Source organism: Streptomyces sp. NPDC001373, from assembly GCF_042895815.1.
Taxonomy (GTDB): domain Bacteria; phylum Actinomycetota; class Actinomycetes; order Streptomycetales; family Streptomycetaceae; genus Streptomyces.
The window spans coordinates 1-57,671 of sequence record NZ_JBIAWQ010000023.1; the positions used below are offsets into that span (position 1 = coordinate 1).

At 72.0% G+C, this 57,671-nt stretch carries 44 protein-coding genes, 6 tRNA genes and 1 pseudogene (1 of these 51 running past the window's edge); 18 read left to right on the plus strand and 33 right to left on the minus strand.

Annotated elements, in window-relative coordinates; translation table 11 throughout:
* Positions 1–383 precede the first annotated feature (383 nt).
* A complete protein-coding gene (locus tag ACFY15_RS32275) occupies positions 384–920 on the minus strand; it encodes a MarR family winged helix-turn-helix transcriptional regulator (RefSeq protein WP_390685973.1) in 537 nt (178 codons plus the stop codon).
* 123 nt (positions 921–1,043) lie between these two features.
* On the opposite strand from ACFY15_RS32275, the gene ACFY15_RS32280 reads away from it, so the two are divergent.
* A complete protein-coding gene (locus ACFY15_RS32280; protein ID WP_390826604.1) occupies positions 1,044–2,342 on the plus strand; it encodes an MFS transporter in 1,299 nt (432 codons plus the stop codon).
* 65 nt (positions 2,343–2,407) lie between these two features.
* Here ACFY15_RS32280 and ACFY15_RS32285 read toward each other — a convergent pair whose 3' ends face one another.
* Positions 2,408–4,144 carry a SpoIIE family protein phosphatase gene (locus ACFY15_RS32285; RefSeq protein ID WP_390826568.1) on the minus strand — a complete coding sequence of 579 codons (1,737 nt, stop codon included), beginning with the start codon at positions 4,142–4,144 and terminating at the stop codon, positions 2,408–2,410.
* A 173-nt stretch (positions 4,145–4,317) separates the two neighbouring features.
* Complete coding sequence (locus ACFY15_RS32290; RefSeq protein ID WP_390826569.1) at positions 4,318–5,736, minus strand: NAD(P)/FAD-dependent oxidoreductase; 1,419 nt, start codon at positions 5,734–5,736, stop codon at positions 4,318–4,320.
* 342 nt (positions 5,737–6,078) lie between these two features.
* On the opposite strand from ACFY15_RS32290, the gene ACFY15_RS32295 reads away from it, so the two are divergent.
* Both ACFY15_RS32295 and ACFY15_RS32300 read left to right on the plus strand, forming a co-directional pair.
* Entirely contained in the window at positions 6,079–6,849 is a 771-nt protein-coding gene (locus tag ACFY15_RS32295; RefSeq protein WP_390685977.1) for a TetR/AcrR family transcriptional regulator, read from the plus strand.
* 273 nt (positions 6,850–7,122) lie between these two features.
* Positions 7,123–9,099 (plus strand): sigma-70 family RNA polymerase sigma factor, encoded by a 1,977-nt coding sequence (locus tag ACFY15_RS32300; protein WP_390826570.1) that lies wholly within the window; start codon positions 7,123–7,125, stop codon positions 9,097–9,099.
* On the opposite strand, the gene ACFY15_RS32305 is transcribed toward ACFY15_RS32300, so the two are convergent.
* Together ACFY15_RS32305 and ACFY15_RS32310 are read right to left on the minus strand one after the other, a co-directional pair.
* Entirely contained in the window at positions 9,086–12,313 is a 3,228-nt protein-coding gene (locus tag ACFY15_RS32305; RefSeq protein ID WP_390826571.1) for a BTAD domain-containing putative transcriptional regulator, read from the minus strand. The genes ACFY15_RS32300 and ACFY15_RS32305 overlap by 14 nt on opposite strands.
* 122 nt (positions 12,314–12,435) lie before the next feature.
* Positions 12,436–14,661 (minus strand): asparagine synthase-related protein, encoded by a 2,226-nt coding sequence (locus ACFY15_RS32310; RefSeq protein ID WP_390685980.1) that lies wholly within the window; start codon positions 14,659–14,661, stop codon positions 12,436–12,438.
* A 643-nt stretch (positions 14,662–15,304) separates the two neighbouring features.
* Here ACFY15_RS32310 and ACFY15_RS32315 point away from each other — a divergent pair.
* The 4 genes from ACFY15_RS32315 to ACFY15_RS32330 all read left to right on the plus strand — a co-directional run bounded on the left by ACFY15_RS32315 (position 15,305) and on the right by ACFY15_RS32330 (position 20,663).
* Entirely contained in the window at positions 15,305–16,933 is a 1,629-nt protein-coding gene (locus tag ACFY15_RS32315) for a sporulation protein (protein ID WP_390685981.1), read from the plus strand.
* Between the two features lie 20 nt (positions 16,934–16,953).
* Positions 16,954–18,183, plus strand: a complete 1,230-nt coding sequence (gene lhgO / locus ACFY15_RS32320) for an L-2-hydroxyglutarate oxidase (protein ID WP_390685982.1) — start codon at positions 16,954–16,956, stop codon at positions 18,181–18,183.
* A gap of 273 nt (positions 18,184–18,456) precedes the next feature.
* On the plus strand, positions 18,457–19,302 hold the full coding sequence (gene trmB / locus ACFY15_RS32325) for a tRNA (guanosine(46)-N7)-methyltransferase TrmB (protein WP_390826572.1): 846 nt from the start codon (positions 18,457–18,459) through the stop codon (positions 19,300–19,302).
* 41 nt (positions 19,303–19,343) lie between these two features.
* Positions 19,344–20,663, plus strand: coding sequence for a PrsW family intramembrane metalloprotease (locus tag ACFY15_RS32330; protein ID WP_390826573.1), 1,320 nt, complete (start codon positions 19,344–19,346; stop codon positions 20,661–20,663).
* A gap of 18 nt (positions 20,664–20,681) precedes the next feature.
* On the opposite strand, the gene ACFY15_RS32335 is transcribed toward ACFY15_RS32330, so the two are convergent.
* The 4 genes and pseudogenes from ACFY15_RS32335 to ACFY15_RS32350 all read right to left on the minus strand — a co-directional run bounded on the left by ACFY15_RS32335 (position 20,682) and on the right by ACFY15_RS32350 (position 23,644).
* On the minus strand, positions 20,682–21,755 hold the full coding sequence (locus tag ACFY15_RS32335) for a peptidoglycan DD-metalloendopeptidase family protein (RefSeq protein ID WP_390826574.1): 1,074 nt from the start codon (positions 21,753–21,755) through the stop codon (positions 20,682–20,684).
* A gap of 304 nt (positions 21,756–22,059) precedes the next feature.
* Positions 22,060–22,403: pseudogene (locus tag ACFY15_RS32340) on the minus strand (SpoIIE family protein phosphatase); the annotation flags it as partial.
* Between the two features lie 180 nt (positions 22,404–22,583).
* Positions 22,584–22,657 (minus strand) — tRNA-Met (locus ACFY15_RS32345).
* 162 nt (positions 22,658–22,819) lie between these two features.
* Positions 22,820–23,644 (minus strand): hypothetical protein, encoded by an 825-nt coding sequence (locus ACFY15_RS32350; RefSeq protein WP_390685986.1) that lies wholly within the window; start codon positions 23,642–23,644, stop codon positions 22,820–22,822.
* 303 nt (positions 23,645–23,947) lie between these two features.
* On the opposite strand from ACFY15_RS32350, the gene serS reads away from it, so the two are divergent.
* Positions 23,948–25,240: a serine--tRNA ligase gene (gene serS / locus ACFY15_RS32355; RefSeq protein ID WP_390685987.1), complete on the plus strand. Its 1,293-nt coding sequence runs from the start codon at positions 23,948–23,950 to the stop codon at positions 25,238–25,240.
* A gap of 253 nt (positions 25,241–25,493) precedes the next feature.
* Here the strand turns inward: serS and ACFY15_RS32360 are convergent, their stop codons facing one another.
* The 3 genes from ACFY15_RS32360 to ACFY15_RS32370 form a co-directional block, all read right to left on the minus strand.
* Entirely contained in the window at positions 25,494–26,339 is an 846-nt protein-coding gene (locus tag ACFY15_RS32360; protein ID WP_390685988.1) for a hypothetical protein, read from the minus strand.
* 169 nt (positions 26,340–26,508) lie between these two features.
* Entirely contained in the window at positions 26,509–29,661 is a 3,153-nt protein-coding gene (locus ACFY15_RS32365; RefSeq protein ID WP_390826575.1) for a trypsin-like serine protease, read from the minus strand.
* A gap of 12 nt (positions 29,662–29,673) precedes the next feature.
* On the minus strand, positions 29,674–30,000 hold the full coding sequence (locus ACFY15_RS32370) for a trypco2 family protein (RefSeq protein ID WP_390685990.1): 327 nt from the start codon (positions 29,998–30,000) through the stop codon (positions 29,674–29,676).
* A gap of 366 nt (positions 30,001–30,366) precedes the next feature.
* Here ACFY15_RS32370 and ACFY15_RS32375 point away from each other — a divergent pair, with 366 nt between their 5' ends.
* Complete coding sequence (locus tag ACFY15_RS32375) at positions 30,367–31,398, plus strand: phosphotransferase (RefSeq protein ID WP_390685991.1); 1,032 nt, start codon at positions 30,367–30,369, stop codon at positions 31,396–31,398.
* Here the strand turns inward: ACFY15_RS32375 and ACFY15_RS32380 are convergent.
* The 7 genes from ACFY15_RS32380 to ACFY15_RS32410 all read right to left on the minus strand — a co-directional run bounded on the left by ACFY15_RS32380 (position 31,395) and on the right by ACFY15_RS32410 (position 36,764).
* The gene (locus ACFY15_RS32380) at positions 31,395–32,474 is read right to left on the minus strand and encodes a glycosyltransferase (RefSeq protein WP_390685992.1); all 1,080 of its coding nucleotides are present in this window, start codon (positions 32,472–32,474) and stop codon (positions 31,395–31,397) included. The genes ACFY15_RS32375 and ACFY15_RS32380 overlap by 4 nt on opposite strands.
* Positions 32,471–33,019, minus strand: a complete 549-nt coding sequence (locus ACFY15_RS32385) for a hypothetical protein (protein ID WP_390685993.1) — start codon at positions 33,017–33,019, stop codon at positions 32,471–32,473. The genes ACFY15_RS32380 and ACFY15_RS32385 overlap by 4 nt, the downstream gene beginning before the upstream one ends.
* 60 nt (positions 33,020–33,079) lie before the next feature.
* A complete protein-coding gene (locus ACFY15_RS32390) occupies positions 33,080–33,973 on the minus strand; it encodes a PIG-L deacetylase family protein (protein ID WP_390685994.1) in 894 nt (297 codons plus the stop codon).
* Entirely contained in the window at positions 33,970–34,701 is a 732-nt protein-coding gene (locus tag ACFY15_RS32395) for a glycosyltransferase (RefSeq protein ID WP_390685995.1), read from the minus strand. Before ACFY15_RS32395 ends, ACFY15_RS32390 begins: the two co-directional genes overlap by 4 nt.
* On the minus strand, positions 34,698–35,606 hold the full coding sequence (locus ACFY15_RS32400) for a phosphotransferase (protein ID WP_390685996.1): 909 nt from the start codon (positions 35,604–35,606) through the stop codon (positions 34,698–34,700). The genes ACFY15_RS32395 and ACFY15_RS32400 overlap by 4 nt, the downstream gene beginning before the upstream one ends.
* Positions 35,603–36,454, minus strand: a complete 852-nt coding sequence (locus ACFY15_RS32405; protein WP_390826576.1) for a glycosyltransferase family 8 protein — start codon at positions 36,452–36,454, stop codon at positions 35,603–35,605. The genes ACFY15_RS32400 and ACFY15_RS32405 overlap by 4 nt, the downstream gene beginning before the upstream one ends.
* 118 nt (positions 36,455–36,572) lie before the next feature.
* Positions 36,573–36,764 (minus strand): hypothetical protein, encoded by a 192-nt coding sequence (locus ACFY15_RS32410; protein ID WP_390685998.1) that lies wholly within the window; start codon positions 36,762–36,764, stop codon positions 36,573–36,575.
* 9 nt (positions 36,765–36,773) lie between these two features.
* Here ACFY15_RS32410 and ACFY15_RS32415 point away from each other — a divergent pair, with 9 nt between their 5' ends.
* Both ACFY15_RS32415 and ACFY15_RS32420 read left to right on the plus strand, forming a co-directional pair.
* Positions 36,774–37,367, plus strand: a complete 594-nt coding sequence (locus ACFY15_RS32415; protein ID WP_390826577.1) for a hypothetical protein — start codon at positions 36,774–36,776, stop codon at positions 37,365–37,367.
* Positions 37,364–38,203: a DUF1932 domain-containing protein gene (locus ACFY15_RS32420; RefSeq protein WP_390686000.1), complete on the plus strand. Its 840-nt coding sequence runs from the start codon at positions 37,364–37,366 to the stop codon at positions 38,201–38,203. The genes ACFY15_RS32415 and ACFY15_RS32420 overlap by 4 nt, the downstream gene beginning before the upstream one ends.
* A gap of 473 nt (positions 38,204–38,676) precedes the next feature.
* On the opposite strand, the gene ACFY15_RS32425 is transcribed toward ACFY15_RS32420, so the two are convergent.
* The 5 genes from ACFY15_RS32425 to ACFY15_RS32445 form a co-directional block, all read right to left on the minus strand.
* Positions 38,677–38,749 (minus strand) — tRNA-Lys (locus ACFY15_RS32425).
* Between the two features lie 185 nt (positions 38,750–38,934).
* Positions 38,935–41,034: a DEAD/DEAH box helicase gene (locus tag ACFY15_RS32430; RefSeq protein ID WP_390826578.1), complete on the minus strand. Its 2,100-nt coding sequence runs from the start codon at positions 41,032–41,034 to the stop codon at positions 38,935–38,937.
* A gap of 1,035 nt (positions 41,035–42,069) precedes the next feature.
* Positions 42,070–42,444, minus strand: a complete 375-nt coding sequence (locus ACFY15_RS32435; protein ID WP_390686004.1) for a fluoride efflux transporter FluC — start codon at positions 42,442–42,444, stop codon at positions 42,070–42,072.
* On the minus strand, positions 42,441–42,920 hold the full coding sequence (locus tag ACFY15_RS32440) for a fluoride efflux transporter FluC (protein WP_390686005.1): 480 nt from the start codon (positions 42,918–42,920) through the stop codon (positions 42,441–42,443). Before ACFY15_RS32440 ends, ACFY15_RS32435 begins: the two co-directional genes overlap by 4 nt.
* Complete coding sequence (locus tag ACFY15_RS32445; RefSeq protein ID WP_390686006.1) at positions 42,917–43,267, minus strand: metallopeptidase family protein; 351 nt, start codon at positions 43,265–43,267, stop codon at positions 42,917–42,919. Before ACFY15_RS32445 ends, ACFY15_RS32440 begins: the two co-directional genes overlap by 4 nt.
* A gap of 126 nt (positions 43,268–43,393) precedes the next feature.
* Between ACFY15_RS32445 and ACFY15_RS32450 the strand changes: the two genes are divergently transcribed.
* The 3 genes from ACFY15_RS32450 to ACFY15_RS32460 all read left to right on the plus strand — a co-directional run bounded on the left by ACFY15_RS32450 (position 43,394) and on the right by ACFY15_RS32460 (position 43,674).
* Positions 43,394–43,466, plus strand: a tRNA-Glu gene (locus ACFY15_RS32450).
* A 38-nt stretch (positions 43,467–43,504) separates the two neighbouring features.
* Positions 43,505–43,578: transfer RNA gene (locus ACFY15_RS32455), tRNA-Asp, on the plus strand.
* Between the two features lie 22 nt (positions 43,579–43,600).
* Positions 43,601–43,674: transfer RNA gene (locus ACFY15_RS32460), tRNA-Phe, on the plus strand.
* Between the two features lie 40 nt (positions 43,675–43,714).
* Here the strand turns inward: ACFY15_RS32460 and ACFY15_RS32465 are convergent.
* The 3 genes from ACFY15_RS32465 to ACFY15_RS32475 are packed head-to-tail and all read right to left on the minus strand — an operon-like array spanning position 43,715 to position 45,721.
* Positions 43,715–44,554: a cytochrome c biogenesis CcdA family protein gene (locus ACFY15_RS32465; protein ID WP_390686007.1), complete on the minus strand. Its 840-nt coding sequence runs from the start codon at positions 44,552–44,554 to the stop codon at positions 43,715–43,717.
* Positions 44,551–45,297 carry a DsbA family protein gene (locus ACFY15_RS32470; protein ID WP_390686008.1) on the minus strand — a complete coding sequence of 249 codons (747 nt, stop codon included), beginning with the start codon at positions 45,295–45,297 and terminating at the stop codon, positions 44,551–44,553. The genes ACFY15_RS32465 and ACFY15_RS32470 overlap by 4 nt, the downstream gene beginning before the upstream one ends.
* A gap of 52 nt (positions 45,298–45,349) precedes the next feature.
* A complete protein-coding gene (locus tag ACFY15_RS32475; RefSeq protein ID WP_390686009.1) occupies positions 45,350–45,721 on the minus strand; it encodes a hypothetical protein in 372 nt (123 codons plus the stop codon).
* 152 nt (positions 45,722–45,873) lie between these two features.
* On the opposite strand from ACFY15_RS32475, the gene hrpA reads away from it, so the two are divergent.
* Together hrpA and ACFY15_RS32485 are read left to right on the plus strand one after the other, a co-directional pair.
* Complete coding sequence (gene hrpA, locus ACFY15_RS32480) at positions 45,874–49,797, plus strand: ATP-dependent RNA helicase HrpA (protein WP_390686010.1); 3,924 nt, start codon at positions 45,874–45,876, stop codon at positions 49,795–49,797.
* 69 nt (positions 49,798–49,866) lie between these two features.
* Positions 49,867–49,940: transfer RNA gene (locus ACFY15_RS32485), tRNA-Asp, on the plus strand.
* Between the two features lie 645 nt (positions 49,941–50,585).
* On the opposite strand, the gene bldC is transcribed toward ACFY15_RS32485, so the two are convergent.
* Positions 50,586–50,792, minus strand: a complete 207-nt coding sequence (gene bldC, locus ACFY15_RS32490; protein WP_003949541.1) for a developmental transcriptional regulator BldC — start codon at positions 50,790–50,792, stop codon at positions 50,586–50,588.
* Between the two features lie 610 nt (positions 50,793–51,402).
* Positions 51,403–52,272 (minus strand): hypothetical protein, encoded by an 870-nt coding sequence (locus tag ACFY15_RS32495; protein ID WP_390686011.1) that lies wholly within the window; start codon positions 52,270–52,272, stop codon positions 51,403–51,405.
* A gap of 223 nt (positions 52,273–52,495) precedes the next feature.
* On the opposite strand from ACFY15_RS32495, the gene ACFY15_RS32500 reads away from it, so the two are divergent.
* Both ACFY15_RS32500 and ACFY15_RS32505 read left to right on the plus strand, forming a co-directional pair.
* Complete coding sequence (locus ACFY15_RS32500; RefSeq protein WP_390686012.1) at positions 52,496–53,605, plus strand: Leu/Phe/Val dehydrogenase; 1,110 nt, start codon at positions 52,496–52,498, stop codon at positions 53,603–53,605.
* A 288-nt stretch (positions 53,606–53,893) separates the two neighbouring features.
* A complete protein-coding gene (locus ACFY15_RS32505; protein WP_366453671.1) occupies positions 53,894–54,151 on the plus strand; it encodes a DUF3073 domain-containing protein in 258 nt (85 codons plus the stop codon).
* 112 nt (positions 54,152–54,263) lie between these two features.
* On the opposite strand, the gene purM is transcribed toward ACFY15_RS32505, so the two are convergent.
* The 4 genes from purM to ACFY15_RS32525 all read right to left on the minus strand — a co-directional run.
* Entirely contained in the window at positions 54,264–55,334 is a 1,071-nt protein-coding gene (gene purM, locus ACFY15_RS32510; RefSeq protein ID WP_390686013.1) for a phosphoribosylformylglycinamidine cyclo-ligase, read from the minus strand.
* Between the two features lie 118 nt (positions 55,335–55,452).
* On the minus strand, positions 55,453–56,970 hold the full coding sequence (purF, locus tag ACFY15_RS32515) for an amidophosphoribosyltransferase (RefSeq protein ID WP_365148527.1): 1,518 nt from the start codon (positions 56,968–56,970) through the stop codon (positions 55,453–55,455).
* 522 nt (positions 56,971–57,492) lie between these two features.
* Positions 57,493–57,639: a hypothetical protein gene (locus ACFY15_RS32520; RefSeq protein WP_390686014.1), complete on the minus strand. Its 147-nt coding sequence runs from the start codon at positions 57,637–57,639 to the stop codon at positions 57,493–57,495.
* Positions 57,636–57,671, minus strand: partial view of an META domain-containing protein gene (locus ACFY15_RS32525; protein ID WP_390686015.1) — the final stretch only. Its footprint extends 459 nt past the window's final position; only the last 36 of its 495 coding nucleotides appear in the window; its start codon lies beyond the right edge, outside the window; it ends in the stop codon at positions 57,636–57,638. Before ACFY15_RS32525 ends, ACFY15_RS32520 begins: the two co-directional genes overlap by 4 nt.

Consider the following 57,671-nt stretch of genomic DNA (forward strand, 5'->3'; position numbering starts at 1 on the left):
GTTGAGTTCTCAAGGAACGGACGCTTCCTTTGTACTCACCCTCGCGGGCTTTCCTCCGGGCTTTCGTTCTTTCCTGCGTTTCCGACTCTATCAGATCCTTTCGGGCCTGACCCCCAGTCAGCGGGGTTTGCCTTCCGGGCTGTTGGGCCCTTCCGACTCCTGAACTCTAGCGGATTTTCCCGGCAACCGATAATCGGGCCTTCGGAAATGAATTCGGGCATGCCGAATTCGTTCCCGGTGGGGAGATCGTACTGAGTAGGTTGCCGCAACGAGGCGGCGGATTTGTTGACCTCAGAACCTTCCGGCGCTGGGGCAACTCGAAGAACCTTACGGATCCGCGAGGGGTGTGTCAACCCGGCGGGTCGACGCCCGTCGGGGGCCGCTCAGGTGCGGGACTGGAGGTCCTCCACGCGGTCCAGGACACGGGTGAGCATGTCCCCCAGGACCCCGCGCTCCGCCGTGGAGAGGTCCTGGAGCAGGTCCTCCTCGAACACCGTCGCCGCGCGCATCGCGTCCAGCCACTTGCTGCGGCCCTCGTCCGTCAGCTCCACGATCACGCGGACCCGGTTGGACTCGTCCCGTTCCCGGGTGACCAGGCCCTCGGCCGTCATCCGGTCGATCCGGTGGGTCATGGCCGCCGGCGTCAGGCCCAGCTGCTTCGCGAGCTCGCTCGGGCCCATCCGGTACGGGGCACCCGAGAGGACGAGGGCCTTGAGGACCTCCCACTCCGCATTGCTGATGCCGAGCGCGGCCGTCTGGCGGCCGTACGCGACGTTCATGCGGCGGTTCAGGCGGCTGAGTGCCGAGACGACCTTCTCCACCTGGGGGTCCAAGTCCCGGAATTCGCGCTGGTAGACGGCGATCTGCTCGTCGAGGCTCGGCTCGTGGACCGGCGTCGCGCCGTCGGGGGTGTCAGCCATGGTCCGAAGTATCCCATGACGCGTTGGCGTCTAACTCCTTCGATGTGTAAAGTTAAGCATCGAACTTTAGGTATGAAGTCTTCAGACTTTAGCTATCAGGGCAGGTGAGAAGTGACCAAGGTGATGGGCGCTGCGATGCGGCGGATCCAGGCCGGGAACGCGCTGACCGCGTTCGGCATCGGCTTCACGGTTCCGTTCCTCTACATCTATGTGGCGCAGGTGCGGGGGCTGGGCTCCATGGCCGCCACGAGCGCGTTCGTGGCGTTCGCCCTGGGTGCTCTCGTCGCACTGCCCTTCACCGGCCGGGTCATCGACCGGCGCGGTCCGGTGCCCGTGGTCATGGGCGCGGCCGTGGCCGCCTCCGCGGGTGCGCTCGCCCTCGGGCTCTCCACCGGCGTCGTGCCGATCCTGCTGTCCGCCCTGACGCTCGGTGCCGGACAGGCCGTGATGCAGCCGGCGCTGGCCACGATGATCGTGTGGTGCTCGACGCCGTCGACCCGCACGCGCGCCTTCGCCCTCCAGTTCTTCATGCAGAACCTGGGTCTGGGCATCGGCGGTCTCGCCGGCGGCCAGATCGTCGACGTGACCCGGCCCGGGAGCTTCACCCTGCTGTTCGGCATCGAGGCCGTGATGTTCCTGGTGCTGGCCGGGGTGATCGCCACCGTGCGGATGCCGCAGGCGCCGAGCATCAAGGACGCGCTGCCCAAGGATCCGTCCCGGACGGCCGGCGGCGGCTGGAAGCGGCTCCTGCGCCACAAGGCCATGGTGCAGCTGTGCCTCCTGGGCTTCGTGCTCTTCTTCGCCTGTTACGGACAGTTCGAGTCGGGTCTGGCCGCGTTCGGTACAGAGGCCGCGGGGATCTCGCCGTCCACGCTGGGGTTCGCGCTGGCCGCCAACACGGGTGCGATCGTCGTGGCGCAGTTCGCGGTGCTGAAGCTGGTCGAGAAGCGCCGCCGGTCGCGGGTCATCGCGCTGGTCGGGCTGATCTGGACCGTCGCGTGGCTGATCGCCGGGTTCTCCGGGCTGGGGCACGGCAGCGCGACGATGGCCGCCGCCGCGTTCGTGAGCACGTACGCGCTCTTCGGGATCGGTGAGGCGATGCTGTCGCCGACGCTGGCCCCGCTGGTGGCCGACCTGGCTCCGGAGGGTTCGGTCGGGCAGTACAACTCGGCGTTCGCGCTGGTCAAGCAGATGGCCCTGGCGCTGGGGCCGCTGGGCGTGCCGCTGGGTGCGAGTGCTCCGATGCTGTACGTCGGAATCTTCGTGCTGGTCTCGCTCGGGATCGCGGGTCTGGCGCTGCGGCTCGGCAGGCAGCTGACCCCGGTGCAGGACAACCCGTCGCTGCTGCGCGGCAGGGTCGTGGCGCAGGGGCCGGTGGCCGCCGCCCAGGGTGCGGAGCGGGCGGAGCCGGTGTCCGCGTAAGAAGAGGTGCAGGTGTGGGAGAGGCCCCGGTCCGGGTGGACCGGGGCCTCTGCCGTCGTCGGGGACTACGCGTCGGGGAGGGCGAACTCGCACCAGACGGCCTTGCCGCCGCCGGGGGTGCGGCGGGAGCCCCAGGCCGAGGCGATGGTGGCGATGATCGAGATGCCGCGGCCGGTCTCGTCGGCGGGTTCGGCGCGGCGGCGGCGCGGGAGGTGGTCGTCCCCGTCGGTGACCTCGATGATCAGGCGGCGGTCGGTGCGGCGCAGGCGCAGGCGCATGGGCGGGGTGCCGTGCTGGAGGGAGTTCGCGACGAGTTCGCTGGCGGCGAGGACGCCGAGGTCGCAGAGCTCGACGGGGAAGCGCCAGGAGGTGAGGACGCCCTGGGCGAAGGCGCGGGCGCGCGGGGCGGCCTCGACGCCGCCGAGGAGTTCCAGGGCGGCGTTGTGGAAGAGCTCGGCGTCGGCTCCGGTGCGGGCGGGTTGCTGGAGGACCATGACGGCGACGTCGTCGTCGTGGTCGGCGTCCACGCCGAGGGCGCGCATCAGGCGGTCGCAGATGATCGCGGGGGTGCCCTGGGCTCCGGCGAGGGCGCGTTCGAGGGCGGCGACGCCTTCGTCGATGTCCTCGCCGCGGCGTTCGACGAGGCCGTCGGTGTAGAGGACGGCGGTGGAGCCTGGGCCGAGGGCGATGGTGCCGGAGCTGTGGAGCCAGCCGCCGGTGCCCAGAGGGGGGCCGGTGGGGTCGGCGGCGCGGCGGACGATGCCGTCCTCGTCGCGGACGAGGATGGGGAGGTGGCCGGCGGAGGCGTAGGCGAGAAGGCCTTCGTTGGGGTCGTGGACGGCGTAGACGCAGGTGGCGATCTGGCTGGCGTCGATCTCGGCGGCGAGGCCGTCGAGGAGCTGGAGGACCTCGTGCGGGGGCAGGTCGAGGCGGGCGTAGGCGCGGACGGCGGTGCGCAGTTGGCCCATGACGGCGGCGGCGCGCACGCCGCGGCCCATGACGTCGCCGATGACGAGGGCGGTGCGGCCGGCGCCGAGGGTGATGACGTCGTACCAGTCGCCGCCGACGGCGGCCTCGGTGCCGCCGGGCTGGTAGGTGGCGGCGATGCGGAGGTCGTCGGGCTGTTCCAGTTCCTGTGGGAGGAGGGAGCGCTGGAGGGTGACGGCGGCTTCGCGCTGGCGGCGTTCGCTGGCGCGGAGGCGGTCGACGGCTTCGGCGTGGTCGGTGACGTCGGCGAGGTGGACCAGGATGCCGGTGTGGTGGGGGTCGGGGCGGCCGTCGGCGTCGGCCTTGGGGAACTGCACGGGGGTGCAGGTGACGGTGTAGGAGCTGCCGCCTCCGGGGGCCTGGCGGTTCTTGGCGGTGCGGGGTCGGCCGCTGCGCTGGACCTGGTCGAGGAGGGGGAGGAGGCCGAGCTCGCCGAGTTCGGGGAGGGCGAGGTGGGCGGGGGTGCCGGTGGTGCGGGGGCCGAAGCCGGCGGTGTAGGCGTCGTTGACGTAGGCGACGCGGTGCTCGGGGCCGTGGACGAGGGCGACGAGGGCGGGGAGGAGTCCGAGGACCTCCTGCACGGAGAGCTCGTCGAGGGCGGGTGCGGCGGGGAGCGGGGCGGTGCCGGTGCCGGTGCCGGAGACGGTGGTGTCGGCGGGGCTGCCGTCGGTGGGCGTGACGGGGTGGGGGGCGGCGCCGCGGGCTGCCGGGACGGAGCCTTCACCCCGTTTGGCCTGGGCTGCGGCGTGCTCGTTCCGGGCGGCGGCGCGGCGCTGCGTTCCGGGGAACCGGGCGCTCCATCGCGTGAAGTTCACTGCGTTCAGGCCTCGTGGTGTCGCAAGTGGTCGCGGTGTCTCCTCCCGGTGGTGCCGGGAGGTGCCCCGTGTGGTCGGTCGCTTGCTGCTGGTCACTCCGTGGGGCGTCACTCTGTGCAGGTGTGAGCCCACCTATGGTCACACGTCCAGTGTGGCGGACCGCACTGACAACGTCAGCCCTTGCTGTCTTCCGGGGGGTTGGAGGCGGGCTGCTGGAGGTGGTGCCGGGGGCCGCCACCGGCGGCGAGTTCGAATTCTGCCCTGGGGTGTTCGAGTGATCCGAGGGAGACGATCTCGCGGGTGAAGAGTCCGGCGAGGGTCCATTCGGCGAGGACGCGCATCTTGCGGTTGAAGGTGGGGACGCGGCTGAGGTGATAGGTGCGGTGCATGAGCCAGGCGGGGTAGCCCTTGAGCTTGCGTCCGTAGACGTGGGCGACGCCCTTGTGGAGGCCGAGGGAGGCGACGGATCCCGCGTACTTGTGGGCGTATTCGGTGAGGGTCTCGTCGCGGAGGGCGGCGATGAGGTTGTCGGCGAGCTGTTTGGCATGGCGGACGGCGTGCTGGGCGTTGGGGGCGCATTCGCGGCCGGGTTCTTCGGCGGTGATGTCGGGGACGGCGGCGGCGTCGCCGGCCGCCCAGGCGTGTTCGACGCCCTCGATGGTCAGGAAGGCGGTGCAGCGCAGGCGGCCGCGTTCGTTCCGGGGGAGGTCGGTGGAGGCGAGGAGGGGGTGCGGTTTGACGCCGGCGGTCCAGACGATGGTGCGGGTGGGGAAGCGGGAGCCGTCGCTGAGGACGGCGACCCGGTTCTCGCAGGAGTCGAGGCGGGTCTCCAGGCGGACGTCGATGTTGCGGCGGCGCAGTTCGCGGACGGTGTAGACGCCCATTTCGGGGCCGACCTCGGGGAGGATCCGGTCGCTGGCCTCGACCAGCACCCATTTCATGTCCTCGGCCTTGATGTTGTGGTAGTACCGGGCCGCGTAGCGGGCCATGTCCTCCAGTTCGCCGAGTGCCTCGACGCCGGCGTAGCCGCCGCCGACGAAGACGAAGGTGAGGGCGGCGTCGCGGACCGCGGGGTCGCGGGTGGAGGAGGCGATGTCCATCTGTTCGATGACGTGGTTGCGCAGGCCGATGGCCTCTTCCACGGTCTTGAACCCGATGCCGTAGTCGGCGAGGCCGGGAATGGGGAGGGTGCGGGAGACGGATCCGGGTGCGAGGACGAGTTCGTCGTACTCGATCTCCAGGTCGCCGGTGCCCTCTTCGGGGGTGGCGAGGGTGGTGACGGTCGCGGTGCGTTTGGCGTGGTCGATGCGCTGGGCCTGGCCGATGACGATGCGGCAGCGGTCGAGGACGCGGCGCAGGGGGATGACGACGTGGCGCGGGGAGATCGCGCCGGCGGCGGCTTCCGGGAGGAAGGGCTGGTACGTCATGTAGGGCTCGGGGGTCACCACGGTGACCTCGGCTTCGCCGGGTCTGAGCTTCCGCTGGAGGTGCAGGGCGGTGTACATGCCGACGTATCCGCCGCCGATGACGAGGATGCGCGTGCGGGGCGGGGTACCGGGGGCTCCGCCCCGCGAGTTAGCAGCCTTCACCATCCCATGACGCAACGTGGCCAGGAGTTTGTCCACAGGCCCGACAGATTGTGTGACCGGTGGGGAGGGCGGGGCGAGGCTGTCGAGGAGGTCGGAGGGTGTGAGAAGTTCGCAGGTCAGACCGCGCGGAGGGGGTGATTCCGGAGGCTTGCGGCGGAAAAGTGGGGGTGAATGCTCCGATCGGGCGGTGCTCCGTCGGGGGCTGCCTCTTCTGAATTGACTCTGGCTCAACTATGTTCGTATCTCGTCGAGGAGTAGGACCAGGGCCCTCATGACCGTGGCCCCCCTCGGCGCGAAGGCGGGGAGTGTCTCCGGGGGGAGACAAATGATTACCGGGGGATACATATGCATATTTCCGATTTCCATGGTTCTGCCACCGCTCTGTCCGCAGAGAGCGGCGGCCGTGTGATCGCGGGCACGACCACCCACGGCACCGGCCGTTCGACGCCCCTGCGCGTCGATGCGCAGCGCAATCTCGAGCACGTCCTGCGCGCCGCGCGCGAGGTCTTCGGGGAGCTGGGCTACGGGGCTCCGATGGAGGACGTCGCGCGGCGCGCGCGGGTCGGCGTCGGGACCGTCTACCGGCGGTTCCCCAGCAAGGACGTGCTGGTCCGGCGCATAGCCGAGGAGGAGACCGCCCGGCTGACGGAGCAGGCGAAGTCCGCTCTGGGCCAGGAGGAGGAGCCGTGGCAGGCGCTGTCGCGCTTCCTGCGCACCTCCGTGGCCTCGGGCGCGGGCCGGCTGCTTCCGCCGCAGGTGCTGCGGGTCGGCGCGGCCGAGGAGGACGGCGCCGAGGACGAGGGCGCGGTGCGCGTCCCGCACCAGCGTCAGGCCGTCGCGGGCGGGGCCCCGGAGCTGCGCGTCGTGGGCTCGCGGACCCCGGCCGAGGACGAGCCGTCGGAGGACGCGGGCGCGGGTGCGCTGCTGGAGGTCGTCGGCCGGCTGGTGGACCGGGCGCGGGAGGCCGGCGAGCTGCGGGCCGATGTCACGGTGGCCGATGTGCTGCTGGTGATCGCGACCGCCGCGCCCGCGCTGCCGGACCCGGCGCAGCAGGCCGCGGCTTCGGCCCGGCTGCTGGACATCCTGCTCGAGGGGCTGCGTTCCCGTACGGCGTGAGCCGCGCGGGGCGGCGCGCCCGCCGGTGGTGACGGTCCGCCCGGCCCCCGCAGGGGTGGGGGCCGGGCGGACCGGCCCGGGCGGGTCCGGTCGCCGGCCGGTCAACGGGACGCCCCGTCCGGCCGGTCACCCGAACGGGTGAGGGGCGGCGCCGCGGTCCGCCGGACGTTCCCCGGACGGGTGGACCGTGCGGAAGGCGGGCCGGGGTACCCGTGCCGTGTGACACGCTGGGCCGGTGTACCGGTCTGAGTGTGTCGTGCGGGGGCTTCCGCGATGAGCGTTGAAGGACGGGACGAGTCTTCCGGTGGCGCGAGTGGCGAGGCCGCGGCGGACAGCCCGCCCGCCCGGCAGGTTCCGGCCCAGCGCGAGCCCGGACGGCGGCGGCACGCCGCTCCCGGGCCGGGCGGCGCCGAGCTGCCCCCGTCCGACGGGGACTTGGTCGCCCGCACGCGCGCCGGTGACGACGGTGCGTACGAGGAGCTGTTCCGTCGGCACGCCGAGGCCGTACGGCGCTACGCGCGCAGCTGCTGCCGTGACGGGCACACCGCCGACGACCTGACCGCCGAGGTGTTCGCGCGGACGCTCCAGGCGGTGCGGGGCGGGGCGGGTCCGGACCAGTCGGTGCGGGCCTATCTGCTGACCACCGTGCGGCGGGTCGCCGCGGCCTGGGCGAAGACGGCCCGGCGGGAGCATCTGGTCGAGGACTTCGCGGTGTTCGCGGAGCAGGCGGCCACGGGCGAGAGCGGCGGCGCGCGGGCCGGGCTGTCCGGGGACGACACCCTGGAACTGGGCGCGGACGTCCGGGCGATGCACGAGGCGGAGCGTTCCCTCGCGGTGCAGGCCTTCCGGAGCCTGCCGGAGCGGTGGCAGGCCGTGCTGTGGCACACCACGGTCGAGGACTCCCCGCCGAGTGCGGTGGCCCCGCTGTTCGGGCTGAGCGCCAATGCGACGGCGGTGCTGGCCAGCCGGGCCCGGGAGGGCCTCAAGCAGGCCTACCTCCAGGCGCACGTGAGTTCCGCGCTGCGTGCGGGCGGGGACTGCGCGCAGTACGCGGACCGGCTGGGAGCCTATGCCCGGGGCGGGCTGCGGATGCGGGCGGAGCGGGGGCTGCGGCGGCACCTGGAGGAGTGCGCGAAGTGCCGGCTGGCCGCCGGGGAGCTCAAGGACGTGAACGCGGGGATTCCCGCGCTGCTGCCGGTCGCGGTCATCGGGTGGTTCGCCGCCGGGTACGCCGCGAAGGCGGCCGGGGTGGTGGCCGGCGGGGTCGTCGCCGCCGGCGGCGCGGGGGCGGCCGCCGCGGCGGCCGGCGGGTCGTCGGCCGCCGGGGCCGGGGCTGCCGGCGTCGCGGGGGCTGCCGGTGGCGCTGGTGCCGCGGGGGCTGCCGGCGGCGGCGGTTCCGCCGGTGAGGCCGGGGGTGCGGTGGTCTCGGAGGGGCTGGGGCTGCCGGCGAAGGCCGCCATCGCCGCCGGGATGGCGGTCGCGGCAGCCGCCGGGGTGGTGTTCGCCCTGACCGGGGACGAGCCCGAGCCGGAGGCGAGGCCTGCGCCCAGTGCGGTGGCGCCGGTGGTGCCCCGGGCGCCCGTGTCCGCTGCACCGGAGCCGGCCCCGCCCGCGGATCCGGCGCCGGCGGCGGGTGGCCCCGTACCGCCGGCGCGCAGTGCGTCGCCGTCCGTGGTGCCGCGGCCCGCCCCGCCGTCGGCGGCCGCATCCGCTCCGGCTCCGGCGGGCCCGTCCGCTGCGGCGTCCGCGCGGCCCACGCCCACGCCCTCGCCCACCCCGTCCCGGCCGGAGCCCACGCCGTCGTCGCGGGCCGCCCAGGCGTTCCCGCTGGCCCGGCTGGAGCACGCGCCACTGGGCCGGCACACCGGTCCCGAGCTGGAGACATGGAGCAGCAGCTGGGTGTGGCAGCGGTGGGGGCTGGTGGCCGGGGGGCAGCGGTTCGGGCAGGGGATCACCGTCCCCTCGCGTTCCTCCGTGGAGATCACCCTCAACCGGCGGTGCGCCTCCTTCTCGGCGCGGGCCGGGGTGGACGGGCTGTCGCTGCTGACCGACGGAAAGCTGCGGTTCTCCGTCTACGCCGACGGCCGGCGCCTGTGGCGCTCGGACGCGCTCGGGTACGGGGATGCCCCGGCGTCCGTCGAGGTGCCGCTGGCCGGACGCTCGACCCTGCGGCTGGTGGTGGAGCAGGCCGGGCAGGGGCACCTGCCGACTCTGGCGAGCTGGGCCGACGGGGTGATCAGCTGCCGCTGAGCGCGGTGTGCCGGGCCACCTCGGCGGCCACCTCGGCGGCGACCTCGGCGGGGGTCAGGCCGCGGCCCTCTGCCTCCGCCACGGCATGGGCGGCCTCCCCGAGGGCGGCACGGGTGCGGGCCGGGAGCCCCTCCAGGACGGCTTCCTCGGGCACCGAGCGGGGATGGTCGGCCCGCCAGGTGGCGGCCGCCGCGAGGACCCGTGCGCTCGCGGCCGGCCGGCCCGCGCCGGCCAGGAACAGGGCCGCCGCCTCGGCGAGGCATGCCAGGACGCGTTCGGCGCAGTGGGCGGCCACCGCCTCCGCCAGGGCGGCCCCGATCCGGTCCAGACCCGCCTGCGGGCCCTTCTCCCGGGCGGTGAGGGCGGCCTCGACGACGCCGAGCCCCGCCGCGAGCTGCGGGGGCGGGTTGATCTGCGCGGCGTCGGCGCGGGCGCGGGCGCACTCGGTGCGGGCCCGTTCGGTGTCGCCGCGCCGCAGGGCGAGCATCGCCGACAGGAGCCGGGCGAAGGAGCTCATGTCGTACACCCCGCCGTACTGGTCGGCCTCGCGGTCGGCTTCGGCGAGGAGCCGTTCGGCGGTGTCGTAGTCCCCGGTGCAGTAGGCCGCCTCGGCGATGCGTGCGAGGGCCAGGGGCGCCTCGATCTGGGCGCCGACCTCCCGGGCGAGGCGCAGGCACTCCTCGTACTCGGTGCGGGCGGTGTCGTACTGGCCGCGGGAGAGGGCGGCCTCCCCCGCGGCGCTGGCCACCTGGGCCCGGATCCAGCGGTCCCCGCAGCGGCGGGCGATCGCGTGGAGTTCGGCGAGGTCGGCGTCGACGGCGTCGAGGCCGCCGGTCCTGTCGATGGCGGTGTGGGCGCGCATCAGGAGGGCGACGCCGAGTTCCCAGTCGCCGGCGTGCCGGCGGCAGTTCTCCACGGAGCGGGACAGGTCGGGGTGGAAGCCCGCGACGTCGCCGGTGAGAAAGGACGTGGCGGGCCAGAGCATGCCGGGGAAGCGGGTGGTCTCCGGGGAGCCCTCGCGGAAGACGTCCCTGATGCGGACGGCGAGGGCGGCGAACTCGGGCGTGCGGAAGCCGGCGGCGCCCTTGCTCTCGGTGAGCAGGAACATGTGGAGGACCTGGAGGCGCATGGACCGCCAGTACGCGGCCGAGCCCTCGGGGACGTCGGCGGGGGTGGCGTCGAGGATCCGGCCGGCCCATTCGGCGCCCTCGGCACGGTAGTTGCGCAGCCACAGGAACCAGGCGAGGGCGGTCACGAGCCGCTGGGCGGTCTCCAGGTCCGGGTCCGCGACGGCGGCGGTGTGGAGGGCGGAGCGGAGGTTGTCGAGCTCGGTCTCGACGCGCCGGATCCAGGGGAGCTGCTCGGCGGAGCGCAGCAGGGGTTCGGCGCGCTCGGCGAGGGCCAGGTAGTACGCGGCGTGGCGGCGGGTGGTGGCCCGGGCGTCGTCGGCGGTGGCGGCGAGGCGCTCGGCGGCGTACTCGCGGATGGTCTCCAGCATGCGGTAGCGCATGCCGTCGGGGTCGGGGACGGCGGTGACGAGGGATTTGTCGACGAGGGAGCCGAGGGTGCCGGCGACGTCGGCGTCCGGGCCGCCGCAGACGGCCTCGGCGGCGTCCAGGTCGCAGCCGCCGGCGAAGACGGACATCCGGGCGAGGGCGGTGCGTTCGGCGGTGTCGAGCAGGTCCCAGGACCAGTCGACGACGGCCCGCAGGGTCTGCTGGCGCGGCAGGAGGGTGCGGGCGCCTCCGGTGAGGAGGCGGAAGCGGTCGTCGAGGCGGTCGGCGATCTGGCGCGGGGTGAGCAGCCGCAGGCGGGCGGCGGCCAGTTCGATGGCGAGCGGCAGTCCGTCGAGGCGGTCGCAGATCTCGGCGACGGCCGCCGGGTCCTCCTCGGGGCGGAAGTCGGGGCGGGCGGCGGTGGCGCGGTCGGCGAAGAGGCGGTGCGCGGGGCCGGGCGGGAGCGGTTCGAGGGGGCGCAGGAACTCGCCGGGTACGCCGAGGGGTTCGCGGCTGGTGGCCAGGATGCGGACGCCCGGGCAGTGGATGAGGAGCTTCTCGGCGAGTTCGGCGGCGGCGTCGATGACGTGCTCGCAGTTGTCGAGGACGAGGAGCAGCGACCGGTGTGCGCAGTACTCGACGAGGAGGGTGGTGGGGTCGTCGTCGGCGGGGGACTTCTCGCGCGCGACGAGGCTGTTCTCGCGCAGGCCGAGGGCGCTGAGGACGGCTCCGGGCACGGCGGCGGGGTGGTCGAGGCGGGCGAGTTCGACGAGCCAGCCGGATGCCGGCTGGGCGGCGGCCGCGTGCTCGGCGAGTCGGGTCTTGCCGGAGCCGCCGGGGCCGGTGAGGGTGACGAGGCGGACGCGGGCCAGGTCGTCGGCGAGGGCGGCGAGTTCGGGCTCGCGGCCGACGAAGGAGGTCAGGCGGGGGCGGAGGTTGCCGCGGGGCGGCGCGGGCGGCGCGGGCGGTGCCGGCGGGGGACGGAGCAGTTCGGCGTGCAGGGCGCGCAGCTGCGGGCCGGGGTCGGTGCCGAGGCCTTCGGCGAGGTCGCGGCGGGTGCGTTCGTACGCGGCGAGGGCGTCGGCGGGGCGGCCGGCGGAGCGCAGGGCGCGCAGGCGGAGGGCGTGCAGGGGCTCGTCGTACGGGTGCTCGCGGATCAGTGCCTCGATCTCCGGGAGGAGTGCGGCCGGGGCGGTGGCGCCGCTGCGCAGGTCGGCTTCGAGGCGGTCGCGCAGGGCTGCGGTGCGACGGGCCTCGGGGGCGGCGGCGTGGATGGTGCGGGCGGGTTCGGCCAGGTCGGCGAGGACGGGGCCGCGCCAGAGGGCGAGGGCCTCACGGAGGGTGGTGGCGGCGGTGGCGGGGTCGGTGCGCAGCTGCTCGGCGCCGAGGGCGGCCAGGCGGGTGAAGCGGTGCAGGTCGACGTCGTCGCGGGCGGCGGCGAGGCGGTAGCCGCCGGCGGGGTCGGTGCGGATGCTGTCACGGGAGCCGAGGGTGCGGCGCAGGCGGGCGACGAGGGCCTGGAGGGCGGCGGGGGCGTCCTGAGGCGGGTCGTCGCCCCAGACCTCGTCGGCCAGGTCGGCGACGGAGGCGGCGGCGGGGGCGCCGGCGCGCAGGGCGAGGGCGGTGAGGAGCGCGCGCAGGCGGGCGCCGCCGGGGGTGAGGGGGGCGCCGGTCGTCTCGTCATGTGCCTCGGTGCCACCGAGGATGAGGTACCGCACCGGGTCATTCTGCCGTGCCGCCGCGCTGGGCCGCGGGGGGTTTTCTCCCCGCCCCGCCCTTCGCCCGTTCCCCTGGGGCTGCGCCCGGGGCCCCGATACCGTGCGCTGCGCGCCCGGTGCGCTCAGACGCCGCGCGGGCTGATCACGGCCCCGCCCAGGGGGAGGGGCGGGCGGGGGGTGCCCGTCAGGCGGGGGAGGGGCGTCGGGAGGGGTGGGACCGCGCGGCGGCGTGGGGTGGAGGTGCCCGTCCAGCAGGTGCCGCGGCGGGACATCAGGCGGCGGAGCCACAGTTCCATGGAGACGAGTTCCGCCAGCCCGTCGAGCGGTACGGGCCTCCCGTCGGCGGCGTCGGTCAGGGCCTGCTGCACCACGCGGGCCTCGACCAGTCCGGCGTCGGCCAGCAGCGGTGCGGTGAACAGGGCCAGCAGCGAGGCGAGGGCGGCGCGCAGCCCGAGCCGGCCGGCGGTCTCGTTCGGTCCGGGGGCGGTGACGCCCCAGCCGGGAGGGAGTTCACGCACCCCGGCGGAGGCCAGGACGCTGCGCAGGATCTCGGCGCGGGCCCCGGGCTGCACGCGCAGGGACTCCGGCAGGGCGCGCGCGGCCCGTACGACCTGGTTGTCGAGGAAGGGCGCGTGCAGGCGCTGGCTGCGGACCTCGACGGCCTGTTCGAAGACGCGGTGGTCGGCGGCGTGGCGGGCGAGCAGGGCGCGGGCGCGGGCCTCGCCGGGCCGCAGCGAGAGCGGGGGACGTCCGGCGGCGGCCCGCAGGCGGATCGATACTTCCGCCAGCGCCTCCCCGGTCAGCCAGCCGGCCGCGGGGCCGGGGCGGGACCAGGTCAGGGCCGCGAGCGAGGCGTCGACGGGCCCGGAGACGGCGGTGGCGACGCCGCCCTCGCGCAGCCGGGCCGCCGCCGCTTCGATGCCCGCGCGGTAGGGCGTACGGGCGAGGCGGCGGGCGGCCGTATAGACGGAGAAGGGGACGAGGAGGGGGCCCTCGGGCGCGGAGCGGGCGAGGGCGGCGACGGGGCGCAGCAGGTGGCGGCGCCTGCGGTCCAGGAGGAGGTCGGCCATGCGGGCGGGGTGGGCGTCGAGGACCTGGCGGGCGCCGTGTCCGGTGAAGTGGTCGGCGGAGCCGGCGGCGAGGCGGCGGCGGTCGCGGGCGGCGGTGACGAGGCAGGGGCCGGGTTCGTCGGTGAGGGGTCCGTCGAGTTCGGCGTACGGGAGGGCCTCGTCGGCGGCGGCCACGACGACGTGGTGCAGCCGGGGGTCGGCGGCGAGGGCGTGGGCGCGTTCGAGTTCGCCTTCGCGGCCGCGCGGGGTGGCGAGGTCGTTGAAGGTGACGGCGAGGAGGCGGGATCCGGAGCCGGGGAGGGTGCCCGGGGCGCCGGGGAGTCCGGCGGCGAGCAGGGCGAGGGTGGCGGAGGCGGTGCCGCCGGAGAGGTCGGCGCCGACACCGGGGGCGGGGGCGCCGCGGGCGGCGCGCCGGTCGGCGGGGCCCATTCCGGGCACGGGTCCGGGGTCGGGGAGCGGGGTGTCGGGAGCATGCCGGGGTGCCGTGAGCCGGGCGCGCACCGCGGCCGTCAGCGCTTCCCGCACGCCCTCGACCGCCCCCTCCGGGTCGGCCTCGGGGGCGGCCACGGCGAGGGAGGCCACGGGTTCGTACCCGGTGATCTCGCGGGAGCCCTCGCGCAGGATCAGCGTGTGCCCGGGCGGGATGCGGCGGACACCGGCGTACGGTGTGCCGTCGCCCAGGGCCTCGGGGCTGTCGGGGCAGGCCAGCAGGGCGGCGAGGTGGCCGATGTCGAGCTGGGCCCCGATGAGGTCGGCGAGGGGGAGGGCGGCGGTGGCGTACGCGGTGCCGCCCGCCCAGGGGGTGTAGAAGACGGGCCGGGCGCCGGCCAGGTCGCCAAGGACGGTGATGCGGCGGCCGGCCTGGACGACGGCGGTGTAGCTGCCGGGCCATTCGGTGAGGTGGCGCAGGGCGCCGCCGCGGGCGGCGTAGAGGGCGCGGCGCAGTTCCTCGTCGCCGGCGCCGCAGCAGCCGAGGACGGCGAGCCGGGTGAAGGGGTCGGCGGGGTCGGCCGTGACGGTGCGGATCTCGTCGGGGCGCCAGTCGCCGACGGCCCAGAGGGGGTCGGGGTCGCCCCACAGGAGCTGGGCTCCGACGGGGTGGACGGTGCGTTCGGCGTCGTGGCCGGCGGGGTCGTCGGCGTGGGCGGCGTCGGCGATGCCGCCGCGCAGGGGGTCGCCGTGGGGGGAGCCGTACGCGGTCCCGGCCGCTTGGCCGGCCACGCGTCCGGCCGTGCCGAAGCTCGCGGCGATACTGCTCCACCCGACCAACCAGCGCACCGCCGCCTCCCCCAGCCCGTGGGCACATGACCCGGGGCAACGGGCGGCACGGACGACGTGGTCGGCGCTGAGGGCGCGGCCGGCGGGACCCCGGTGGCTCGGGATCCATGCTGCCACGAGTCGGGCGTGCGGGAGCGGCTTCGGGGGCGCACGGGTGAACGAACACGCCACGGCAACACGGTATTTGGCGTTCCGTTCCCACCGCCCCATAGGTCGGTTTCGGCCATTCTTCGGCCGTACTGAGCAGCCGTGCGCGGTCTCGCGCGGGACACTGCGGGGGCGCGGTCCGGGAGGCCCGATCGCGCCCCCCGGACCGTTCCGCCACCCGCGGGGATTGAGGCAGCGGCATCCCCCGGCCTGCCGGATCCACGCGGCGGGCCGACCCACGCACGGCACATCGAATCGCCGGGTCCCGGGTGCGGCCAGAGCGCACGGCCGGGCGCACGGCCACACGGCCGGAGCACGGTCCGAGGCGTGCGCCCCGGGGAGCGGGCCCCGGCGGACTGTGCGCACGGACAACAATCCCGCCATACGGAAGGCGGGGCCTTAACGCTTGGGAGGCGGGGAACTACGCTGGGTTTACGAATGCCGGGCGCCTATGCCCCGGCGGCGTCTGCGTTCCGCGTGTGACGAGGGGTGGCGCATGTCCAGGGAGCTCCGCGAGCCCAACGAGAAGCTCGGCGCCGTCCTCGCCCTGGCGGGCATCAGCAACGCGGGGCTGGCCCGGCGGGTCAACGACCTCGGAGCGCAGCGCGGTCTGACGCTCCGGTACGACAAGACCTCGGTCGCGCGGTGGGTGTCGAAGGGGATGGTGCCGCAGGGCGCCGCCCCGCACCTGATCGCCGCCGCGATCGGCGCGAAGCTGGGGCGGCCGGTGCCGCTCCACGAGATCGGGCTGGCCGACGCCGACCCCGCCCCCGAGGTCGGGCTGGCCTTCCCGCGCGACATCGGCGCGGCCGTGCGGTCGGCGACCGACCTCTACCGGCTGGACCTCGCCGGGCGGCGCGGCGGTGGCGGGATCTGGCAGTCGCTCGCCGGTTCGTTCTCCGTGTCGGCGTACGCGACGCCGGCCTCGCGGTGGCTGATATCGCCCGCGGACAGCTCGGTGGCCCGCGAGCCGGGGCCCGCGTCCGACCCCGGCGCGCCCAGCGGCCCGGGCACCGCCGCCCCCGTGAGCGGCGGCCCGCGCACGGCGGCTCCGGTCCGCGCCGCCTCCGCGCCCCGGCGCACGCCCGAACCCCCCGCGGAGGGCGTTGTGCCCGCCCGCCCCGCGGCCGAAACCGCCGCTCCGGCCCCTGCCGCGGCTCCGGCCCCTGCCGCGGCCCCCGCCGCGGTGCTCCCGGACGCCTCCCCGCAGCGCGTCGGCCACAGCGACGTGGCCAAGCTGCGCGAGGCGGCGGAGGACGCGCGCCGCTGGGACTCCAAGTACGGCGGCGGGGACTGGCGTTCCTCGATGGTTCCCGAGTGCCTGCGGGTGGACGCGGCCCCGCTGCTCCTCGGCTCCTACACGGACGAGGTCGGCCGCGCCCTCTTCGGGGCCACCGCCGAGCTGACCCGCCTGGCCGGGTGGATGGCCTTCGACACGGGCCAGCAGGAGGCCGCCCAGCGCTACTACATCCAGGCGCTGCGGCTGGCCCGCGCCGCCGCCGACGTTCCGCTCGGCGGGTACGTGCTGGCCTCCATGTCGCTCCAGGCCACCTACCGGGACTTCCCGGACGAGGGCGTGGACCTCGCCCAGGCGGCCGTCGAACGCAACCGCGGCCTGGCCACCGCCCGCACCATGAGCTTCTTCCGCCTCGTGGAGGCCCGGGCGCACGCGAAGGCGGGCGACTCGGCGGCGGCCGGGTCGGCGCTGCGGGCCGCCGAGGGCTGGCTGGAACGCTCCCGCCAGGGCGATTCCGACCCGACCTGGCTGGGTTTCTACTCCTACGACCGTTTCGCGGCGGATGCCGCGGAATGCTACCGGGACCTCAAACTCCCCCGGCAGGTCCGCCGCTTCACCGAGCAGGCCCTGTCCCGCCCCACGGAGGAGTACGTGCGCTCGCACGGCCTGCGCCTGGTGGTGAGCGCGGTCGCCGAGCTGGAGTCGGGCAACCTCGACGCGGCCTGCGCCGCCGGCACCCGGGCCGTGGAGGTCGCGGGCCGCATCTCCTCGGCGCGCACCACCGAGTACGTACGGGACCTGCTGCACCGCCTGGAGCCGTACGGCGACGAGCCGCGCGTCGCGGAGCTGCGCGAACGGGCACGGCCGCTGCTGGTGACTCCCGCGTAGCCCCTATTGTCGGTGGCGGGGTGCAAGATGCAGGGGTGGGAGGTGTCAGCGTGGGCGGCGTGGACTGCGATGTGCTGGTGATCGGTGGCGGGATCGTCGGCCTGTCGACGGCGCACGCCCTGTCGAGCCTGGCTCCCGGGACGCGCGTGACCGTACTGGAGAAGGAGTCCGGCCCCGCCCGGCACCAGACGGGCCGCAACAGCGGGGTGATCCACAGCGGCATCTACTACCGCCCCGGCTCCCTCAAGGCGCGCTTCGCGGTGCGCGGGGCCGCCGAGATGGTGAAGTTCTGCGTGGAGCACGGCATCGCGCACGAGGTGACCGGCAAGCTGATCGTCGCCACCGACCGCTCCGAGCTGCCCCGCCTGCACTCCCTGGTCCAGCGCGGCCGGGAGAACGGCATCCCGGTGCGCGAGCTGGGCCCGGCGCAGATCGCGGAGTACGAACCGGAGATCAGCGGCCTGGCCGCGATCCACGTCGGGACGACCGGGATCGTGGACTACGGCCAGGTGGCCGCCCGGCTGGCGGAGTCCTCGGGCGCGGAGATCGTCTACGGGGCGGAGGCGGACCTGATCTCGCGCCGCCCCTCGGCGGTCGCGGTGCGCACCACCTCGGGCCGGGTGGTCCGGGCGCGGGTGCTGGTGAACTGCGCGGGCCTGCAGTGCGACCGGATCGCCCGGCTGGCCGGTGACGACCCGGGCATGCGGATCATCCCCTTCCGCGGCGAGTACCACGACCTGGCCCGCCCCTCGCTGGTGCGCGGGCTGGTCTACCCCGTCCCCGACCCGGCGTTCCCCTTCCTCGGGGTCCATCTCACGCGGGGCATCGGCGGCGGGGTCCACGTCGGACCGAACGCCGTGCCGGCGCTGGCCCGCGAGGGCTACCGCTGGGGCACGGTCCGGCCGCGCGACCTCGGCACCGAGCTGGCCTGGCCGGGATCCTGGCGGATGGCCGCGCGGCACTGGCGGTACGGAGCGGGCGAGATCCACCGCTCCCTGTCGAAGACGGCCTTCACGGAGGCGGTGCGCAGGCTCCTGCCGGGGGTCACGGAGGCGGACCTCACGCCCGCCGCCTCGGGGGTGCGGGCGCAGGCCGTGCTGCGGGACGGGACGCTCGTGGACGACTTCCTCATCCGCGAGGCCCCCCGCACGGTGCATGTCCTCAACGCCCCCTCGCCCGCGGCGACCGCGTCGCTCCCGATCGGCCGCGAGATCGCCACCCGGGCCCTGCGCATGCTGCGCTCGTCCTGACCCGGCCCCGTCCCGCCCCGCCGGAGCCGCCGCCCGCCGCACCACCCGCCCCGCAACCTGCCCCACGGACCCACCGCCCGGCCCGCCACGCGACCCGCCCCACGGAGCCACCCCAGGGAGCCGCCGCCCGGCCCGCCGCGCCCGTGCGTCGTTCCCGCCCCGGTCGCCGGCGCGGCCGGAACGGCACGGACCGTTTTCTGCGGCTCCGCCCCGGAGGCCCCGCGCCGTCGGCCCCGGCCGAGGGGCGGCCCACGGCGTAGAATCGGCCGCATTGTGTCTGAGTCCCTGAACCCCCAGCCCAGCCTCCCCGACGCCGCGCCGGAGGCAGCCGCGCCGGAGGCAGCCGCGTACGTGCCGCCCAAGTGGCGGACCGAGCCCCGCTTCCCCGACGGCCCCGCGCCCGACCCCGCCGGCTCGCACCACGAGCGCCGGATCCGCAGCTTCCAGCCGCGCCGCAGCCGGGTCACCACCGGCCAGGGCGAGGCGCTCAAGCGCCTCTGGGGCACCTGGGGCCTCGACATCGACGGCCGCGAGGTCATCGACCTCGACCGCCTCTTCGACGGCCTGCCCGTGGTCCTGGAGATCGGCTTCGGCATGGGCGAGGCCACCGCCCAGATGGCCGCCGCCGACCCCGGCACCGGAATCCTCGCCGCGGACGTGCACACCCCCGGCCAGGGCAACCTCCTCGCCCTCGCCGAGCGCGGCGGGATGACCAACGTCCGCGTGGCGAACGGCGACGCGATCATCCTGCTCCGCGAGATGCTGCCGCCCGACTCGCTCGCCGGGATGCGCGTGTACTTCCCGGACCCGTGGCCCAAGGCCCGCCACCACAAGCGCCGACTGATCCAGCCGGAGTTCCTCGACCTGGCCGCCACGCGCATGGCACCCGGCGCGCTGCTGCACTGCGCGACCGACTGGGAGCCGTACGCCGAGCAGATGCTCGAAGTGCTCACCGCGCACCCGGCGTTCGAGAACACCCAGGCCGACGGCGGCTACGCCCCGCGCCCGGAGTTCCGCCCGCTCACCCGCTTCGAGGGCCAGGGCCTCGACAAGGGGCACGTCGTGCACGACCTCCTCTTCACTCGCACAGAACCCAACGCAGAGCCCAAGAACGGATAAACGTCACTCCGTGTGTCCGGGCGACTCGGTAGGGTCATCATGTGCTCCGAGCGCTCTCCCGTGTGCTCGCACGCCCGTCGGGTACGGCCCGCGCGTGCGTGCTCGTCGTCCTGCTCGGCGCGACCGGGGTGGCCATCCTCGAACTCGTGCGGGAGCAGACCGGTACGGCCGGCTTCTTCGTAGGCCTGGGCCTGGCCCTGCTGCCGGTGCCGCCGCTGCTGGCGGCGTTCAGGTGGCTGGGACGGGCCGCGCCCGGCCCCTGGCGGCAGCTGCTGCTCTGCTTCGGCTGGGGGGCGTGCACCGCGGCGCTGATCGCGATACTGGCCAACAGCTTCGCCACGGAGTGGATGGCCGAGGCCGCCGACCCCTCCGCGGCCGACCTGCTCGGCTCGGTGGCGGTCGCCCCGGTCGTGGAGGAATGCGCCAAGGCAGCGGCCCTGTTCGCCGTCTTCGCCTTCCGCAGACCGCCGTTCGCCGGACCGCCGTACGCGGGCGCCGCCGACGGCTTCGTGCTCGCCGGGTTCACCGCGACCGGCTTCGCCTTCACCGAGAACATCCTCTACCTGGGCAACGCCTTCGAGGAGGACCTGGCCAAGGGCACGGGCGTACTGGACTCGGTGACGGCGGCGACCTTCTTCGTCCGGGTCGTGCTCTCGCCGTTCGCGCACCCCCTGTTCACCGTGCTGACAGGCCTCGGCTTCGGCGCGGCCGCGCTCAGCGCCCGCCGCTCCCGCCGAACCGGACTGCCGTTGCTGGGACTTGCCCTGGCCATGGCCGCGCACGCGCTGTGGAACGGCTCCTCCCACGTGGGACAGTACGGGTTCTACTGGGTCTACGGCTGCGTGATGGTCCCGGTGTTCGGGCTGCTGCTGTGGCTGGCGGTGCGAATGCGGCGCGAGCGCCTGCGGGCTGTCGCCGCCGAGCTGTCGGTGTACGCCGCCGCGGGCTGGATCGGCCCGGCGGAGGTTCCGGCCCTGGCCTCGATGCCGGCCCGCTCCCTGGCACGGGCCCTGGCCCGCGGCACCGGGGGCCGTCCCGCCGCCCGGGCGGTCTCCCGGTACGCGGCGGACGCCGCCGCCCTGGCCCTGCTGCGCCGGCACGCCCGGTGCGCGGGCCCGGACGGGGACGCCGGATTCGCCGGGCGGGAGCGGGAGTTGCTGCACCGGCTCTGGCTGCGGCGGGCGACGGCCGGGCCCGTCCTGGCCCGGGCGGCGGTGCTGGAGGAGTTGCTGCCGCCGCGTTCCGACCCGTCGGCCGGGAGCCGCGGCCGCCACGCACGGCCCGCCGCGCCGGCCCTGCCGTTCGCCCCGGCCGCCGTACCGGCCCCGAGGCGGCCGGAGTTCTCCGCCGCCCGGGGGTGACCCCGGACGGGGGCGGGCTCAGACGTCCAGGCCCCGGGCGGTCAGCCAGGCCAGCGGGTCGACCGTCGACCCGCCCTTGCGGACCTCCAAGTGCAGGTGGGCCCCCGTGACGTTGCCGGTGGCGCCGACCCGGCCGATGGTCTCGCCCGCGCCGACCGAGCCGGAGGTCACCGCCATCGACGACAGGTGGCAGTACCAGACCTCGGTGCCGTCGGCGAGCTGGAGCACGATCCGGTAGCCGTAGGCCCCCGACCAGCCGGCCGAGACCACCTTCCCGCCGCCCACAGCCTTGACCGGGGTTCCGGTGGGCGCGGCGAAGTCGAGGCCGGTGTGGTGGCCGGAGGACCACATGGAGCCGGAGTCGCCGTAGTGCGAGGTGAGGGTGTAGGAGGAGGTAGGCAGCGACCAGCCGCCCGAGGACTTCACGGTCGGGCCGCCGCCCGACCCCGTGTCCGCCGCGCCCTTGGTCTCCGCCTGCGCGGCGGCCGCCCGGTCCGCGGCGGCCTTCTCGGCGGCGGCCTTCTCGGCGGCGGCCTTCTCGGCGGCCGCGCGTACCGCCTCGGCCTCCTTGTCGGCCGCTTCCTTCTGGCTGCGGGCCTCCTGCGCGGCGCTCTCGCGCGCTACCCGCTCGGCGTCCGCCCGGGCCTGGCTCTCGGCGGCGTCCTGCTGGGACTCGGCCTGCTGGAGGATGCGGTGGCGCAGCGCCTCGCCCGCGTCGGGGTGGCCCTGGGTCTGGACGGCCTGCTGCCCGTGCTGCGCGTCGGCCTGCCGGGGCACGCCCGCGGAGTCGGCCTGGGCGGCGGCCTCGCCGGAGTGGTCGCCGCCGCCCAGCAGGTCGGGGATCGAGGGCATGGATATGGCGACCTGGGGGCGGTCCTGCGCGGTGGCGATGCCCCCCGCGCCGACCGCCGCGATCACGCCGACGCCGAGCACGGTCGAGCTGCGGGCGAGTCCGCCGCGCGGCTTGAGGACCCGGTGCTTGCCGCGGAGCGAACGGGCGGAGTCCTCCGTGGGATTCCACTCGCCCCAGGCGCCTGCACCGGGTGCCTCCTGGACGTCGATCCCTTCAGGGGCAGGCGAGTTGGAGGCCACCGGGCACACTCCTCAAGGGCGAGAACGCACACGGGTGCCATCGTGGGCGAGGGCTGGACGACCGCGCTGCGTTATCAAACGGTAATAGACGCAGGGGAGTGATTCCAAGCCGACGCGAATGATCGTTGACGCCAATCAGCCACCCTCCGAACAACTTTGGCCGCCACATAACCCCCAAATACTCACAATTCAGCCAAAAAGCCCGTACACCCTCCACCACTTCAGCCACAACGCCCGAATGACTGGCCGTCAACCCACTTGCGCACAGCTCTCCATGGGCTACACGCGGTCACCACTCCCGTCCTCACGGCGCACCACCGGGACGGTCCGCCTGCACGCCCGGCTGCCCCTCCCCCGCCCGCCCCACGGCCGGCAGGGCCATGTCGTCGGTCGCCCAGCCGCCCGTGTGCCGGCGCACGTCGCCGCTGAGCGCGCAAGGCCCCCGTCCGGTCCCGGGCCTCGGTCAGCCCGTCCGTGAACAGGAGCAGGGTGCTGCCCGGCGGGAACGGCCACTCCTCGGCCCGGTCGGGCCGGCCCTCCGCCAGTTCGCCCAGGCCCAGCGGAAGCGCGGGCTCGGCCGGGGCCGGCGCCGCCACTCCCGTCCGCGTACAGCAGCAGCGGCTCGGGGTGGCCCCGGTTGGCCAGGCGGCCTCGTACCGGGCGGCGACGTGCAGCCCTCCGATCCGCGCGGCCGGGGTCGGCAGCACGGCCGGGGCGGCGGAGAAGAAGGGTGGCCCGGCGACCCTGCCGGACCGGTCGGGTGACGGCGTCCGCACCCCGGACACGACGAAGGCCCGGATCCCAAGGGATCCGGGCCTTCGCCTCTAGTAGCGGGGACAGGATTTGAACCTGCGACCTCTGGGTTATGAGCCCAGCGAGCTACCGAGCTGCTCCACCCCGCGTCGGTGAATACAACTCTACGTCATCCGGGGGACGTGTCTCGCCAATTAACCGGCTCCGGAGCCTCCCGCACGACATCACCGCAGGCCAGAGCCCCAAAAAGAGCTCGTGCCCATGCCCGGGCGACCCCGGGCATGGGCACGGTCAGCGGGATCCCGAGCGGATCAGGATCCCTTGCCGCTCTTCGAGAACCCCTTCTCCGCAGCAGGGAAGCCGGGGCGCGCGGGCGCCGCACCGCCGCCGGCGAGGAAGGGGCCGGAGGCCACGAACTGAGGCGGGACCACGTTCCAGGGCCGCTGGTCACCGGGGGCGGTGGACCCACAGTTCAGAGTGACCCCGTTGGACGCGCACTGGAGCTCGTACAGGAACCCGGTCGAGGTCAGCACCTTGAAGTTCGTCACCTGCCCAAGGGACGAAATGGTGGCGGAGCAGACGATGGAGGGGTCGGGGTACCCGGGGTTCTGCGCGGGGTTGTTGAGGGGCTCGAACTTGTAGGGGCCCGTCTGCGGATCGTCCCGGTGACCGGCGTACGCGATGCCGTTGTACAGCACGACGGCGAACTCCTCCGTGCTGTTGGACAGGATGGAGTCGACGCCGATGCCACACCCAGTGGCTCCGGTCGCGCCCGTGGCACCCGTCGGGCCGGTCGGGCCCGTGTCGCCCTTCGGGCCCCTCGGGCCCCGCGGGCCGCGCGGGCCTCGCTCGCACTCGTCGTCCCCGTGCCCGCCTCCCTTCAGGACCTCGCGGGAGGCGGCGGCGCGGTCCCCGTCGCCGTCGTCGTCATGGTCGCGGTCGTGCTCCTTGCACCGGTCGCCGCCGGCCACGCCCGCCGACGCCCCCGCCGGCAGCGGGCTCCCGCCGTACGCCAACGCCGGGGTGGCGAGGCCCAGCACCACGACGGCCAGCGATGCCACCGCACCGGCTGCGAGATACCGGCCCTGCCGGGGGAGCGGGCCGAGACGAGATGCGGTCCTCTGCTCAGGACTCATGCGTGTTGCTCCTTGTGGAACCGAAGAGGTGGAACCGAAGAGATGGGCCCGGAAGCACCTGATTGAGCCTCCTTTCACATGATCTGACCGGCATGTCCACGATCGACCGCAGGCACGCTGCCCCATCAGCGCGATGGCCCAGCGCGAATGGCCCGAAAGGGTGTCTCCCCGGCGTGTCACACGGCCGGCCCGTCGCGTTCCGGCCATCGGCGCCTTCGGCCCGAGGGCCGTTCACCGCCGGCGGACCCGCTACCGTCGACGCCGTATCCCCCGTCCCGTCGCCGGATCAGAAGGATCTTCCTCATGCATGACGCCCGCGCCCTGATCGACATGGGTGCCGAAGCAGTTCGTCGGCTCGCCCGTCGCGGCTACTCCCTGGACCTGTCCCGGCTGGAAGACCTCCAGTCCCGGCGCAACCAGGGCATCCGCTCGGCCGACGAGCTGCGGGCGGAGGCCAAGCGGGTGGCGAGCGAGGTCCAGCAGACGGCCAGGCAGGGCGGCGACATCTCCCGGCTGAAGGAGCGCGCCCGCGAGCTGAAGGACCAGGTGCGGGACATCGACGCCGAGCAGGAGAAGGTCCAGGAGGAGCTGCGCGACCTGCTCCTGACCATCCCGAACCTGCCGGACGACGCGGCCCCTGACGGCGACTCCGAGGAGTTCGCGGTCGAGGTCCGGCGCGTCGGCACCCCGCGGGCCTTCTCCTTCGAGCCGAAGGACCACGTCGACCTCGGCGAGAGCACGGGCATCCTCGACTTCGGCCGGGCGACGAAGCTGTCGGGCCCCCGGTTCGTCGTCTCCCGCGGGGCGGGCGCCGCCCTGGAGCGCGCCCTGGCGGCGCTCTTCCTCGACCTCCACACCCGTCGGCACGGGTACGTGGAGCACGCGGTCCCGTACCTGGTCAGCCGGAAGACCATGACGGGCACCGGACAGCTGCCGAAGTTCGAGGAGGACCTGTTCAAGACCGGCGTGGCCGACCGCGAGCTGTTCCTCATCCCGACCGCCGAGGTGCCGCTGACCAACCTCTACGCCGACGAGATCATCCCGCCGGCCGACCTGCCGCTGGCCCTCACCGCGCACACCCCGTGCTTCCGGTCCGAGGCGGGCTCGTACGGCCGCGACACCCGGGGCCTGATCCGTCAGCACCAGTTCGCCAAGGTCGAGATCGTCAAGATCGTCGACCCGGAGATGGCGGACGCCGAGCTGGAGACGATGGTCGGCCACGCCGAGGCGTGTCTGCAGGAGCTCGGCCTCGCCTACCGCGTCGTCAGGCTGGCGGCCGGCGACACGGGCTTCTCCGCCCGGCTCACGTACGACATCGAGGTCTGGATCCCGAGCCAGAACACGTACCGCGAGATCTCGTCGGTCTCGAACTTCGGCACCTTCCAGGCCCGCCGGGCGAACATCCGTACCCGGGGCGAGGACGGCAAGCCCACGCTCGTCGCCACCCTCAACGGCTCCGGCCTGCCCATCGGCCGCACCCTGGCCGCGCTCCTCGAACAGTGCCAGCAGGAGGACGGCTCCCTCGTCCTTCCCGAATCCCTCGTGCCGTACCTCGGCTTCCGCCGCATCGCGGCCGACGGAACGCCGCAGGCCTGAGCTGGGAACGACGGAGCGCCCCGGCCGGACGAAGCCGGTCGGGGCGCTCAGTAGCAGGTCAGAGGGATGAACCCTGCCGATTAGTCCGCCACCGACCCAGCCGTTCCAGCACGTCCGCTCACGCATCGCTCACGCATGCTGTCGCCCTCATCGGGCACTCGCGCTCGGTTGCAGCCAGCTCTGCCGGAGCAGCCGCCCACTATGCAGAACGGAAACCTGCCCTGCTCGGCCGACCGGCCTCGGGTACCACCAATCAGGCGGTGGCGGATGGCGGGCGATCATCAATAACGATGCGAGTCCTTGTGGCGTTGCTCTGCAAGGGAACCGCATCGTGGATGACGCTGACGATCCGACTGCAGTACGTCGCCGCGAGTGCGCGGTCCTCAAGCGAGGTCTTTTGCGAGTGCTGGGTGGTGTGCAGTGCGCTGAGGATGGCGATCAGGGTACGCCCCGAGATCGTCACGTGGGTCTGTTCGTCGTCGTCGCTGGCGGCGATCCCAGGTAGGCGGAAGTGCGAGTTTTGGGCGGCTTGTTCCACAATGAAAGCCCACGCATCACGGTGGCAAATAAGATCGGCTGCACTGATGCCAGCAGCTTGCTCCAGTACGGTTTCCAACGTCCGCTGCCCGATAGTCACGGAGGGTTGCCCTTCAGATCCTGGGGCAGAATCACGTGCATCCGGCATTTCCTCGCCTGGGACCTGCAAGTATGCGGCAGGTGCAGCTGTGGGCCCTGGGATGATTGGGAAAGCAGGCCGACTCGGGTATCCAGCTATTTTGCCAGAAGGTTCGACTCTCGCTTCGGCGGCCTCTCGGCGGGTTGCCTCTAGCTCAAGGCGCAGAGATTCTGATTCCCGGCGGGAATCGGCGATGGTCTTGTGGGCATCATTGAGCTCACGGCGGAGCTCACGGAGGTCATCTCGTAGGTCTTGCAAACCACTCTCTAGGCTGGTGCCGAGTTGCTGGCGCAGTTCGGCGTTGAGCCCTCGGAGCTCGACCAGTCCGCTCCGCAACTCCTGCCCGAATTCAGTGCGCAGCAGCGCAAGCTCGTCGGCCACCTCATTTCGCTGTTCATCATCGGAACGGCGGAACATAGCCATGCCGGCCCTCCTCTTTTGGTGTGTAATTCAGCAAGCATCCAATGGTCGTGGAGCCTGGCCCGGGCCGGCTCGGACCTTTTGGGGCGCTGGCCTGTTTAGGCCCGTTGAATAGCCAGGCCGGCCCTCCCGTCTACTCAGTCGCCGCACGGCAGGGCGCATGACTGGCCACCTACGGGTCGAGAATGACGGTCCATCTCTCGGCCAGCCCATGACTCCCCGACGGTGCACGAGCAACTATGCCGAGGCCGGTTTGGGGACGGGCGTCGAGGATGCGGCCGAGTTCTCTGGCAGTGTCGCCAACCATCGTGTGGCCAGCAAGAATGATTTGGGGCTTCCAGAGGTCGTTCAAAGGGTCATGCATGCGGGCGTCCCGGGGATGCTCAAATCCCAGGGCGTGAAGTGCGGAGCGGACCTGGGCGGCATGAGCCCGGACATTATCGATTGCATCCTCAACGGTGTTGTGCAGGGTGCCGTCAGCTAGGTGACACAGGTTTCCAGGGACGCCCGTGACATGGAGGTGCGGTCCGTTTGCATGGGATCTATGGGTGAGCTCGAATGCCAACTCGCCGAGCATGGGATGCACGTGTGCAGCAGCTCCCTTGAGATGAACGAGTCCGACATGCTCGAGGTCGACGAGCGTGATAGCCCCGTTGAGTTCCCACCCAAGGTGCACTAGAGCCGGGTAAGCATGCGTTAGCGCACCCATATCGATATCGGCTGGCAGCACTTGGTCACTACTACATCGCCATACTCTGCCGGATCCATTCGCACGGAACGGTTCGATGGCAGGTGCAGCAGTGGAGAGATGCAGTTCGACAGAATTGTCCAGGCCAAGGTGAATCGTGCTCACGGCAGGAAGGAGCTGATTGGACCGCCGAGCTTCCTCCGTGAGGCACTGCAACGCCTGATCCATCCTCTGCTGCCGCTCCTGGTCAATCACTGCACCACTCGCGAAGTGAAACCGGGCGGTAATCGGTTCCCGAGCGCCAAGGTGTGCCCGCGGAGGGAGGAGGAGGACGAGATCCGCCGGAGGCTCCGGTGAGGGCGGCTCCGGCCCCATTGGCTCCAGCTCAGCCACTTCCGGTCCCGTGGGCTGAGGCTCTACCGACTCCGGCCTCGTGGGCTCCGGCTCGACCGACTCCGGCCCCGTGGGCTCCGGCTCGACCAACTCGGGGTCCGTGGGCTCCGGCTCCGCCGACTGGATGCGTGCACCGAACCCTGATGTGATCTCGTCCAGCAGGTCATCTAGCCGTTGGAGCTGATCCGCTGCATCGTGCTCACCAGCGCTCACCCGAGAGGTGGCAACCGGTTTGAGCGCGGTCAGCCAAGTGGCAGCGTCCCTCGGGGCAAGCCCGGTGGCAACATCGAGCGCCGTGGTGAGGAGTACGTCTGGCGCAGCCGCTACGCCACGGGCGACGCTGTCCGTGAGGGTAGGTTGATGCGTTGTGGCGCGTGCCAGGACGGACATGGCGCGGTGCTGCTGGGCGACGGAAAGAGCAGTGTCGGGGAGAATGTGGGCGACGAGTTCGCTGTCGCCTTCACGGTCCGCCTGGACGATGAGTTCAGCAGCCAGAACGTCCGGACTCATGGCCCCCCAGCGCGCCCCATCCGTCGCCGGATAGAGGTCGGCAAGCATCAGCTCGATTCGGCGCACATTGTCGCGGTCTGGTGGCTGCGGCGTGTCGAAGTCACGGTCATGGAAGCGAAAGGCTGCCATGACCGCGTGCAGGGCATCTCGGCGTTCTGTAGCGCCGAGAATGCGCTGCACAGCTACCAGCTGACGTAAGAGGTCCTGCTGCTTGCGGAAGAGGCCATCCAAGCCGTGCGATCGGGCGCTGTGCCGCCAGTAACGGCTCTCGTGGGCCAATAGGACGTCGACCGGGCGAACGGCGCTGGCTGCGGAGGGAACGGTGACGTCTTCCAATACCTTCGCAAGAGCAGCCATGTGGACAGAGACGACCAGCTCATCGGGGGGATCAGCCAGATCAGTACCAGATGCGGGCTCCTTCGCCAGGCTCTCGAATCCGCCGGTCTCCGGCACCCCCTCAAGTGAGATGAGATGCTCGATACGTTCGCGGAAGGCGTGGGTGGCGAGACCAAAACTTCGTTCGCTGCCCATGCGCGAGTGCGTCGACGCGGGGGTCAACTGGACGACGGTGCCTCGCTCCATCACCGTCGTGCCCTGCCAGCCCACTTGGAGGTCCTTCCACCATCTGTGCACCGTGCGCGCAAGGAGCAGGATGCGAACAGGGTCATGAGCATGACGTGCGCCTGAGAACAGGCGCAGCACTTCTTCAACCTGTTCAACGCGGGTCTCGGCGTAGTCGAGAACCAACAGGAGCGGCCGGATGTTCGTCGTCAATGATTCCAGCGACACCCCGGCGTGGGGGACATCCGATAAGAAACCGGCCGTCCAGGGCGAGCGTCGCTCGGTCATGCGCCGTATCAGTTCAGTCGCTAATCGCGTCTTTCCCACACCTCCAGGGCCGAAGGCCACCGCCACATCCACCACACGTCGACTGGTGCACCAGGAGGTCAGGTCGGCGATCTCCTCCACCATGCCCATGAACGGCACGACCTCAGCCTGAGGTGAGAGCAAGTAGGACGGCGATAGGTGCGGAACAGGAGGGGCATGGAAGAGAGGGCCTTGGTCGGCCGATTCCAATTGGGGTGAGATGCCCGCAAACGCAGTGAGTGCGGTCTTGAAGTCCTCGAGCGCAAGAAGACGCCTCACTGGTAAGGCCCAGAGCGTTCGACCTCTCCAAAGGTCCGGGACGGCCTCCACTAGGCCGATCAGGATCTCATTGCAGAACAAGCCGGCACCCGAAAGACCGCTCCAGCCGCTCCCCCCGTCCGCGTCGTCTGGAACGGCATTGGAGACGTCTACGTCATACTTCGCGGCGTTCAGACCCGTCGCTGGACTGACGTGGCCAAGCACGAGGCGACTGTCATGCACAGCACCAAACCTCGCTGCCCTTGGGAACCCAACAGCCGAGCACTCCGCGTCAACCTTCGGACTCGAACAGGTCAGCTCACCCCACCTCACAGGAGCCAGGTCCCGACCCAGACGGTGCGGGTCACCCCGTAAGAGCACCGCATCCAGATCCCGGTCACCTACCCACACAACCTCAACGGAATGCTGTTGCCGGTTGCGCAGCACCCGTACTCGGATGCGTCCTCCGAGCTCCGGCGGTCTGCCATCTGCTTCCGTGACGACGTGCAACGCCGTAAGCACCAGACCCGGGGCGATCAGGGTGCCTGAACCGCATCCGCCACCGGCACCAAGCACCTCTACAGTCCGTGGCCAGCTCGCAGCCTCCACCGCGCGCCTCGGCTACTCGAATGGGCTCTCGCCGACCGTATCCCCAAAGGTGGATGCCTCCCCACCAATCAGCACATGGTCCGCGCCATTCACCTCAAGGTTCACCGTCAACCGGTGCGTCCGGGACCTAGACCACTCTCCCTTCGCGTCCGTGGAAACGACGAAGGCCTTCACCCCACCCGAGGCTGCCCCACTAGCCCGAAGCTCGATTCCCAGGTCCAGGGTCACCTCCTTCACCTTGAATCGGATCGCGGCCCCGTCTCCTTCCTGCTGGGCAGCAGCAAGGCCGGCCCTCACGGCCATGAGTGCCTCAGCCAACTCAGTCCCGTCCTGATCCACGAGTCCTCCCCCTCTGGTCGCTTCGTGATCGAGTGTGTAGCAGCAGGTGTACGCGCCGCAGACTTTTCCCGTATTCCTCCACCGTCAGCTGCCGAGATCCCTACCCATCGAACCTGCATCCTGCCCCTGCGTCACCGGCGGCCGAGCAGGAGGTGCATGAGTGCCACCGCCCCAAGGCCAACCACGAGGGCAGCGCCTACCCCTGGATGAAGGAACACGACCGAGTGTCCCTGTTGGCGCCAGGAAATTGCGGCCCCGCCCATGCTCGCGCAGTACGTGCGCGCAGGGTAAGCGGGCACCTCTGGTACTACACCAATACAGCGTGCCGGCGACGAACTCCTGTGCAGGATTCGGCTTAGGCGTAACGTGCTTGGGGTGACGGATACGACCCGAGAAGACGATCTTCCGGCGGCTCTCCCAACCCTGTCCCGTGTGTTCGGGCTGGGCGAAGTCCGCGGTCGGCAGTTCCTTGCCCATGGCCTGATGAACCGGAACTGGCGGCTGGAGACGGCTGCCGGGACGTACGCCCTGAAAGAGGTCACCGACGTTCCTCTGCCGAAGGTCCGCAGGAACCTCGCGGTCCTGGTAGACCTGGCTCGCGAGAGCATCCCGGTCCCCGCGCCGCTGTCTGCCAACGGCGGGGATCTCGTGGTCGAGGCTGGCGGTCACGGCTACTGCGTCTTGCCTTGGGTGGATGGCGAGCACGTTCAGGGGACAGACCTCACGCTCGACCAGGTTCGCGATCTCGGAGCTCTCCTTGCCCGCCTTCACGAGGGCTTGCGCCGGCACGGTCCCGGTCCGGTCCCGGAGCAGGCGCCGGTTGCGAAGGTCCGCGATGTGGCCGAGGCCGACCGGGCCGCTGTCGCTCTCCTGGGCCGCCTCCCGGCCGATCCGGTGACCGACTTCGACAAGGCGGCCTCTGAGGCCCTGCACGACCGACGCGGTCTCCTGGCGCGGCACGCTGGTGCCCGACCGGAGGGCGAGGTGCCGGTTGGGCCGTACGGGTGGACGCACGGCGACTTCCAGTACCGCAACCTGTTGCGGCAGGACGGCCAGGTGGTGGCGGTCCTGGACTGGGACCGGCTGGGTGTCCGCCCGTACGGGGAGGAGGTCGCGCGGACCGCGCAGGTGCAGTTCGGGGTGGGTGGCGTCTTCGACCTCGATCGCATCGCCGCCTTCTGCGCCGGCTACCGGTCCGTGATCGATCTGTCCGAGGGGGACCTCGCCGATGCCGTGAAGCGGTTGTGGTGGAAGCGGCTGACCGATTTCTGGCAGCTGGAGTTCTACCTCGACCGCCAGGACCCCACCTTCGGCGTGATGTTCCTGACGGACGAGGCACTACTGAACTGGTGGACCGACTGCGCCGACGAGGTCCAGGCCGCCTACGCGGCCCGCTAGCCAGCGGCTGCCGCCGGGATCAGCCCGGCGGCAGCCAGCTCGGGCAGGCACGGCCGGACCAGCGGCACCGCCCCTGTGCGGGCCTTCGCGCCGAGGCCGGTCCGGTCGGCGGACTCGATGGCCTTCACCCAGGCGTCCGTGTCGTCCGGGTGGAGGATCACTCCACCGTCCCCGATAGCCTCGGGAATCCCGCCCCGGGACGAGCCGACCGTGGCGACGCCGTGGAGCCCGGCCTCCACGATCACCCTGGGGAACGCGTCCTCGACCTGTGAGGGAACCAGCAGCAGGTCGCTTCCGGCGTACAAGGAGCCCATGGCGTAGGTGCGCGGCACCCAGCGGACGTTCGGGTATCCGGTGAACTCCCGGGCGGTGTCCCACCACCCTTCGACGAGGGTGAACCGGCGGCCGGGGAGCCGGTGGATCAGCTGGTGAAGGAGGACCGATCCCTTGGCAGGGATGGGGTTGACCATCAGCACACCCCCCGGAGCGTGATCGAGCCCGGCGAGTCTGGTGGGGAGGGTCAGGTCACTCTCCGCGGGGGCGAAGGGTGGATAGAAGACCACGATTTTTGTCCGGGCCGGGGTCTGCGCCCGTCCGGCGACAAACTTCGACGTGGCGAGGGCGACGTGTGGCCCACCGTGCAGGACCCCGTGGCTGTTGGCGGAGACGGAGTGCAGCCACCCGGCCACCCTGGACGTGCGGCGCGCGAGGGCGGCGATGTCGGCCGCCCCTTCCTGTGACGTCACCACCAACTCTGGTCGTACTTCGCTCAGGACTTCCCGCAGGGTCTTCTCCAGTCGATCCTGCGGCACGTCCCGGCACGAGACGCCGTTCCACCGGTAACGGACTTCCCCGCCGGCTTCCTCCCACTGAGTGCCGTGGGCGAGGAGGTGGGCACGCAGGTTCCCGATCTGCGCGGACCCGTTCCAGGGAGCCTCGTGGCTGCCGAGATAGACGACCCGCCACCCGGCCCGGACGAACTCTTCCGCCAGGAGCTGCTGGGAGACCTCCGCGCCGCCGATCAGCAGCGGTGGCGGGGTCCGCCGCCACGCGAACACCACCGTCGGTCCGCTCACCGGCCACCCGCCCAGTACGTGAAGAGGGCCTGCACGACCGCGGCCGTCTCCTGCCGGTCGCCGTCCCCGGAGGCTACGGCTATCTCCCCGGCCGCCGGGCGTCGGCCAGGGCTACAGAAGTAGTCGCGGAAGTGCGAGAGGAACGCGGGGTCGTGGAGGAAGTACTCCGGCTCCACGTCGTGGTGTCCGGCGGCCTTGCGCCGCAGGTGCAGCAGCTCTGGTGTCACGTCCAGGTACAGGGTGTGGTCCGGCCACAGGTGCGGCATCTCCTCCACCCGCTGGGACAGTTCCGGCAGGACGCCGAAGCCGTGGATCTCGTCCATGGCGTGGGCATGGGCGAGGAGGGTGTCGACGGTCCGGTCCAGGACCACCAGTCCACCGTGCTGGCGGGCGGCACGAACGCGCTCGCCCTCGATCTCCATGAACGTCATGAACGCTTCGACCTGCTCGGCGGCCGACTGGGTGGAGGGAGTGGGGATGTCCTCGCGGCGCGCGAACGACTTCACGTAGCAGGAGAAGAACATCGCGTCCTGCATCGCTGGCACCCGGCCGCCCCAGGGCGGAGGTCTTGCCCCCGTACGAGGGGCCTTCCAGGCCGAGGATCATCACGACCCCCCGAGCCGGTAGAAGCGCTCGGCGAACTGGCCGCGCGGACGGCCGTCCGGGTCGGGCAGCAGGTTGACGGCGACGGTGTGGGCGTGGCGGATCGGCCGGTACATCTTCCGCGCGGGGTGCATCTGGGATCCGTGCATGTGCAGCAGGGTCACCTTGTCCAGGACGGTGGCGGTGATGTCCTCCAGCTCCGGGTCGAAGACGTCGCCGGTCCGCTGCTGGAACAGCTGCCGGTCGCACCCGGACAGGCCGTAGGTGGACCAGAAGGCGACGTCTTCCCAGAACCACCGGCAGCCCAGGCGGCGAGCCGCCTGGTGGACGGCGAGGTGGTCGGGGTGGCGGGTGACGGCGGCCGGGGCGAGCAGCTCGGCGTCCGCGATCCCGTCGAGCACCTCCGCGAGTTCCGAGGTGATCTGGTCCACCTGTGCGGGCTCGGGTGCCCGGTAGGGCTTCTCGGCGTCCTTGTGCCCGAGCCCGACCCGGGCGGCCCCCAGGGGTAACAGGGACTGGGCGGCCTCGCGGTCGCGGAGTTCGGAGACCGTCTCCACGCTGTTGTAGGTGTTCTCCAGGGAGGGGTGGACGCTGCGGGAGCGGGTGAAGACGGTGACCACGGTCAGCGGCCGGGGACGGACGAGGAAGGTCCCGGAGGCGGACAGGACGAAGTCGTCGTGGTGAGGTTCGATGACGACCACCGGCCGCCCGGACGGCTTGCGCGGCTCGATCCAGTACGGCGCGAGGGTCAGCGGCGCGGTCAGCGTCGTGATCTCTTTCCCCCCGGTCAGGGAGTCCATCCATGCCCGGTGCGCGGCCAGGAGGTCGGTGGGGAAGGTGTAGATGCCGTCGGCGTCCGGCAGGGGAAGGCGGGTCACCTGGGGTTCTCCGATCATCGGACGGTGGTGGTGTACCAGTTGCGCCAGAAGCGGGGCGAGGTCAGGCCGAGCCGGACGACCACGGGGTTCTGCCACCAGAGCATCCGGGCCGTGGACCAGGCGTCGTAGCGGCGGGTGGAGGGCCGCACGCGGAGGTCTTCGAGGACCGCGACCGGCCCGCCCGTGCTGCGTCCGTATGCGGTCAGGCGGGCGAAGAACTCCATGTCCTCGCTCATGAAGTAGTCGGGGCGGTAGCCGTGCACGGCCTTGAAGGCGTCCCGGGTGCAGAACTGGTTGACGCCCTGGGCGCCGCCGTGGCGGGAGCGGTGGTAGTCCCAGTAGGCGCAGAGCAGGCGGGCCGCGAACCGGGCGGGGGTGTAGAGCGGCGGGATCGCCCCGCCGACGGCCCCGGCGTCCATCGCGGCGACGGCGGCCGTGATCCCCTCCAGCGGCAGGGCCACGTCGGCGTCTACGAAGAACAGTATCCGCCCCTCGGCCGCGCGGGCTCCGGTGTTGCGGACCAGGCCGATGCTGCGGACCAGCTCCGACACCACCCTGGCCCCCAGCTCCTTCGCGACGGTCGCGGTCTCGTCGGTGGAGGCGTTGTCCACCACAATCACCTCTCCGACGAGGCCGGAGACGGATTCCCAGGCTCGGAGAGAAGCGAAGACGGTGGGCAGGTAGCGAGGCAGATACTTGGCCTCGTTGTACGCGGGGATGATCACCGACAGATCGGGATCGGTCACAGCACGGTCCTTCCTGGTTGCGGGGACAGGGCAAGGTGCAGGCGGGCCGCCCAGGCTTCGCGGTCGCGGCCCTCCCGCTGGGCGGCGTAGGTCCAGCCGCGTACGGCCTGGAAGGCCACGTAGGCGTCCAGGAGGCGGGTGTCGAGGGGCCGTCCGTAGGCGGCGGCCATGAACATCCGGTCGGACGGTTCCAGGGCGTCGCAGGTCACGAGGGTCTGGGCGAAGTCGTATTCGGGGACCTCCACGGTCGCGGCCTCGAAGTCCACGACGTACTCGGGGAGGTGCGGCTCGCCATGTGTGCCGGCGATGAGGCGTCGGTCGCCTTCGCGGATCACGTTCTCCAGATGGAGGTCTCCGTGGCACCACACCAGCCGTTCCCGGCGAGCCCCACGCGCGATGACCTCCAGCGCGGGCGCGAGCCGGACGAAGACGTGCCGGGGGCAGTGGGCGGCCACGGCACTGACCTGCTGCCCGATCCCCGGGGCCAGGCGAATCCCGGCTGGGGCCTCCATGGCGTGGAACGCGGCCATCAGCAGCGCGAGCCGCAGCAGGGCCGCCGGACGCGGCATCTGCCCGGCCCGCACGGCGTCGCGGAGGGTCCTGGTCCCGGCATCGGCGGTGATCAGCGCGGAGACGGTCAGCCCGGGGACGGGGCCGTGCCCGATCACGGCCGGTACTCGCACCCGTCCGGCCTCCGTCACGGCGACCAGGAGCCGGGCCTCGTCGGCCGCGCTGTGGGAGACGTCAGCTGCGAACAGCTTCACCACCACGCGACGGCCGTCGGCCAGCCGGACCCGGTAGACGGCCGTCTTCGGCCCGGTACGGACCCGGACCGTCTCGGCCGGAGTCGACCCGGCCAGCTCTGTACAGGCCCGCTCAACCGCCAGAACCGTGCCGCCGGTCACCGGGCACCCACACCCACCCGGCCCAGGTGCGCGAGCGTGCGGCGCATCTGCCGCCGGTAGACCCGGACGTCCTCCGTGCCGGGGCACGCGCGCATCCACGGCTTCTGCGAGCCGACGAAGTGCACCACGTGCCCGTCGCGGCGGGTGACCGGCCGACGAAGGACCCGGCGGACCCAGTCCCCGCGATCGAGGAACCGGTCCACCTCGAACCTGTTGAAAACCGGCTCCACCGGGTGGGCGGCACCGGAGGACAACAGCCACAGGTTCAGGGCGCACTGGTCGTTGTGCTTGATGTACTCCCGGCCGCCGATCAGGGCCCGCTGGACCCCCGCCCGCATGGGGGCGAGCATCACCGTGGGCGCCCACAGCATCCCAGCGTTGAAGTAGGACCGCCCCACCAGGTGCGGCCACCGTTCGGCGAGGCCGGGCAGGGCCGGGCACTGGCCGACGGCCGGGTTGAACTCGTCCTGCACCGCTCCGATCCGGTGCTCAGGAAGCCTGGCCAGCGGCGCGGAGATGTCGCCGCGTACGTGCACGTCGGCGTCCACGTAGATCAGGAACGGCCGGTCGAGGAAGCCTGGGGTGAACCCGAACCTCAGGTAGGTCGCGACGGAGATGTAGGCGGTGTCCGCCATGACGCTCTCGCGCGGCGGGGCCTGCCAGCGCAGGTCGAAGGAGCCGAACCCGCAGCGGCGGGCGAAGGACTCCATCACCGCCGCCTGCCCCGGGGACAGGCCGTTGGTCAGCACCCGTACCGCGCTCTCGCGGCGGTCGGCCACCGGTAGATGGCCGGCGACCGAGCCGAGCGTGACCAGGGCGGGCAACAGGTAGCGGGCATCGACGCACATGCCGATCGCGTACACGAGGGTGCCTCCAGGAGAGGATCGACGGGATCCGGCGCCCGGCCGGGCAGATGAAGAGCTCCCGGTACCGGCGCCCCCAGGGCAGACCGGTACTGGAAGCGGCTCAGGCGGACCGCAGAAGGTCGGTGTTGCGTGCGAGGTGAGCCACCGACTTGGCCAGCAGGCGCAGCGCTATGGCGGGATCGCTCCCGCAGCCGCCGGCGACTTTGCGGGCGAACCGCACGGTGTTGGCTGCGATGTCCTTCTCCCGGCTTTCCGGCAGCAGATCCGCGTACCGCTCGGCGGGTACCGCCAATGTCTGGATGTGCCCGCGGAGCCGCTCCCGCAGCTGTACGGCGACCTGCCCGCGCAGATCAGGCTGGAGGGCATCAAGGCACGCGCGTACGGCCAGCTGAACCGGGCCGGTGACGCCCTCGCCGCCCTTGATGCCGCCGACCGCCTGCGTGAGCGCCTCGCTGAGGGGGACGAGCTGCCCGGCGGCATGATGGCCTTCCCGGTCGAGAAGCAGCTCTTCTACGCCAGCAGCACCCACCTCTGGCTGGCCGGGGCCCAGCACCTGGCCGACGCCGAGGCCCGTGCCGACGAGGCGGTGGAGATGTTCCAGGCCGCCCCACCGGAGCGGCAGCGGCTCGGTGAGATGTCCCTGGCCCGCATGGACCTGGCCATGGCCCGCCTCGGCCGGGGCGACCTGGACGGCGCGGCGGCCCAGATCCACACGGTCCTCGCGACCAACGCCCGGCGCCGCACCGAGAGCGTGGACCGCCGCATCGGCCACTTCACCCGCCAGCTGGCGCTCCACCCCGCCGCGGGTGCGCCTGTCGCGATCGGCCTGCGAGAGTCGATCATTGCCCATCAGGAACGCACCATCGCCGAACTCCCGCCAGGAGGCCACCTGTGACCACCGTGACCGTCTTGCACCCCGGCGCCATGGGATCCGCCGTCGCTGCCCAGGCCGCGGCGGCGGGACACGAGGTGCTGTGGGTGCCGGTGGGCCGGAGCGAGGCCACCCGGGAGCGGGCGCGCATGGTGGGAGCGGTGCCGGTCCACACCCTGGCCGAGGCCCTGGAACGCAGCGCCGTCGTCCTGTCGGTGTGCCCGCCGCAGGCCGCCGAAGAGGTGGCGGAGCTGGTCAGCGCTCACGGCTTCGCAGGCGTCTACGTCGACGCCAACGCGATCAATCCGCAGCGGATTCGGCACATCGCCGAAGCCATCGCTCCCGGGACGTCCGTGCTGGACGGTGCGATCTTCGGTCCGCCTCCAGGCGGGGCTCGGACCGCCCGTCTCTATCTGGCCGGGGAAGGCCCAGCGATCCACCTGGTGGAGGGCCTGTTCAAGGACACGGCCCTGCACACCCGCCAGTCGGGTGGCGCCATCGGCTCCGCCTCCGCACTCAAGATGGCCTTCGCCGGCTATCAGAAGGCCGCCCGCACCCTGGCCGGCGTGGCCCACGCGCTTGCCGACGCCCACGGCGTCGGCGAGGAGCTGACCGCAGAGGCCCAGGTCATGGCCTCCAACATCCTCTCCGACCCCGAATACCTCCCCAGCGTCGCGGCCCGCGCCTGGCGCTGGGCGCCGGAGATGCAGGACATCGCCGACACGCTCCGCGCGGCCGACCTGCCGCCGGACATGGCCGAGGCCGCGGTAACTGTGATGTCGCGCTGGGAGCGGGACAAGGACCGGTACGACCTGTCGGTCGCGGACGTCCTCGCCCATCTGCGGAGGCCCGGCATCTGATTTGGTGGCGGGCGCGGGATACGGGAGCGGCTGGCCCGTTCGAAGGCCGCGTCTCCGGCTGCCGGCCTCTTCCGGGAGATGCTGCACAGCAGGCACCTCAACAAGGGCACGACTTGGCGACCGAACGACCTGACAGACATGGTCTACCTGTCCTGTGCCGCTGCGTACGCGGACTTCGTCGTCTGCGAGAAGCACATGCGCGATCCGTTGCAGCACGGCCTGAAGCGCCTGGGCCGCCCGGCACGGGTCTACCGCCCGCCTTGCTGAAGCGGTGACGGTCATCGAGGAGGCCCTGGAAGCCTCTCCCGTCCCTGTTAAGCCCACGCAGTAGCCCTGAATGACGCTCCGTCCCAGAGCGTCCGCTCACGCATCGCTCACGCACGGGCCCGGAAACGACTGAGCGCCCCTCCTGGCCGAAACCGGGTGGGGCGCTCAGCAGCAGGTCAGAGGGGTTAACCCCTACCCGCGAGCGGTAGGCCATGTCGGACTCGAACCGACAACCAACGGATTAAAAGTCCGCTGCTCTGCCAATTGAGCTAATGGCCCTCCATGTGCTCACCCCAGAGCATAGCCGCAGAGCGGCTGCTGACCGATCGGGTATCGCCGGGTGTGGCACCGGCGGTTTCCCGCCAGGGGGTGCGGGTGGGGTGAAAGCGGCCGGAAAAGGGCTCGGCCCCCACCGCACCGGGGGTGCAGTGGGGGCCGATTCCTCGTCAGAGGGCGCTCAGGCCTCAGCCGTTGCGCTTCCAGCGGGGCTTGTCGTCACGACGGGCGCCGAAGGAGCCGCCGGAGGGGCGGTCGTCACGACGGAAGCCACCCGAGGGACGGTCGTCACGGCGGTCGTCACGACGGAAGCCACCGGACGGACGGTCGTCACGACGGAAACCACCACGGTCACCACGGTCGTCACGGTTGAAGCCACCCGACGGACGGTCGTCACGACGGAAACCACCCGAGGGACGGTCGTCACGGCGGTCGTCACGACGGAAGCCACCGGACGGACGGTCGTCACGACGGAAACCACCACGGTCACCACGGTCACCGCGGTTGAAGCCACCCGACGGACGGTCGTCACGACGGAAACCACCCGACGGACGGTCGTCACGGCGGTCGTCACGACGGAAGCCACCGGACGGACGGTCGTCACGACGGAAACCACCACGGTCACCACGGTCACCGCGGTCATCGCGGCGGTTGTCGCGGCGCTCGTAGTTGCCCCGGTCGTCGCGGCGCTCGAAGCTGCGCTGCTCCTGGGCGGCGGCCTGCGCGGCCTGCTCGGCCACGGCGGCGGCGAGCTCGGCCTCGGCGGCCTCGACGACCTCGGCGACGGCGGCCTCCGGGTCCTCACCGCGCTCGCGGGCGGAGCGGGCGACGAGGCGGTCGGCCTCCTCGCGCAGTTCGGCGGCGCGACGGGTGGCGCGCTCCAGCTGCTTGGTCAGGTCGGAGACCTCGCGCTCGGCCTGCTTGGCGGCGTTGTTCGCGGAGTCGGCCTGGACCTCGGTGAGCGAGCGCGCACCGGTGATCTCGGCGACCTCCGGGTCGAACGCGCCGGCACCGCCGACGATGTGGCGCGAGGCGTCGACGCCCGCGTCCTCCATCAGGCGGAAGATCTGGCGACGCTGGTGCGGCAGGGCCAGGGAGACCACGACGCCCGACTTGCCGGCGCGGGCGGTGCGGCCCGAGCGGTGCAGGTAGTCCTTGTGGTCGCCGGCCGGGTCCACGTTGAGGACCAGGTCGATGCCGTCGACGTGGATGCCGCGGGCGGCGACGTCGGTGGCGACGAGCGCGTTGACGTAGCCGTCCTTGAAGTCGGCGAGGACGCGGGTACGGGCGCCCTGCGTCATGCCGCCGTGCAGCGCGTCGGCCTTCACGCCGGCCTCGACGAGCTGCTCGGCGATGCGGTCGGCGCCCAGCTGGGTGCGGACGAAGATGATGGTGCGGCCCTTGCGGGCGGCGATGGCGGCCGTGACCGGGGCCTTGTCCTTCGGCTTCACGACGAGGACGTGGTGGGTCATGGTCGTGACGTTGCCCTGGGCGCTGTCGACCTCGTGGCTGACCGGGTTCGACAGGTAGCGCTTGACCAGGGTGCCGATCTCGTTCTCCATCGTGGCGGAGAAGAGCATGCGCTGGCCGCCGGCCGGGACCTGGTCGAGCAGCTCGGTGACCTCGGGCAGGAAGCCCAGGTCGGCCATCTGGTCGGCCTCGTCGAGGACCGCGACCTCGACGTTCTCCAGGGAGCAGGCGCCGCGGTTGATGATGTCGCGCAGACGGCCCGGGGTGGCGACGAGGACGTCGACACCGCGCTCCAGGGCGTAGATCTGGTTGCCCATGGAGGTACCGCCGCAGACGACCTTCATCTTCAGGCCGAGGACGTCACCGTACGGCTGGAGGGCGTCCGCCACCTGCATCGCGAGCTCGCGGGTGGGGGTGAGGATGACGGCGCGGGGCTTCTTCTTCTCCGTGTGGCCGTCGGCCAGGCGGGCCAGGGTCGGCAGACCGAAGGAGAGGGTCTTGCCGGAGCCGGTGCGGCCGCGGCCGAGGATGTCCTTGCCGGCCAGGGCGTCCGGGATGGTCGCGGCCTGGATGGGGAACGGGGTGGTGACACCGTTCTGGCCGAGCTTGCGCACGACACCCTCGGGCAGACCGAGGTCCGCGAAGGTGACCGTGGGCTCGGCGTCGGCGCCGTCCTCGTCGGAGTCGGCGGCGGCGTCGGCCGTCACGTCGGCTTCGAGCGCCTCGATGATCTCGTTCGCCTCCGCGGCCTCCATGGCCTCGGTCACCACAAGGGCCTCAACAGCGTCGACGATCTCGGTGGAGTCGTTCTCGGGCATGACGGAACGGTCAGAACTGGAAATGGACATGCGAAATGCGAAACCTTCCGGAGTCTCGGCACGCGCCCAAACTCCGTGAATCGCAAATCGACCGCCTCAATGCGGTCAGCCACGGCTAGGGAGAGTACGCGCCACACGGCGCTCTTCGGATTCGGCGCCGGGCAATGGGATCAAACGATCTATAACCATACGCACCCTCCCGGGGGTCTGGCAAGTCGTTCCTGCAATACCCCCTCCGACCTGCGACGGGATCCTCGGCGGCGACCCGCCTCCGGCCGCTCAGGCGATGCTCGGAGCGGGGGTCGCCGGGGTCGTGTCACTCGGCGTGGGTTGCGTCACAGGAGGCGTGCTCTCCCCTCCACCGGGCGTGGTGGTCGACCCTCCGGAGCCGCCCGACCCGGACCCGCCGGCCCCACCCGCCCCGCCCGCACCACCGGACCCCGACGCTGAACCGGAGCCCCCGGCTCCCGAGCCCGAGCCCGAGCCGGATCCCGACCCGGAACCACCCGCCCCGGACCCCGGGCCCGATCCGGAACCGCCCCCGGACGGCACCTGGCCCCCCTGACCGCCGGCCCCGCCCCCGGGGCCGGCCGACGGCGAGGGCGGGCCCGGCCGTGCCGCGGGCGCGCCGGGACCGGGGGAGGCCCCGGTCGCCCCGGAGGCCTTGCCCGGCTCCCCGGACTTCACGCCCTGGGGCCCCGTGCCGTCCTTCACGCCGTGCCCGTTGCCGTGGATCCCGGAGCCGTGCCCGGAGCCCGCCGCCGCACCGGCCCCGCCGGCGCCCCTGCCGCCGACCGAGGCGGAGGGCCCCGGCCTGGCGGCGTCCTCGCCGACGCTCATGCAGCCCGCCGTCGCGGCCACCGCCAGGGCGGAGACGGTCAGTCCGAGGGTCGCGGACAGGGAAGGGGGCAATGGGCGCACGGGGGCACCTCCGGAGCGCGGGGCGGGGTCCGCGATGAGCGGGTCAATGAGCCCAACTCCCTTTACCCCGTAAGAGACACGCCCCTTGCGCGAGTTGCGCGAACGGCCCGCGGGTCAGGCGAACAGCGCCTGCGCCACCTCCGAGCCCAGCGTCACCGCGCCCAGGCCGACGAGCACGGACGCCGCCACGTTCGCCGCGGCGAGGAACTTCCAGCCGCGCTCGGCGAGCCGCAGCGTCTCGTACGAGAACGTCGAGTAGGTGCTCAGCGCCCCGCACAGCCCCGTCCCCAGCAGCAGCGACAGGCGCGAGGAGCCGGCGCCCGTGAGGGCGACCCCGGCCAGCGTCCCGAGCAGCAGGCAGGCCCCTGCATTGACCACCAAGGTCCCCCACGGGAAGACGGAGTCGTGCCGCGCCTGGACGGCCCGGTCGGTCAGGTACCGCAGCGGCGCCCCGACGACCGCGCCCGCCACCACCAGCAGCCAGTTCACACGGCCCCCCGTGCCCGTACCGCCAGCCGCGTCAGCGAGGCCGCCGCCCACACGCCGCCCAGCGCGCCCACGACGGTCACGCCGGCGTACACCAGGGCGAGCCCGGCACGGCCGGCGTCCAGCAGTCGCGAGAAGTCCACGGCGTAGGTCGAGAAGGTGGTGAACCCGCCGAGCACCCCGGCGCCGGCGAAGGGCCGCAGCAGCGGGTGCGGGGAGCGCCGCCCCTCCTCGCTGATCAGCGCCATCAGCACGCCGATCAGCGCACAGCCCACGACGTTGGTCCAGAAGGTCGCCCACGGGAAGCCCTCGGACCCGGCCGGCCACAGCAGCGCCAGCGCGTAGCGCGCGGTCGCCCCCAGTGCCCCGCCGACGGCCACCGCCGCGATGACGCGGGCCTGCGGCTCGGCCCGCTGGGCCGGGACGTGGAGGTCGACATCGGGGTCGATCGCCTCCGCCCCCGGCACGGGCCGGGTCACCCGTACCCCAGGGCGTGCAGGCGTTCGTCGTCGATGCCGAAGTGGTGGGCGATCTCGTGGACCACCGTCACCTCCGTCTCGACGACCACGCTCTCCCGGTCCTCGCACATCCGCAGGGTGGGGTTCCGGTAGATCGTGATGCGGTCGGGGAGCACGCCGGCGTACCACTCGCCGCGCTCGGTGAGCGGGGTCCCCTCGTACAGGCCGAGCAGCTCGGGATCTCCGGCCGGCGGCTCGTCCTCGACGAAGACCGCCACGTTGTCCATGAGTCGCGTCAGCTCCGGCGGGATCCGGTCCAGGGCCTCTGCGACGAGCTCCTCGAACTCCTCGCGCGTCATCTCCAGCACCCGGCCATTGTCGCCCCGCCGGGGACGGTTCCCGCGCCCGGGCGGAACTCGTTTTGGCGTTACCTCCTCCGATCCCATATGCTTCTCACGTCCCCGACGCGCTGAAAAGTGCCCGGCGGGCCTTTAGCCCTCATCGTCTAGTGGCCCAGGACGCCGCCCTTTCAAGGCGGTAGCACGGGTTCGAATCCCGTTGGGGGTACGCAACACCATGTGCGAGACTTGCTCTTGCACACACCAGGTCCTGTGGAGCAGTTGGTTAGCTCGCCACCCTGTCAAGGTGGAGGTCGCGGGTTCAAGTCCCGTCAGGATCGCTGAGGCTGGAAACAGCCTCGTGGCTGGGTAGCTCAGTTGGTACGAGCGATCGCCTGAAAAGCGATAGGTCGCCGGTTCGACCCCGGCCCCAGCCACAAGAGGAAGGCCCCGTCTCCGGACGGGGCCTTCCGCGTTTCACTCCTGCTTCTCCGCCTCCTTGCGGGCCGCGCGCCGCCGGTGCAGCAGCCCGAAGGCCACGGCCGCGACGCCGACCAGTCCGAGCAGGGCCCAGTCCGGGACGGCGTCCGCCACGGCGCCCACCTTCTCCTCGACGGCGTACGAGTCGTCCACGTCCAGCAGCCCCGGCAGCGCGCTCGCGCCGTCGTACAGCAGGAACAGGGCGCCCAGGGTGATGAAGAACAGCCCGGACAGCAGCGAGGTCGTGTGCAGTTCCAGGCGTCCCACCCGTACGGCTCGGCCGCGCAGCCAGCGCCGCCGGCCGAGGTCGAAGCGCTCCCAGAGCAGGGCCAGCACGAACAGCGGTACGGCCATGCCCAGCGCGTACACCGCCAGCAGCAGGCCGCCGTAGACCGGGCTGCCGCTGACCGCCGCCACCGTCAGGACGCTGCCCAGGATCGGGCCCGCGCAGAAGCCGGCCAGTCCGTAGACCGCGCCGAGCGCGTACACCGACAGGGCGGTGGTCGGGCGGATCCGCCCCGAGAGCTCGGAGAGCCTCTTCGGGGCGAAGCCGAGGCCGAGGACCTGGGCCAGGCCCAGCGCGATGATCAGCCAGCCGCCGACCAGCACCAGCTGGTCACGGTGGGAGTGGAAGAACCGGCCCGCGAACGAGCCAGCCGCGCCGAGCGGGACGAGGGTGGTGGCGAGGCCCGCGTAGAAGATCCCGGTCCGGGCCAGCAGCCGGGAGCGGGAGTCGATGGAGTAGGCGAAGAAGGCCGGCAGCAGCAGGGCGCTGCACGGGCTGAGCAGGGCGAGGAGGCCGCCGAGCAGGGCGGCCGCGTACCCGATGCCGGTCACTGCCCGGCCCGAGCCTGCGCCTTGGCCCGGGCGATGGCCGTGGCGAAGGCCTCGAAGGGCTGGGCGCCCGCCATGGGCCGGCCGTTGACCAGGAAGGAGGGGGTGGACTGCACGCCGATGCGGTAGCCCTCCTCCCGGTCGCGCCGCAGGGCGGCCGCGGCCTGCTCGCCGGCCATGTCGGCCTTGAACCTCTCCAGGTCGGGGACCCCGGCCTCGCGGGCCAGCTCGACCAGCCGCTCCTCGCCGAAGCCCTTGGCCTTGGCGCCCTCGGCGTAGGCGGCGGCGTGGAAGGCGGTGAAGCGGTCCTGCTGCCCGGCCGCCCAGGCGGCCTTGGCGGCGGCCTCGGACTCGGCGCCGAAGATCGGGAAGTTGCGCCACTCGATGCGCAGGGTGCCGTCCTCGACGTACTTCTTCACCAGTTCGGGCTCGGTGTCCCGGGCGAACTTGGCGCAGTAGCCGCACTTGAAGTCGGAGTACTCGATCAGGACGACGGGCGCGTCGGTGCGGCCCACGGCGAGCTTGTCGTCGCTCTCGCGGCGGGCCAGTGCCTTCAGCTCGGCGGCGGCGCCGGTCTCGGGGGCGTCGGGGGCGGAGGCGCTGGCGCTGGCTCCGGCCGATGTGCCGTGCTCCTTCTCCGGGGGCGCGGTGGCCTGCCAGGAGGCGAGGCCGAGGCCGACCGAGGCGACGGCGACCGCGGCGGCGTACAGGAGGGGCTTGCGGGAGGTCTTGCGGGACGTGGGCATACGCGTGCTCCAGAACGGGATGTACAGGGGTGATACCGGCAGACCGGCTCCCCTACACCCGCATCACGGACAGCTCCACCGGTCCGGGTGTCCGCGGGGCGGGCCCGCGCACGGGCACCCGTACGCACGCCGCCCGGTACGGCCGCACCCCCTCGGGCGCGGGGCGCGCGGCGGGGGCGGAGGCGTGCTCCTGCCCGGCCCGGGGCGGCACGGCCGGGGCGGGGCCGAGCCCGTCGGAGCCGGGTGCGCAGGACGGCGCCCGCTCCGGGAGGGCACCGGCGGCCGAGGAGGCCGGGCGCTCGACGGGGGCGGCACCCGGACGGGCCGCGTCCGCGGCGGCCGCCCGCGGGGCGGGAGCGGGGTCCGCCGCCCACAGGCCGCCGGCCAGGGCGAGGGCCAACACCCCCAGGACCAGCACGAGCACTGCGGCGGCCGACGGACACCACACGTGACGACGGCCTGACAAGGTGGGCTGCCTCTCACTCGCTCGGCTGGGGGACTCGTCCCGAAATGGTACGGGGCGGGGCACAAATGCGTTCGCCACCCGCCGGGCCCAGGTGAGATCCTCGACCAGGTATGTCTACTTCCTTCGCCGCCCTGCAGACGCTCCTCGGTGAGATCTCCCTCCGGGAAGCGCACCGCCTCGGCCGCCGCCTCGAGGGCGCCCGCCGTATCCGCAAGCCCGAGGCCAGGCAGGCCGTGCTCGACGAGATCGCCGCGGAGGCCCAGAAGGCCGCCGCGCGACTGGCCGGCCGCGCCTCGCGCATGCCGGAGGTCACGTATCCCGAGAACCTGCCCGTCAGCCAGAAGAAGGACGAGATCGCCGAGGCGATACGCGACCACCAGGTCGTGATCGTCGCGGGCGAGACCGGCTCCGGAAAGACCACGCAGATCCCCAAGATCTGCATGGAGCTGGGGCGCGGCGTCCGGGGCATGATCGGGCACACGCAGCCCCGCCGGCTCGCCGCCCGCACGGTCGCGGAGCGCATCGCCGAGGAGCTGCGGTCCGAGATCGGCCGCACGGTCGGATGGAAGGTCCGCTTCACCGACCAGGTGAACCCGGACGAGACCTTCGTGAAGCTGATGACCGACGGCATCCTGCTCGCCGAGATCCAGACGGACCGCGAGCTGCGCGCCTACGACACGATCATCATCGACGAGGCCCACGAGCGCAGCCTCAACATCGACTTCCTCCTCGGCTACCTGTCCCAGCTGCTCCCCAAGCGCCCCGACCTCAAGGTCGTGATCACCTCCGCCACCATCGACCCGGAGCGCTTCTCCCGCCACTTCGGCGACGCCCCGATCGTCGAGGTGAGCGGCCGTACGTACCCGGTCGAGGTCCGCTACCGGCCGCTCCTGGAGGAAGATTCCGAGGAGAGCGACCGCGACCAGATCACCGCGATCTGCGACGCCGTGGACGAGCTCCAGGGCGAGGGCGCGGGCGACATCCTGGTCTTCCTCTCCGGCGAGCGGGAGATCCGCGACACCGCCGACGCGCTGATCAAGAAGAAGCTCCGCTTCACCGAGGTCCTGCCCCTGTACGCCCGCCTCTCGCACGCCGAGCAGCACCGGGTCTTCCAGCCCCACACCGGCCGCCGGATCGTCCTGGCGACCAACGTCGCCGAGACCTCCCTGACGGTCCCCGGCATCAAGTACGTGATCGACCCGGGCACGGCCCGCATCTCCCGCTACAGCCACCGCACGAAGGTGCAGCGGCTGCCCATCGAGCGGATCAGCCAGGCCAGCGCCAACCAGCGCAAGGGGCGCTGCGGCCGCACCAGCGACGGCATCTGCATCCGGCTGTACTCCGAGGACGACTTCAACGCCCGCCCGGAGTTCACGGACGCCGAGATCCTGAGGACGAACCTGGCCTCCGTCATCCTCCAGATGACCGCCGCCGGGCTCGGCGAGATCGAGAAGTTCCCCTTCATCGACCCGCCGGACCACCGCCACATCCGCGACGGCGTGCAGCTGCTCCAGGAGCTCGGCGCGCTCGACCCGGCGGAGAAGGACCCGAAGAAGCGGCTCACCCCGATGGGCCGCCAGCTGTCCCAGCTGCCGGTGGACCCGCGCCTGGCCCGCATGGTCGTGGAGGCGGACAAGAACAACTGCGTCCGCGAGGTCATGGTCATCGCGGCGGCCCTGTCGATCCAGGACCCGCGCGAGCGCCCGTCCGACAAGCAGACCCAGGCCGACCAGAACCACGCCCGGTTCAAGGACGAGACGAGCGACTTCCTCTCGTTCCTGAACATGTGGCGCTACATCCGCGAGCAGCAGAAGGAGCGCGGCTCGTCCTCCTTCCGCCGGATGTGCAAGCAGGAGTACCTGAACTTCCTGCGGATCCGGGAGTGGCAGGACATCTACGCCCAGCTGCGCTCGGTCGTCAAGACGATGGGCATCCACGTCAACGAGGCGGACGGCGCCGAGACGAACATCCACGTCTCGCTGCTGGCCGGCCTGCTGTCGCACATCGGTCTGAAGGACACGGACAAGAACGAGTACCTGGGCGCGCGGTCCGCGAAGTTCGCGGTCTTCCCGGGGTCGGCGCTGTTCAAGAAGCAGCCGCGGTTCGTGATGTCGGCGGAGCTGGTGGAGACCTCGCGGCTGTGGGCGCGGGTCAACGCCAAGGTGGAGCCGGAGTGGGTGGAGCCCCTCGCCCAGCACCTGATCAAGCGCACATACAGCGAGCCGCACTGGGAGAAGGACCAGGCGGCCGTGATGGCGTACGAGAAGGTCACCCTGTACGGGGTGCCGATCGTCGCCCAGCGGAAGATCAACTACGGCCGGATCGACCCCGAGGTCTCGCGCGAGCTGTTCATCCGCAACGCGCTGGTCGAGGGCGACTGGCGCACCCACCACAAGTTCTACGCGGACAACCGCAAGCTGCTGACCGAGGTCGAGGAGCTGGAGAACCGGGCGCGGCGCCGCGACATCGTGGTGGACGACGAGACCCTGTTCGACTTCTACGACCAGCGGATCCCCGAGCACGTGGTGTCGGGGGCCCACTTCGACTCCTGGTGGAAGCACAAGCGTCGCGAGGAGCCCGAACTCCTCGACTTCGAGCGCGAGATGCTGCTGACGGAGAAGGCGGCAGGGGTCACCAAGGCCGACTATCCGGACTCCTGGCGGCAGGGGCAGCTGAAGTTCCGGGTGACCTACCAGTTCGAGCCGGGCGCGGACGCGGACGGCGTGACCGTGCACATCCCGCTCCAGGTGCTGAACCAGGTCGCCGACGAGGGCTTCGACTGGCAGATCCCGGGTCTGCGCGAGGAGGTCGTCACCGAGCTGATCCGCTCGCTGCCGAAGCCGATCCGCCGGCACTACGTGCCCGCGCCGAACTACGCCTCGCGCTTCCTGGCGCAGCAGCCCGCACTGCGGGAGCCGCTGCCGGCGGTGCTGGCGCGCGAGCTCCAGCGGATGGTCGGGGTGCCGGTCTCGGCGGAGGACTTCGACCTCTCCCGGATCCCCGACCACCTGAAGATCACTTTCCGGATCGTTGACGAGCGTCGGCGCAAGCTCGCCGAGGACAAGGACCTGGAGGCCCTGCGGCTCCGGCTGAAGCCGAAGGCCCGCCAGGCCCTCTCCCAGGCCGCGGCCGCCACCGCCGAGCGTGCGGGCGGGGAGTCGGTGGAGCGCACGGGGCTGACCGACTGGACGATCGGCAGCCTGGTGAAGGTCTTCGAGACCCGACGGGCCGGCCAGCCGGTGAAGGCCTACCCGGCGCTGGTGGACGAGGGGGCGAGCGTCTCCGTCCGGCTCTTCGACACCGAGGCCGAGCAGCAGCAGGCGATGTGGCTGGGCACCCGGCGGCTGATCCTGCTCAACATCCCGGTGAACCCGGCGAAGTTCGCCTCGGAGAAGCTGACCAACCAGCAGAAGCTGGCTCTCTCCCGCAATCCGCACGGCTCCATCCAGGCGCTGTTCGACGACTGCGCGACCGCCGCCACGGACCGGCTGATCGCCGACCACGGCGGTCCGGCCTGGGACGAGGCGGGTTTCCGGCGGTTGTTCGACGCGGTGCGGGCCGACCTGGTGGACACCACCGTGCGGACCGTCCAGCAGGTCCAGCAGGTCCTGGCGGCCTGGCAGGCCTGCGAGCGGCGGCTGAAGGCCACCGGCAGCCTGGCCCTGATGGCGAACGTCGCGGACGTGAAGGCGCAGCTGGCGGCCCTGATGCCGGCCGGTTTCGTGACGCTGACCGGGCTGAAGCGGCTGCCGGACCTGATGCGCTACCTGGTGGCGATCGACCGGCGGCTCCAGCAGATGCCGACGGGCGCCCAGCGCGACACCACGCGCATGGAGAAGGTCCACGAGATGCGGGACGAGTACCTGTGGCTGCTGGAGCAGCTGCCGAAGGGCCGGCCCGTGCCGGAGGCCGTCACCGAGATCCGCTGGATGATCGAGGAGCTGCGGGTCAGCTACTTCGCGCACGCGCTGGGGACGGCGTACCCGATCTCCGACAAGCGCATCGTGAAGGCGGTGGACGCGCTCGCTCCGTGATCCGGTTCGACCTCACCCCCTGACCTGCTGTACAGTCTGAATCGCAGCCGAGCAATCGGCAGCGATCGAGGACCTGTGGAGCAGTTGGTTAGCTCGCCACCCTGTCAAGGTGGAGGTCGCGGGTTCAAGTCCCGTCAGGTTCGCAGAAACGTCAGGGCCCGTACCCCGCAAGGGATACGGGCCCTGACGCGTTGCGGGGTCCGGCGCCGGCCCTCACGGACGCGCTCCGCCACCTCATGATCACGCGGGGCTCACGACACCCCTGGAAGCCTCTCAGGCGGCTCCGGCCGACCTCCCGGACCTCCCGGTCCGCCGCGCACGCCCGCGGCCCCTCCAGGGCCCTTCCAGCCGACCCGGGGTGCACATCGCCCAGAGGGGAGAAATCCCCCGTTCACGCGAGGCACTCCGCGCGGGACGTCCCTATACGGGGTGCATTGCCGGATGTACAAGAGTTATCAGCTGTGACGGGAGTCACCCCACGGGTTTTTGGGACTCGTACGTTTATCGGAGCCCTACGCATGCTCGATTTAATATGTGCAATGGCACCCACCCGTCCGGGACCCCGGTCCGGTACCCGGCGGTAGCCTCCAGGCCCCCTGGACCCCCAAGGCCCCCGAGACTCCCGAGCCCGCCCCTCCGGGCACAAAAAAAATCGCGCTGGACCCGGCGGAGTCCAGCGCGATCGACGACGGTTCCTGTTGGGGCAGGCCCCGCCGCATGAAGCTGTGTGGGTTCATCGGATTGGGGGATCCGACACGCACCCTTTAAAGCGGTGGTGCTGCGGGACCTCAGGCCTCGCTGCGCTGCTGCGGAATTCCCGCGAGCAGCGCGCGGACCTCGGCCTCGCGGTAACGGCGGTGTCCACCCAGGGTGCGGATGGACGTGAGCTTGCCGGCCTTGGCCCAGCGGGTAACCGTCTTCGGGTCCACGCGGAACATGGTGGCAACCTCAGCCGGGGTCAGCAGCGGCTCGGCATCAGGGGTGCGAGCGGTCATGAGCGGCCTCCTCGGGAGAACCGAACCATCTCGGTTCTTTCCTCTAAATTCTGCACCTTGGCCTGCGTTGCCCGAAATGGACATACGCAGGCCGAGTCGGTTATAGGACGAACGGCTTGTCCTCGGCACTACAACTACACCATCCGTCCAGCCTCGACGGCCAAACCGATGGAATTGCCCTCCGAGGTGTTCATCAGCGGCGGAAGCCGATGGACCGCCCCATAACGGACAGTCACCCCACTGTGACGATCAGTCACAGAGCGATCAGGAGTCGTCAGACCCCCCATAGAGTGCAATACCGAGCATTCCGCCCGAAGTTGGGCGGAAGGAACCCTCCCCGGACTCCTTGTCCTATTTTGGCATGAGGATAGGGGATGGGCGCAAGGGTGCGGATAGTGCGGTCCGTCACGCTTGAGCCAATGGCCCGGATCGGGACGTAGGTCCTGGAACAAAGACCCTAATACCGTGATCAAGCCCCTGATCTGCGACTTGTGGGCCATTCAGCCGATCATGACCGATACGGGCGATACGCGTAGCGCCCGAACGGGTTCCGAACAGGTACGTCCATGATCTACGCAGACCCCGGCTCCGGAAAGGGTCAAGGCTGCCTCTAGTTCGCGAAAAGTCTCTCCCTCACCGCCCGCCAGCGCCGCGCCAGTTCCTCGTACACCGCCGCCGCCCCGTCGTCGTCCCCCTCGCGCAGGGCCGCGATCCCCTCCGCGAGGTCACGGGCCGACCGGTCACCGGCCAGTCCGTCGGCCGGGAACGCGTGCAGCAGCCCGCCGTAGTCCAGTTCGACCATCGACCTCGGGTGGAACTCCTCCAGCCAGCGGCCGACCTCCGCCAGCCCCTCCGCCAGCGGCCCGTACCCCTGCCGCCCCCGCTCCTGCGCCTGGCGCAGGGTCCGCAGACCCCTCGCGAGCCGTCGCCGCGCCTGCACCATCGGCGTCCGGTACCGCAGCCGCTCCCCCGGCAGGTACTCCCGCTCCTCGTCCGCCACCAGCACGAACCATCGCAGCGGCACCTGCCACACCCCGGTGCGGATCCACGGGCGGGCATCGGGGTTCCGCTCCCGCCAGTCCTCGTACTCGGCGGCGGCCCGCCGGCGCGCCGACGGCGGGAGCGCCGCGTCCAGCACCGGCGCCGGGAGGTTCGCCACCAGCTCCTCCAGCGCCAGCCAGCCGCGCAGCCGCGTCCGCCAGGGGCAGACGAGCAGTACCCCGTCCAGCTCCGCCGTGAACGCGTCCCCGCTCTCGTGCGCCAGCACCCCGACCACGGGCACCCGCACCAAGTCGGACAGGGACCGGCGCAGTTCGTCCTGGGCCGTCGGCGCGGGCCCGCGCCGGGCGTACGCCGCCCAGTGCGTGCGCTCCGGTTCCGGGAAGGAGGCCAGGGGTTCGTAGACCCGCAGGTAGGAGGCGTAGGGGACCGTCGGCGCGGGGCGCGCGGACGGCGGCCGGAGGTCGGGGGATTCGCTCACCCCCTCGTCCTCCCCGTTCCGGGGGCCGGGTTCACCTCCGACTCGGGGCCCGGAAAAGGAATCCGGCCACCGGCGGCGGAGGGGTACGTGACCCGGGAGTGTTCCGATCCCCGGACAAGGGCTACCCGTACCCGCCACAGGTCTTACTCTGCTCCCAGTGCGCCCTCCCCCACCCGCAGGGCGGGCGTCTTTCCGCCGCATCTCTTCCATGGGAGTCACCACCGTGACCGAAATGACCGACGGCGTCCTGCACACCCTGTTCCGCAGTGAGCAGGGCGGCCACGAGCAAGTCGTGCTGTGCCAGGACCGGGCCACCGGACTCAAGGCCGTCATCGCCATCCACTCCACCGCCCTGGGCCCCGCCCTCGGCGGTACGCGCTTCCACGCGTACGCCTCCGACGAGGAAGCGGTCCGTGACGCGCTGAACCTCTCGCGCGGCATGTCGTACAAGAACGCCCTCGCCGGTCTCGACCTCGGCGGCGGCAAGGCCGTGATCATCGGTGACCCGGCCGTCCTGAAGACCGAGGAACTCCTGCTGGCCTACGGCCGCTTCGTGGAGTCGCTCGGCGGCCGCTACGTCACCGCATGCGATGTCGGCACGTACGTCGCCGACATGGACGTCGTCGCCCGCGAGACCCGCTGGGCCACCGGCCGCTCCCCCGAGAACGGCGGGGCCGGCGACTCCTCGGTGCTCACCGCCTTCGGCGTCTTCCAGGGCATGCGCGCCAGCGCCCAGCACCTGTGGGGCGACCCGACCCTGCGCGGCCGCAAGGTCGGCGTCGCGGGCGTCGGCAAGGTCGGCCGCCACCTGGTCGAGCACCTCCTGGAGGACGGCGCCGAGGTCGTGATCACGGACGTCCGCGAGGAGTCCGTGCGCGAGATCCTCGACAGGCACCCCGGCGGCAAGGTCACGGCCGTCGCGGACACCGAGACCCTGATCCGCACCGAGGGCCTGGACATCTACGCCCCCTGCGCGCTCGGCGGCGCCCTGAACGACGACTCCGTCCCGGTGCTCACGGCCTCGGTCGTGTGCGGCGCGGCGAACAACCAGCTGGCCCACCCGGGCGTGGAGAAGGACCTCGCGGACCGCGGGATCCTCTACGCCCCGGACTACGTGGTCAACGCGGGCGGCGTGATCCAGGTCGCCGACGAGCTGCACGGCTTCGACTTCGACCGCTGCAAGGCCAAGGCCTCGAAGATCTTCGACACCACCCTGGCCATATTCGCACGTGCGAAGGAAGACGGCATCCCGCCGGCCGCCGCGGCCGACCGGATCGCCGAGCAGCGGATGGCCGACGCCCTCGCCGCGCGCGCCGCGGCCCGCACGGCCTAGCCCCGCCGGGGTCCCGCTGGACCCCCGCCGGAGCGCGGCGAGACGGAACTCACTGCGCTTCGGCGGGTCGGCGGCCAGGAAAGCGTTAAAATCGCAGCTGACCAGCGAGTACGGGGTGTCCCGCTGGTTCTGTGGAGAGGCACGTCATGCGGGCGGCGTACCGTATGGCCGCGGAAGCAGGTACCGTTAAACCCCTACGGACGGTCTCTCCACGGAGAGCCCGATCCGAACCATGAACGCGTGTCAGACTCTGGGGCCGTCGAGCCCCGTCACCGAGGGGGTCGAGCCATGGGGCGCGGCCGGGCCAAGGCCAAGCAGACAAAGGTCGCCCGCCAGCTGAAGTACAACAGCGGCGGGACCGACCTGACGCGTCTGGCCAATGAGCTGGGCGCATCGCCGACAGAGCCGCTGATCAGCGCGCCGGTCGAAGTCGATGACGATCTGGACGACGACGACCCGTACGCCAAGTACGCGGATCTCTACAACGATGACGACGAGGACGAGGACGACGAGTCCGGTCCGTCGGCGCACCGTCGCGGGGCTTGACGCGCAGCAGCTCTGCATCGAGCGTCTGCACAGCCCAGCTCTTGCTGGCTGACAGCTGAAGAATGCTAAAACCCGGTCCGGGGCCTTGCCCCGGACCGGGTTTTAGCGCTGCTCAGCCCGCGTAGCTGCCGGTCAGGGTGGCACCCTCGGTACGGTCGCCGCGGTCCAGGATCTCGCCCGCGACCCAGGCCTCGACGCCCCGGTCGGCCAGCGCGGTCAGGGCCACGTCCACCGACTCCTGCGGGACCACGGCCATCATGCCGACGCCCATGTTCAGGGTCTTCTCCAGCTCCAGCTGCTCGACGTTCCCGGCCTTGCCGACCAGGTCGAAGACGGCACCCGGGGTCCAGGTGGAGCGGTCGACCGTGGCGTGCAGGTGGTCCGGGATGACCCGGGCCAGGTTCGCGGCGAGGCCGCCGCCGGTGATGTGCGAGTAGGCGTGGACCTCGGCCGTACGGGTGAGGGCCATGCAGTCGAGCGAGTAGATCTTGGTCGGCTCCAGCAGCTCCTCGCCGAGGGTCCGGCCGAGCTCCTCGACGTGCTGGTCGAGGGACATCCCGGCGCGGTCGAAGAGGACGTGGCGGACGAGCGAGTACCCGTTCGAGTGAAGGCCGGACGAAGCCATCGCGATGACGGCGTCCCCCGTACGGATGCGATCGGCGCCGAGGAGGCGGTCGTACTCGACCACGCCCGTGCCGGCGCCCGCGACGTCGAAGTCGTCCGGCCCGAGCAGGCCCGGGTGCTCGGCGGTCTCGCCGCCGACCAGGGCGCAGCCGGCGAGGACGCAGCCCTCGGCGATGCCCTTGACGATGGCCGCGACGCGCTCGGGGTGGACCTTGCCGACGCAGATGTAGTCCGTCATGAAGAGGGGCTCGGCCCCGCAGACGACGATGTCGTCCATCACCATGGCGACCAGGTCGTGGCCGATGGTGTCGTAGACGCCCATCTGGCGGGCGATGTCCACCTTGGTGCCGACACCGTCCGTGGCCGAGGCCAGCAGGGGGCGCTCGTAGCGCTTGAGGGCGGAGGCGTCGAAGAGGCCGGCGAAGCCGCCGAGGCCGCCGAGGACCTCGGGGCGCTGCGTCTTCTTCACCCACTCCTTCATCAGCTCGACGGCGCGGTCGCCCGCTTCGATGTCGACGCCGGCGGCTGCGTAGCTGGCACCGGTGGTCTTCTCTGTCATGACAGGCGAGAGCTTTCGTGTCGTTGCTGCGTGTGGTGCCGGGTCCCGGGAGAAGCCTCAAAGACAGGGCTCGGCGCAGGTGGAGCCGGGCCGGCCCGGGAAGGGCCGGCCCACGGGCCTACGGGCGGCGGAGCGCGTCGGCGGCGTCGGTGCCGCCCGCGAGCTCGCTCTCCAGGAGCTGCTTGCCCAGGAGCTGCGGGTCGGGCAGCTCCATGGGGTACTCGCCGTCGAAGCAGGCACGGCAGAGGTTGGGCTTCTGGATGGTCGTCGCCTCGATCATCGAGTCGAGCGAGATGTACGACAGCGAGTCCGCGCCCAGCGACGTGGCGATCTCGTCGACCGTCATGCCGTTGGCGATCAGCTCGGCCCGGGTGGCGAAGTCGATGCCGAAGAAGCACGGCCACTTCACCGGCGGCGAGGAGATCCGGATGTGGACCTCGGCCGCGCCGGCCTCGCGGAGCATCTTCACGAGGGCGCGCTGGGTGTTGCCGCGGACGATCGAGTCGTCGACGACGACGAGGCGCTTGCCCCGGATGACTTCCTTGAGCGGGTTGAGCTTGAGCCGGATGCCGAGCTGGCGGATCGTCTGCGAGGGCTGGATGAAGGTCCGGCCGACGTAGGCGTTCTTGACCAGGCCGGAGCCGTACGGGATCCCGCTGGCCTCGGCGTAGCCGACGGCGGCGGGCGTGCCGGATTCCGGCGTCGCTATCACCAGGTCGGCGTCGACCGGGGCTTCCTTGGCGAGGCGCCGACCCATCTCGACGCGCGAGAGGTAGACGTTGCGGCCGGCGATGTCGGTGTCCGGGCGCGCCAGGTAGACGTACTCGAACACACAGCCCTTGGGCTTCGCTTCAGCGAAGCGCGAGGTGCGCAGGCCGTTCTCGTCGATCGCGATGAGCTCGCCCGGCTCGACCTCGCGGACGAAGCTGGCACCGCAGATGTCAAGGGCGGCGGTCTCGCTCGCGACCACCCAGCCGCGCTCCAGGCGGCCGAGGACCAGCGGGCGGATGCCCTGCGGGTCACGGGCGGTGTAGAGGGTCCCCTCGTCCATGAACACCAGCGAGAAGGCGCCCTTGACCTGCGGGAGGACCTTGGCGGCCGACTCCTCGATGGTCAGGGGCCTGCCCTCGTCGTCGGTCTGGCCGGCGAGGAGGGCGGTCACCAGGTCGGTGTCGTTGGTGGCCGCCACCTGGGTGGCACGGCCGTCCTGACGGGGGAGGTCTGCGACCATCTCGGCAAGCTCGGCGGTGTTCACCAGGTTGCCGTTGTGACCCAGGGCAATGGAGCCGTGGGCGGTCGCCCGGAAGGTGGGCTGAGCGTTCTCCCAGACGGACGCTCCGGTGGTCGAGTAGCGGGCGTGACCGACCGCGATATGACCCTGGAGCGAGCCGAGAGAGGTTTCGTCGAAGACCTGGGAAACGAGGCCCATGTCCTTGAAGACGAGGATCTGGGAACCGTTGCTCACAGCGATTCCCGCGGACTCTTGTCCGCGGTGCTGCAGCGCATACAGTCCGAAGTAGGTGAGCTTGGCGACCTCTTCACCCGGAGCCCAGACACCGAAGACGCCGCAAGCGTCCTGGGGGCCCTTCTCGCCGGGGAGCAGGTCGTGGTTGAGTCGTCCATCACCACGAGGCACGCCCCCGAGTGTAGGCGAGATCGACCACTGGTCCGAATTGAGGACGGCCGGGAAATGTCACAGCACAGAGGGTGACCGAATGCCTCCGTCTCGGTATTCGATCTTTTGTGGACATCTACGAGGCGACTCGCTCAGGCTCTCGCCTCATGCAGCCTCCCGGTGACCGTTCCGTCACCCTCGTCGAGCGCCGGCGCGTGGGCCTGGTCCGTGTCGCGAGCGCCATCCGCCGCTGTTGCGCGCAGCCGCAACTCCACTTCCCCCTCTCACCATTCCGCTTCGCCCCGGCCTGCCCCGCCGCGCCGAGCGCCGTGCCGCGCCCCGCCGGAGACGGGCGGGTGAGCCGCGCCCCGAAGTACCTGTGCCTTCGTACAACAGCGGGTTTTCCCGCCGTGCCTTCGGAGGCCGCCGTCGGAGCGCCCGCGGCGGCCTCCGCCGCGGGCTCGGAGCGGCTCCCGCCCGGTCGGCCGACCGGTCCGCCGGCGCCCGTGGGACCGCTCCCGGGTAGAGGTACCACGGGGGAAGTCAGGCCGCGACCAGCTCTTCGGCCTGGTCGGCGCCCTGCGCGAACAGGCCGGCCGCGCGGCGGCGGGCCGCCCGGGAACGGACGGACGCGGGGCTGCTCCCGTACGCGGCCTGACCGGGGATCCCCCGGGGCCCGCGTCTGGTCATTCGGCCGCCGAGGCCGCCTCGGCGGTCAGGGT

Excerpts from the sequence above, each read along its gene's own strand:
- ACFY15_RS32390 (WP_390685994.1), bottom strand. The coding sequence starts at position 33,973 with ATGATCGGAGAACCCCAGGTGACCCGCCTTCCCCTGCCGGACGCCGAC.
- ACFY15_RS32290 (WP_390826569.1), bottom strand. The coding sequence starts at position 5,736 with ATGGTGAAGGCTGCTAACTCGCGGGGCGGAGCCCCCGGTACCCCGCCC.
- ACFY15_RS32295 (WP_390685977.1), top strand. The coding sequence starts at position 6,079 with ATGCATATTTCCGATTTCCATGGTTCTGCCACCGCTCTGTCCGCAGAG.
- ACFY15_RS32300 (WP_390826570.1), top strand. The coding sequence starts at position 7,123 with ATGAGCGTTGAAGGACGGGACGAGTCTTCCGGTGGCGCGAGTGGCGAG.
- ACFY15_RS32470 (WP_390686008.1), bottom strand. The coding sequence starts at position 45,297 with ATGCCCACGTCCCGCAAGACCTCCCGCAAGCCCCTCCTGTACGCCGCC.
- ACFY15_RS32275 (WP_390685973.1), bottom strand. The coding sequence starts at position 920 with ATGGCTGACACCCCCGACGGCGCGACGCCGGTCCACGAGCCGAGCCTC.
- ACFY15_RS32360 (WP_390685988.1), bottom strand. The coding sequence starts at position 26,339 with ATGGCTATGTTCCGCCGTTCCGATGATGAACAGCGAAATGAGGTGGCC.
- ACFY15_RS32280 (WP_390826604.1), top strand. The coding sequence starts at position 1,044 with ATGGGCGCTGCGATGCGGCGGATCCAGGCCGGGAACGCGCTGACCGCG.
- serS (WP_390685987.1), top strand. The coding sequence starts at position 23,948 with ATGCATGACGCCCGCGCCCTGATCGACATGGGTGCCGAAGCAGTTCGT.
- hrpA (WP_390686010.1), top strand. The coding sequence starts at position 45,874 with ATGTCTACTTCCTTCGCCGCCCTGCAGACGCTCCTCGGTGAGATCTCC.
- ACFY15_RS32505 (WP_366453671.1), top strand. The coding sequence starts at position 53,894 with ATGGGGCGCGGCCGGGCCAAGGCCAAGCAGACAAAGGTCGCCCGCCAG.
- bldC (WP_003949541.1), bottom strand. The coding sequence starts at position 50,792 with ATGACCGCTCGCACCCCTGATGCCGAGCCGCTGCTGACCCCGGCTGAG.
- ACFY15_RS32315 (WP_390685981.1), top strand. The coding sequence starts at position 15,305 with ATGTCCAGGGAGCTCCGCGAGCCCAACGAGAAGCTCGGCGCCGTCCTC.
- ACFY15_RS32520 (WP_390686014.1), bottom strand. The coding sequence starts at position 57,639 with ATGACCAGACGCGGGCCCCGGGGGATCCCCGGTCAGGCCGCGTACGGG.
- ACFY15_RS32350 (WP_390685986.1), bottom strand. The coding sequence starts at position 23,644 with ATGAGTCCTGAGCAGAGGACCGCATCTCGTCTCGGCCCGCTCCCCCGG.
- ACFY15_RS32405 (WP_390826576.1), bottom strand. The coding sequence starts at position 36,454 with ATGTGCGTCGATGCCCGCTACCTGTTGCCCGCCCTGGTCACGCTCGGC.
- ACFY15_RS32430 (WP_390826578.1), bottom strand. The coding sequence starts at position 41,034 with ATGCCCGAGAACGACTCCACCGAGATCGTCGACGCTGTTGAGGCCCTT.
- purM (WP_390686013.1), bottom strand. The coding sequence starts at position 55,334 with ATGACAGAGAAGACCACCGGTGCCAGCTACGCAGCCGCCGGCGTCGAC.